Source organism: Streptomyces sp. NK15101, assembly GCF_020400725.1.
Taxonomy (GTDB): domain Bacteria; phylum Actinomycetota; class Actinomycetes; order Streptomycetales; family Streptomycetaceae; genus Streptomyces.
This window is the reverse complement of the sequence record NZ_JAINVG010000008.1, coordinates 114,938-172,608: the sequence shown is the minus strand read 5'-3', so window position 1 is coordinate 172,608 and position 57,671 is coordinate 114,938. Positions and strand designations below refer to the sequence as shown.

At 74.0% G+C, this 57,671-nt stretch carries 44 protein-coding genes (2 of these 44 running past the window's edge); 18 read left to right on the top strand and 26 right to left on the bottom strand.

What is annotated here, in order from left to right:
• From K7G60_RS07025 to K7G60_RS07000, 6 genes are all read left to right on the top strand, one after another.
• Positions 1-1,208, top strand: the 3' portion of a protein-coding gene (locus K7G60_RS07025; protein ID WP_225799915.1) for an LAETG motif-containing sortase-dependent surface protein. Its footprint begins 229 nt before the window's first position; the window shows 1,208 of its 1,437 coding nt (coding positions 230-1,437); its start codon lies off the left edge, out of view; its stop codon occupies positions 1,206-1,208.
• A 220-nt stretch (positions 1,209-1,428) separates the two neighbouring features.
• On the top strand, positions 1,429-2,715 hold the full coding sequence (locus K7G60_RS07020; RefSeq protein WP_225799914.1) for an MFS transporter: 1,287 nt from the start codon (positions 1,429-1,431) through the stop codon (positions 2,713-2,715).
• 260 nt (positions 2,716-2,975) lie between these two features.
• The gene (gene ettA / locus K7G60_RS07015; protein WP_225799913.1) at positions 2,976-4,640 is read left to right on the top strand and encodes an energy-dependent translational throttle protein EttA; all 1,665 of its coding nucleotides are present in this window, start codon (positions 2,976-2,978) and stop codon (positions 4,638-4,640) included.
• 7 nt (positions 4,641-4,647) lie between these two features.
• On the top strand, positions 4,648-5,073 hold the full coding sequence (locus K7G60_RS07010; RefSeq protein WP_225799912.1) for a thioesterase family protein: 426 nt from the start codon (positions 4,648-4,650) through the stop codon (positions 5,071-5,073).
• Entirely contained in the window at positions 5,070-5,729 is a 660-nt protein-coding gene (locus tag K7G60_RS07005; protein WP_225799911.1) for a hypothetical protein, read from the top strand. Before K7G60_RS07010 ends, K7G60_RS07005 begins: the two co-directional genes overlap by 4 nt.
• Positions 5,726-6,121 carry a GNAT family N-acetyltransferase gene (locus K7G60_RS07000; protein ID WP_225799910.1) on the top strand — a complete coding sequence of 132 codons (396 nt, stop codon included), beginning with the start codon at positions 5,726-5,728 and terminating at the stop codon, positions 6,119-6,121. Before K7G60_RS07005 ends, K7G60_RS07000 begins: the two co-directional genes overlap by 4 nt.
• Here the strand turns inward: K7G60_RS07000 and K7G60_RS06995 are convergent.
• From K7G60_RS06995 to K7G60_RS06975, 5 genes are all read right to left on the bottom strand, one after another.
• The gene (locus K7G60_RS06995; protein WP_225799909.1) at positions 6,111-6,698 is read right to left on the bottom strand and encodes a hypothetical protein; all 588 of its coding nucleotides are present in this window, start codon (positions 6,696-6,698) and stop codon (positions 6,111-6,113) included. The genes K7G60_RS07000 and K7G60_RS06995 overlap by 11 nt on opposite strands.
• 63 nt (positions 6,699-6,761) lie before the next feature.
• Complete coding sequence (locus K7G60_RS06990) at positions 6,762-7,721, bottom strand: ABC transporter ATP-binding protein (RefSeq protein ID WP_225799908.1); 960 nt, start codon at positions 7,719-7,721, stop codon at positions 6,762-6,764.
• On the bottom strand, positions 7,718-10,513 hold the full coding sequence (locus K7G60_RS06985) for an FtsX-like permease family protein (RefSeq protein ID WP_225799925.1): 2,796 nt from the start codon (positions 10,511-10,513) through the stop codon (positions 7,718-7,720). Before K7G60_RS06985 ends, K7G60_RS06990 begins: the two co-directional genes overlap by 4 nt.
• A 110-nt stretch (positions 10,514-10,623) precedes the next feature.
• Positions 10,624-13,986, bottom strand: coding sequence for an ABC transporter permease (locus K7G60_RS06980; RefSeq protein WP_225799907.1), 3,363 nt, complete (start codon positions 13,984-13,986; stop codon positions 10,624-10,626).
• Between the two features lie 144 nt (positions 13,987-14,130).
• Positions 14,131-14,535: a globin gene (locus K7G60_RS06975; RefSeq protein WP_225799906.1), complete on the bottom strand. Its 405-nt coding sequence runs from the start codon at positions 14,533-14,535 to the stop codon at positions 14,131-14,133.
• Positions 14,536-14,663: 128 nt separating this feature from the next.
• Between K7G60_RS06975 and K7G60_RS06970 the strand changes: the two genes are divergently transcribed.
• Positions 14,664-15,623: a methyltransferase domain-containing protein gene (locus tag K7G60_RS06970; RefSeq protein WP_225799905.1), complete on the top strand. Its 960-nt coding sequence runs from the start codon at positions 14,664-14,666 to the stop codon at positions 15,621-15,623.
• 54 nt (positions 15,624-15,677) lie between these two features.
• On the opposite strand, the gene K7G60_RS06965 is transcribed toward K7G60_RS06970, so the two are convergent.
• The 14 genes from K7G60_RS06965 to K7G60_RS06900 all read right to left on the bottom strand — a co-directional run bounded on the left by K7G60_RS06965 (position 15,678) and on the right by K7G60_RS06900 (position 34,538).
• A complete protein-coding gene (locus K7G60_RS06965) occupies positions 15,678-17,057 on the bottom strand; it encodes an FHA domain-containing protein (RefSeq protein ID WP_225799904.1) in 1,380 nt (459 codons plus the stop codon).
• A 41-nt stretch (positions 17,058-17,098) separates the two neighbouring features.
• Positions 17,099-18,421, bottom strand: coding sequence for a VWA domain-containing protein (locus K7G60_RS06960; RefSeq protein WP_225799903.1), 1,323 nt, complete (start codon positions 18,419-18,421; stop codon positions 17,099-17,101).
• Positions 18,422-18,485: 64 nt separating this feature from the next.
• Positions 18,486-19,910: a PP2C family serine/threonine-protein phosphatase gene (locus tag K7G60_RS06955; protein ID WP_225799902.1), complete on the bottom strand. Its 1,425-nt coding sequence runs from the start codon at positions 19,908-19,910 to the stop codon at positions 18,486-18,488.
• 2 nt (positions 19,911-19,912) lie between these two features.
• Positions 19,913-22,426: a tetratricopeptide repeat protein gene (locus K7G60_RS06950; protein WP_374115600.1), complete on the bottom strand. Its 2,514-nt coding sequence runs from the start codon at positions 22,424-22,426 to the stop codon at positions 19,913-19,915.
• A complete protein-coding gene (locus K7G60_RS06945) occupies positions 22,423-23,718 on the bottom strand; it encodes a hypothetical protein (RefSeq protein ID WP_225799901.1) in 1,296 nt (431 codons plus the stop codon). The genes K7G60_RS06950 and K7G60_RS06945 overlap by 4 nt, the downstream gene beginning before the upstream one ends.
• 56 nt (positions 23,719-23,774) lie before the next feature.
• Positions 23,775-24,806: a glutamate ABC transporter substrate-binding protein gene (locus K7G60_RS06940; protein ID WP_225799900.1), complete on the bottom strand. Its 1,032-nt coding sequence runs from the start codon at positions 24,804-24,806 to the stop codon at positions 23,775-23,777.
• An 11-nt stretch (positions 24,807-24,817) separates the two neighbouring features.
• Entirely contained in the window at positions 24,818-26,245 is a 1,428-nt protein-coding gene (locus tag K7G60_RS06935; RefSeq protein ID WP_225799899.1) for a hypothetical protein, read from the bottom strand.
• A 292-nt stretch (positions 26,246-26,537) separates the two neighbouring features.
• Entirely contained in the window at positions 26,538-27,512 is a 975-nt protein-coding gene (locus K7G60_RS06930) for a BadF/BadG/BcrA/BcrD ATPase family protein (protein WP_225799898.1), read from the bottom strand.
• A complete protein-coding gene (locus tag K7G60_RS06925; RefSeq protein ID WP_225799897.1) occupies positions 27,503-28,768 on the bottom strand; it encodes a 6-phospho-beta-glucosidase in 1,266 nt (421 codons plus the stop codon). Before K7G60_RS06925 ends, K7G60_RS06930 begins: the two co-directional genes overlap by 10 nt.
• Before the next feature lie 3 nt (positions 28,769-28,771).
• Positions 28,772-29,656, bottom strand: a complete 885-nt coding sequence (locus K7G60_RS06920) for a carbohydrate ABC transporter permease (RefSeq protein ID WP_225799896.1) — start codon at positions 29,654-29,656, stop codon at positions 28,772-28,774.
• 3 nt (positions 29,657-29,659) lie between these two features.
• Positions 29,660-30,643, bottom strand: a complete 984-nt coding sequence (locus tag K7G60_RS06915) for a carbohydrate ABC transporter permease (RefSeq protein WP_225799923.1) — start codon at positions 30,641-30,643, stop codon at positions 29,660-29,662.
• Positions 30,644-30,674: 31 nt separating this feature from the next.
• Entirely contained in the window at positions 30,675-32,021 is a 1,347-nt protein-coding gene (locus K7G60_RS06910; RefSeq protein WP_225799895.1) for an ABC transporter substrate-binding protein, read from the bottom strand.
• A gap of 62 nt (positions 32,022-32,083) precedes the next feature.
• Entirely contained in the window at positions 32,084-33,298 is a 1,215-nt protein-coding gene (locus K7G60_RS06905) for an ROK family transcriptional regulator (RefSeq protein ID WP_225799894.1), read from the bottom strand.
• 181 nt (positions 33,299-33,479) lie between these two features.
• Positions 33,480-34,538, bottom strand: coding sequence for a mechanosensitive ion channel family protein (locus K7G60_RS06900; protein WP_374115599.1), 1,059 nt, complete (start codon positions 34,536-34,538; stop codon positions 33,480-33,482).
• 256 nt (positions 34,539-34,794) lie between these two features.
• Here K7G60_RS06900 and K7G60_RS06895 point away from each other — a divergent pair, with 256 nt between their 5' ends.
• Positions 34,795-35,358, top strand: a complete 564-nt coding sequence (locus K7G60_RS06895) for an HNH endonuclease (protein WP_225799893.1) — start codon at positions 34,795-34,797, stop codon at positions 35,356-35,358.
• A gap of 58 nt (positions 35,359-35,416) precedes the next feature.
• On the opposite strand, the gene K7G60_RS06890 is transcribed toward K7G60_RS06895, so the two are convergent.
• Complete coding sequence (locus K7G60_RS06890) at positions 35,417-38,542, bottom strand: beta-N-acetylglucosaminidase domain-containing protein (RefSeq protein WP_225799892.1); 3,126 nt, start codon at positions 38,540-38,542, stop codon at positions 35,417-35,419.
• Positions 38,543-38,778: 236 nt separating this feature from the next.
• On the opposite strand from K7G60_RS06890, the gene K7G60_RS06885 reads away from it, so the two are divergent.
• From K7G60_RS06885 to K7G60_RS06875, 3 genes are all read left to right on the top strand, one after another.
• Entirely contained in the window at positions 38,779-38,979 is a 201-nt protein-coding gene (locus tag K7G60_RS06885) for a hypothetical protein (protein WP_225799891.1), read from the top strand.
• A gap of 1 nt (position 38,980) precedes the next feature.
• Complete coding sequence (gene malQ, locus K7G60_RS06880; protein WP_225799890.1) at positions 38,981-41,065, top strand: 4-alpha-glucanotransferase; 2,085 nt, start codon at positions 38,981-38,983, stop codon at positions 41,063-41,065.
• 68 nt (positions 41,066-41,133) lie between these two features.
• Positions 41,134-41,361: a hypothetical protein gene (locus K7G60_RS06875; protein ID WP_225799889.1), complete on the top strand. Its 228-nt coding sequence runs from the start codon at positions 41,134-41,136 to the stop codon at positions 41,359-41,361.
• A 161-nt stretch (positions 41,362-41,522) separates the two neighbouring features.
• Here the strand turns inward: K7G60_RS06875 and K7G60_RS06870 are convergent, their stop codons facing one another.
• Positions 41,523-42,035: a MarR family winged helix-turn-helix transcriptional regulator gene (locus K7G60_RS06870; RefSeq protein ID WP_225799888.1), complete on the bottom strand. Its 513-nt coding sequence runs from the start codon at positions 42,033-42,035 to the stop codon at positions 41,523-41,525.
• Positions 42,036-42,154: 119 nt separating this feature from the next.
• Here K7G60_RS06870 and K7G60_RS06865 point away from each other — a divergent pair, with 119 nt between their 5' ends.
• The 4 genes from K7G60_RS06865 (at position 42,155) to alc (ending at position 46,272) form a co-directional block, all read left to right on the top strand.
• The gene (locus tag K7G60_RS06865; RefSeq protein WP_225799887.1) at positions 42,155-43,117 is read left to right on the top strand and encodes an EamA family transporter; all 963 of its coding nucleotides are present in this window, start codon (positions 42,155-42,157) and stop codon (positions 43,115-43,117) included.
• A gap of 5 nt (positions 43,118-43,122) precedes the next feature.
• Positions 43,123-44,088 (top strand): DMT family transporter, encoded by a 966-nt coding sequence (locus tag K7G60_RS06860; protein WP_225799886.1) that lies wholly within the window; start codon positions 43,123-43,125, stop codon positions 44,086-44,088.
• 24 nt (positions 44,089-44,112) lie between these two features.
• Positions 44,113-45,039, top strand: a complete 927-nt coding sequence (locus tag K7G60_RS06855; RefSeq protein WP_225799885.1) for a LysR family transcriptional regulator — start codon at positions 44,113-44,115, stop codon at positions 45,037-45,039.
• 96 nt (positions 45,040-45,135) lie between these two features.
• Positions 45,136-46,272 carry an allantoicase gene (gene alc / locus K7G60_RS06850; RefSeq protein ID WP_225799884.1) on the top strand — a complete coding sequence of 379 codons (1,137 nt, stop codon included), beginning with the start codon at positions 45,136-45,138 and terminating at the stop codon, positions 46,270-46,272.
• Between the two features lie 162 nt (positions 46,273-46,434).
• Here alc and pepN read toward each other — a convergent pair whose 3' ends face one another.
• From pepN to K7G60_RS06825, 5 genes are all read right to left on the bottom strand, one after another.
• Positions 46,435-49,011, bottom strand: coding sequence for an aminopeptidase N (gene pepN, locus K7G60_RS06845; RefSeq protein ID WP_225799883.1), 2,577 nt, complete (start codon positions 49,009-49,011; stop codon positions 46,435-46,437).
• Between the two features lie 52 nt (positions 49,012-49,063).
• Entirely contained in the window at positions 49,064-50,248 is a 1,185-nt protein-coding gene (locus tag K7G60_RS06840; protein ID WP_225799882.1) for a TerD family protein, read from the bottom strand.
• A gap of 81 nt (positions 50,249-50,329) precedes the next feature.
• Complete coding sequence (locus tag K7G60_RS06835; RefSeq protein WP_225799881.1) at positions 50,330-51,346, bottom strand: aspartate-semialdehyde dehydrogenase; 1,017 nt, start codon at positions 51,344-51,346, stop codon at positions 50,330-50,332.
• A gap of 171 nt (positions 51,347-51,517) precedes the next feature.
• Positions 51,518-54,838 (bottom strand): S8 family serine peptidase, encoded by a 3,321-nt coding sequence (locus K7G60_RS06830; RefSeq protein ID WP_225799880.1) that lies wholly within the window; start codon positions 54,836-54,838, stop codon positions 51,518-51,520.
• A gap of 192 nt (positions 54,839-55,030) precedes the next feature.
• A complete protein-coding gene (locus K7G60_RS06825; protein ID WP_225799879.1) occupies positions 55,031-55,573 on the bottom strand; it encodes a CGNR zinc finger domain-containing protein in 543 nt (180 codons plus the stop codon).
• 130 nt (positions 55,574-55,703) lie between these two features.
• On the opposite strand from K7G60_RS06825, the gene K7G60_RS06820 reads away from it, so the two are divergent.
• The 3 genes from K7G60_RS06820 to K7G60_RS06810 all read left to right on the top strand — a co-directional run.
• On the top strand, positions 55,704-56,159 hold the full coding sequence (locus K7G60_RS06820) for a VOC family protein (RefSeq protein ID WP_225799878.1): 456 nt from the start codon (positions 55,704-55,706) through the stop codon (positions 56,157-56,159).
• Positions 56,160-56,306: 147 nt separating this feature from the next.
• Positions 56,307-57,170 (top strand): pyridoxamine 5'-phosphate oxidase family protein, encoded by an 864-nt coding sequence (locus K7G60_RS06815; protein WP_225799877.1) that lies wholly within the window; start codon positions 56,307-56,309, stop codon positions 57,168-57,170.
• 117 nt (positions 57,171-57,287) lie between these two features.
• A protein-coding gene (locus K7G60_RS06810; RefSeq protein ID WP_374115598.1) for an HPP family protein crosses the window boundary here: on the top strand, positions 57,288-57,671 show its 5' portion. 123 nt of this gene lie beyond the right edge of the window; the window shows 384 of its 507 coding nt (coding positions 1-384); its start codon is at positions 57,288-57,290; its stop codon lies off the right edge, out of view.

Genomic DNA, 57,671 nt, shown 5'->3' with positions numbered 1-57,671 from the left:
CGATGGAGGTCGAGGGCGGGGGAAGCCTCTTCACCTACTGCATCGACCTCCGCACCGGAGCGAAGCGCGACTTCAACTACAAGGAAGTCGGCTGGGACGAGTCCTCCCTGCACAACAACGCCAACGCGGGCAAGATCCTCTGGATCCTGGAGCACGCCTACCCGAAGCTGTCCGCCGAGACCCTCGGTGGCAACGTGGGCGTCGACCTCTCCAAGCAGGAGGCCGCGGCCGGCACCCAGGCCGCCATCTGGACCCTCTCCGACGACGTCGTCGCCACGCCGAAGGACGAGGACGCCGAGAAGCTGAAGAAGTACCTGCTCGAGAAGGCGGTCGAGCTCGACGAGCCGACGGCCTCCCTGAGCCTCTCCCCGGCCACCGTGGCGGGCAAGGCCGGCGAGAAGCTCGGTCCGATCACCGTCACCACCAACGCCGAGACCGCCAAGCTCGCGACCGCCGCGGGCGCCCCCGCCGGCGTCCAGGTCGTCGGCAAGGACGGCAAGCCGGTCACCGACGTCAAGAGCGGCGACCAGGTCTACTTCGACGTCCCGGCCGGCACCGCCGACGGCACCGCCGAGCTGACCGCCGAGGCCACCACCAAGGTCTCGCTCGGCCGCGCCTTCGTCTCCATCGACGGCCCGTCGCAGACCCTGATCCTGGCCGGGTCCAGCGACTCCACCGTCACCGCCAAGGCCTCCGCCACGTGGGCCAAGAAGGGTGCCGTCCCGTCCGTGACGGTCGCCAAGGACTGCGCCAAGGGCGGCCTGGAGATCATCGCCGGCAACAAGGGCGACGAGGCCTGGACCTTCGACCTGAAGGGCGCCTCCTACACGGTCGGCGCCGGTGAGACGAAGACCATCACGGTCCCGCTCGCCGAGGACGAGGCGTACAAGTTCACGATCACCGGCCCGAACGGCTTCGAGGAGACCTTCGAGGGCGTCCTGGACTGCAAGACGGCCACCCCCGGCCCGAAGCCGTCGGAGACCCCCTCCACCACCCCCTCGGCCACGCCTTCCACCCCGTCGACCACCGGCGGTACGACCGGTGACACCACCGGCACCACCGGCACCACCACGACCGGTGGCGGCGACCTCGCCGAGACCGGCAGCTCCAGCGCCACCCCGATGATCGCCGGCATCGCCGCCGCGCTCGTCGTGATCGGCGGCGGCGCGGTGTTCTTCCTCCGCAAGAAGAAGACCGCCGGCCAGTGAGCCCGGGCCCCGGTGCCGGGCCCACGCCCGGCACCGGGCCGAAGCCCGGCCCCACGGAGTGATCCGTCGGCCCCGCGGAGCGGGCCGCTGATCCCGCGGAGCGATCCGCGCCGCGCGCACCCCGCCCCGTGACCCCGCACGACCCCGGCCGCACCCGCGGCCGGGGTCGTCGCACGTCCACCGGCCGACGCGGCGAAAGGCCACTGTTAGCCTGACCGGCATGATCAGGCGGGGGGCCGGGCGGGGGGCCGGACGACGGGTGCTCGACGGACCGTCCTCCGGTCCGCAGCGGGCTCTGATCACCGCCAGTTTCGTCAGCAGGGTGGGCAACGGCCTCTTCAACACCGCTGCCGTCCTCTACTTCACGTTCGTGGTGCACCTGCCCGCCGCCCAGGTGGGGGTGGGGCTGACGATCGCCGGCCTCAGCGGTCTGGCGGCCGGCATACCGGCGGGGAATCTGGCCGACCGGTACGGACCGCGCACGGTCTGGCTGACGGCCCTCGCCCTCCAGGCCGTCACGATGGCGGCTTTCGTGCTCATCGACAGCTGGCTCGCGTTCACGCTCGTCGCCACCCTGGACCGGCTGGCCGCCACGGCGGGCGGCGCGGCGGGCGGCGCGCTCATCGCCAGGGTCGGCGGGGAGCGCCCGGCGGCCTTCCGGGCCAGACTCCGCACGTTCGTCAACCTCGGCGTGGTCGTCGGCACCCTCGGCGCGGCCGTCGCCATCCAGATCGACACCCGCCCCGCCTACACCGCGCTGATCCTCGCCAACGCCGCCAGCTTCGCCCTGGCCGGACTGATCGCGTTCCTGGGCGTCCCGGCCTACCGGCCCCTGCCCCGGCCCGAGGAGCACCGCCGGTGGTCCGTCCTGGCGGACAGGCCGTACGTGTCCTTCGTGGCGCTCTACAGCGCCATGGGCCTGCAGTACCAGACCGTCTCCCTCCTGCTGCCGATCTGGCTCGCCGCCCACACCGACGCACCGCGCTGGACCGTGGCAGCGGTCTACGCGGTCAACAGCGGCGTCTGCGTGCTGCTGCAGAGCAGGCTCGGCTCCAGGGTGGAGACCCCACGCCAGGGCGGCCGCGCCTTCCGCCTCGCCGGCCTGCTGTTCCTCGTCAGCTGCCCGCTGATGGCACTGACGGCCGACGTCCCCTCCTGGGCCGCACCGGCGCTGGCCGTCCTCGCCGTGTGCGTGCACAGCGTCGGAGAGGTGTGGGAGTCCTCCGGCGGCTACGCGGTCGGCTTCGGCCTCGCGCCCGACCACGCCCAGGGGCAGTACCAGGGCTTCTTCGGCACCGGCTTCGACGCGGGCCAGGCCCTCGCCCCCGTGATCCTGACCGGAGCGGTCCTCGCGCTCGGACACACGGGCTGGCTGCTCCTGGGCGCCCTCTTCGCGGCCCTGGGCGCGGCAGGCCCCCCGGTCACCGCCTGGGCCGAACGGACCCGCCCCCGAAAACCGGCCCCGGAGGCTCCCGCACCGGGCCGGCGCGAAGCACCGCGAAGGTGACCGGAGGGACACGGACCAGGGGCCCCGCCCACTGGCCCGCACCCATGGGCGGCCCGGCACCGGGGAGCCCGGTCAGGGGCGCCGGCGGCGGGTGCGTGCGCGATCTTCCGGACCGGCGACCGGCAGTGACCGGCCGGCTACGAGAGCGGCTCGGAAACGCGCAGGTCAGCGGGCCCGCCACCTACTGGTTCGCTCCCAGGGGTGGCGGTCAGGCAAGATGGGGTGTATCTGCCCACTCACTCTTTGCCGGACGGTTTCTCTTGGCTGAGTACATCTACACGATGCGCAAGGCGCGCAAGGCGCACGGCGACAAGGTCATCCTGGATGACGTGACGCTGAGCTTCCTGCCGGGTGCGAAGATCGGTGTGGTCGGCCCGAACGGTGCCGGTAAGTCCACCGTTCTGAAGATCATGGCTGGCCTCGAGCAGCCGTCCAACGGTGACGCGTTCCTGTCGCCCGGGTTCTCCGTCGGCATCCTCATGCAGGAGCCGAAGCTCGACGAGACCAAGACCGTCCTGGAGAACGTCGAGGACGGCGTCGCCGAGATCAAGGGCAAGCTCAACCGGTTCAACGCGATCGCCGAAGAGATGGCGACGAACTACACCGACGAGCTCATGGAGGAGATGGGCAAGCTCCAGGACGACCTGGACCACGCCAACGCGTGGGACCTCGACGCCCAGCTGGAGCAGGCCATGGACGCCCTGGGCTGCCCGCCCGGCGACTGGCCGGTCGTCAACCTCTCCGGTGGCGAGAAGCGCCGCGTGGCGCTCTGCAAGCTCCTCCTGGAGGCCCCCGACCTGCTGCTCCTCGACGAGCCCACCAACCACCTCGACGCCGAGTCGGTGAACTGGCTGGAGCAGCACCTCGCGCAGTACAAGGGCACCGTCGTGGCCATCACCCACGACCGGTACTTCCTCGACAACGTCGCCGAGTGGATCCTGGAGCTCGACCGCGGTCGCGCCCACCCCTACGAGGGCAACTACTCGACCTACCTGACGAAGAAGTCCGAGCGGCTCAAGGTCGAGGGCCAGAAGGACGCCAAGCGTGCGAAGCGTCTGAAGGAAGAGCTGGAGTGGGTGCGGTCCAACGCCAAGGGGCGTCAGGCCAAGTCCAAGGCCCGTCTCGCGCGCTACGAGGAGATGGCGGCCGAGGCCGACAAGATGCGGAAGCTGGACTTCGAGGAGATCCAGATCCCGCCGGGCCCGCGTCTGGGCTCCATCGTCGTCGAGGTCGAGAACCTCTCGAAGGCCTTCGGCGACAAGGTCCTCATCGACGACCTGTCCTTCACCCTGCCCCGTAACGGCATCGTCGGCGTCATCGGCCCGAACGGCGCCGGCAAGACCACGCTCTTCAAGATGCTCCAGGGTCTGGAGACCCCGGACTCCGGCTCCGTCAAGGTCGGCGAGACCGTCAAGATCTCGTACGTCGACCAGAGCCGCGCCAACATCGACCCGAAGAAGACGCTGTGGGCGGTCGTCTCCGACGAGCTCGACTACATCAACGTCGGTCACGTCGAGATGCCCTCCCGGGCGTACGTCTCCGCGTTCGGCTTCAAGGGCCCGGACCAGCAGAAGCCGGCCGGCGTGCTCTCCGGCGGTGAGCGCAACCGTCTGAACCTGGCGCTCACCCTCAAGCAGGGCGGCAACCTGCTGCTCCTCGACGAGCCGACCAACGACCTCGACGTCGAGACGCTGTCCTCGCTGGAGAACGCGCTCCTGGAGTTCCCCGGTGCGGCCGTGGTCATCTCCCACGACCGCTGGTTCCTGGACCGAGTGGCCACGCACATCCTGGCGTACGAGGGCGACTCGAAGTGGTTCTGGTTCGAGGGCAACTTCGAGTCGTACGAGAAGAACAAGATCGAGCGGCTCGGCCCGGACGCGGCCCGTCCGCACCGCGCCACGTACAAGAAGCTGACCCGAGGCTGATCACTTCATGGCGAGGCACATCTACAGCTGTCCCCTGCGCTGGTCGGACATGGACGCCTTCGGGCACGTCAACAACGTCGTCTTCCTGCGGTACCTGGAAGAGGCGCGGATCGACTTCATGTTCCGGCTGGCGCCGGGGGACGGTTCCCCCTCGTTCTCCGGCGGGTCCGTCGTGGCCCGGCACGAGATCGACTACGTGCGGCCGCTGGTCCACCGGCACGAGCCGGTGACCATCGAGTCGTGGGTGACGAAGATAGGCGCGGCGTCCCTGACGATCGCGTACGAGATCAAGGACCCGGACGTCACGTACGTACGGGCCTCGACGGTCGTCGTGCCCTTCGACCTGGAGGCGCAGCGACCGCGCCGGATCAGCTCCGAGGAGCGCGAGTTCCTCCAGGAGTACGTGGACGACGGGATGTCGTCCGCCGCATGACCGTGCTCGCCCCGCTGCACTTCGCCGACGCCAGGGAGGCGGCGGCCCTCGCCGCCTTCCTGGGCCGGCTCGTCCACTACGACCGGGCCGCCGCCGTCCGCCTCCAGGCCGGCGGCGGGGCGCTGGCGGTCTTCGGACGGCCGCCGTCGTTCGAGGTGCTCGCGATCCGCACCGCCCGGCTCGTCGACGCCGTGGACCTCGACGTCACCGTCTCCGCCGGTGAACTCCTCGACGGCATCGAGGAGTCGGCCGGCAAGGCGGTCGTCCCGGACTCCGTCACCGGCCCGCCGTGGGCCGGGGTGCTCCCGCCGCGCGGCGGCTGGGAGCCGGTCCCCGGCCTGCCCGACGCCGCCGGGATGCGGGGTGCCGTCGCGGCCGCCGTCAGCGAGTTCCGCGCGCGGGACGAGGAGCTGCCGGAGGAGCGGCGCACCCGGGCCGAGCGCGACGCCATCGGCCGCGAGATCTGGTCCCGGACCCTCGGCACCACCGGGCTGCCGCTGCGTGCCGTGCACGCCGCGCAGTCGCTCGGCTTCCTGCCGCCCGGGGACGCGCCGGTGGCCCTGTTCGCCTCCGGTCCGTGGCTGCGGCTGCGCACCCCGTACGGCTCGATCGCGCTGCGCACCGTACCGATCGCGCTGGGCGTCGCCCCCCGATGACCGGCCTCGACGTCGTGGTCGACGGGCCCCTCGGCGGGGACGAGCTCAACGCCCTCTTCCACGCCGCCTGGCCCGGGCACCGGGACACCGACTTCGGTCCCGTCCTCGCCCGCAGCCTGCTCCGGGTCACCGCCCGCCGCGCCGGGCGGCTCGTCGGATACGTGAACGTCGTCGGCGACGGCGGCGTCCACGCCTTCCTCCTCGACACCACCGTCCACCCCGACGAGCGCCGCCGGGGCCTCGGCGTCACCCTCGTACGGGCCGCCGCCGAGGCCGCCCGCGGGCGCGGCGCGCACTGGCTGCACGTGGACTACGAGCCGCACCTCGCCCCGTTCCACGAGCGGTGCGGTTTCCGGTCCACCGCCGCCGGGCTCCTGGACCTCACGACCTGAGTCCCTCCCCGGCGATCGCCGTCACCGGGAGCGCAGGCAGGGACGCCGGGACCACCGGGGAGCCGTGGGCCTGGTCGTCGCGTTCGAGGACCGGGCCCATGCGGTGGGCGGGGTCGTACGCGATCCGGACCGTACCGCCCGTCCCGGCGATCCGCTCCTCGGCCGAGAACTCGGTGGGACGGCCGCCGACGCGGTCCAGCGTGTGGTGGTACAGGGTCTTGGCGGGCGGTGCGCCCCCGCCGGAGGTCGGGTGGCGGGTCACCCGGACCTCGCCCACCACGACGCGGTCGGCGACCGCGCCGCGGACCGCGGAGTCCCGCGCCTCCACCCGGACCGCCATCAGGCCCGCCGGGATCAGGACGGCCGCGGCGATGCCGCCGCCCTCGCGGAAGGGCGCATCGTGCGCCAGGAGCGCGGCGGCGGTCGGCACGAGGCCGCCGCCCACCGCGAGCACGGTGGGGAGGCCGTGCGGGCCCCAGCCGGCCCACGGCCACAGGAGCGTTCCGGCGGCGGGCACGAGCAGTGCCCCGGCGTACGGCACGGCCTTCCCCATGGGCACCCCCGTGAACGACGTCACCGGCCGGCCGGATCCGTACGCGGGGACGCTCCTTCCGCCCCGCACGGTCGCGCCGCGCCGTCCTCAGCCCTCCGCGTCGTCCGGCCACACCCCGATGTGGTCCTGCTCCAGCTCCAGGGCCACCCGGTGCTCCATGCCGAGGGCCTGGGTGTACTCCGCCGGGAGCTGGAGCCGGCCCGCGCGGTCGAGCATCGCGTACTCCCGTGCCACCAGCGACTCCTGGCCCTGCTCGTCGACCTCCGTGCGGCGCAGCACCTCCGAGGAGGTGCGGCCGTCGCGGATGGCGACCGTGCGGCGCACCTCGGAGGCGACCGCCTGGTCGTGGGTGACGATCACGATCGTCGTGCCCAGCTCCTCGTTGGCGCGGCGGAAGGCCGCGAAGACCTGCTCGCCGGTGGTCGAGTCCAGCTCGCCGGTGGGCTCGTCGGCGAGGAGCACGGCCGGGTTGTTGGCCAGGGCGACCGCGATCGCGACCCGCTGCTGCTGGCCGCCGGAGAGCTGGTGCGGCCGGCGGTCGCGGATCTCCGGGATGCCCAGCATGGCGAGGAGCTCCTCGGCCCGCTCCGCCTTCTGCTTCGAGCGGCCGCGCAACTGCATGGGCAGCGCCACGTTCTGGGCGGCCGTCAGGTACGGCAGGAGGTTCCGGGCGGTCTGCTGCCAGACGAAGCCGACGACCTCGCGGCGGTAGCGCAGCCGGGCCCTGCCGTCCATCCCGAGCAGGTCGCAGCCGGCGACCCGGGCCGCGCCGGCGGTCGGCACGTCCAGGCCCGCCAGGATGTTCATCAGCGTCGACTTGCCGGAACCGGAGGCGCCGACCAGGGCCATCAGCTCACCCTCCTTCACCAGGAGGTCGAGCCCCTGGAGCGCCTGCACCTCCACCCCGTCGGTGGTGAAGATGCGGACCAGGCGGTCGCAGGCGATGAGCGCGTCATGACCGTACGAGGGCCGGTCGCGGTGCGCCGTGGCCCGCCGCTCCAGCTCCTCGAGGGAGGTGTCGGAAAGGGCCGTGCCGGTCTTCGTCATCGTGCGTCTCCTGCCCTGAGTTCCTGGATCGAGCTCCTGCGCCCCGCCCACCACGCCTGCCCGGCCGCCGCGAGCCCCGTCAGGACGACGACGGCCAGCGCGGGCAGGACGAGCGACCACGGGTCCGCCCGCAGCGGGGCGCTGTCCAGCGGAGCGAAGCCCGGTGCCGCCGCGAGCGCCAGCCGGAACAGGTCGATGCCCGGGGCGAGCAGCGGCACCGTCGCCCAGCCGACGAGGGTGCCGCCGAGCGCCGCGAGGACGGCCTGCGGCAGCGCCTCCAGGCCGAGCAGCCGGCGCGCCTGCTTCCGGGTGAGGCCCATCGTCCGCAGCCGCGCGAGGAGCGTGGTCCGCTCCGGCGCGCTCTGCAGGAGCGAGAGCAGCACGGCGACCATCGCGAAGGCGGCGCCCGCGCCGATCGCGCCGAGGTAGATCCGTTCGGCACCGGACTGGAGCGGCGAGTCCACGTACGTGGCCCGCTCCTCGGTCCGCAGCTTCACGGCGAGGGAGTCCGACTCCGCCTCCACGACGGCGCGCAGCGCGGCGCCGTCCACCGGACCGGTGACGAGCAGTTGGGTGTCCGACCGGTGGGTGAGGTCGGCGCCGTTGACGAGGAGGAAGTCGGCGTCGTCGAGGGCCGGGGTGGTGGACCGGACGGCGACCACCTGGACGCGGAAGGAGCCGGCCGCCGCGATGACGTCCATCGGTCCCTCGCCGAGCCGTTCGGCGACCGCGGGCGACGCGATGGCGGGCAGCACCCGCTCGGTGTCGGCGACGGCGTCCTCGCCGCCCCTGCCCGTCGAGGCCAGCAGCCCGGCGGGAAAGGGGCCGAAGCCGGTCCGGTTCGCGAGCCGGGTGTACGAGTCGGGCTCGACGCCCACGATCGGCGCGCTCATCGGAGGGGCGGAGGTCCCCTGGTGGGACGGCAGGGAGACGCCGTACTCGATCTGCACCGGAGCCACGTCCCGTACGCCCTTCAGGCCGCGCACCGATGCGGTGAGCCCGGCGGGCAGCGGGGTCCATTCGACGGAGCCGCCGATGCGGGCGTCCGCGCCGGTGGCCAGGAGCGCCGCGCGGTCGCGGGCGTCGGCGACGCCCGCGAGGACGGAGCCGCCGAAGGCCGCCGTGGTCAGCGCGAGCACGAGGGCGAGCAGCGGGAGGGTGCCGGAGGACGGGGCGCGTCCGGCCCGGGCCAGGGCCAGCGGTCCGACGGCCCCGCGCAGCCTGCGGGCGGGGCGGGCCAGCCACCGCAGCGGCAGCGGATAGACCCGTACGAGGACCATGGCGGCGATCAGGCCGACGAGCACGGGGGCGGCGCTCACCAGGTGGTCGCCGGAGTCGTCGGTGCCGCGCAGCCGCAGGGAGGCGACGGCGCCGACGGCGAGGACGAGCAGGGTGAGTTCGAGGACCGTGCGGCGCCGGGAGGGGCGGGCGGTGAGCAGGTCGTCGCGGCCGCCGTGCAGGCGTGGGCGCCGGTGCAGGACGACCGCCCGCACGGGCAGGACGAGGATCGAGATCAGGGCGACGAGAGCGGTGGCGAGGACGGAGGGGCCGAGGGGGATCCCGCCGGATCCGCCGTCGGGCGGCCGGACGGTCGCCACCGCGAGGCCGAGGGCGAGTGCGGCGGCCGGTACGGCGACGGCCGAGGTCTCGCCGAGCAGCCGCAGTCCGATGCCGGTGAGGGAGGCGCCGCGGGAGCGGAGGAGGGAGAGTTCGCTGTCGCGGCGGGCGACGAAGAGCCCGCCGGTCATCGCGAGGACGACCGCGGCGACCGCGCCGATGCCGAAGACGGCGACGGCCACGACCGGGTCGATGGCGTCGCGCATCGAGCGGTACGAGTCGACGATCGCGTCGAGCTGGGTGGTGAGGGTGGCGTTGCCCTTGACGGCCTTGCGCATCTTCACCAGGTCGGGGCCGCCGGTGGCCGAGTCGAGGGCGGCGTCGAGCCGGTCGGTGTCCCGCCCGGTGAGGTGGCCGGCCTCCGGCACGAACCGGAAGAAGACCTCCACGTCGTTCGTCGTGGAGAGCGCGGCGGGCGCGGAGGCGGGGGAGAGGAGCAGCGCCGCCTGCCAGTAGTACTTCACCTCGGCGCCGACCAGCGGGGCGAGCGCCGGGGTGCGGAGCAGCGGTTCGACCGCCCAGTAGGGGGACTCGGGGGCGCGGGGTTCGACGATGCCGGTGATCGTCACGGCGATCGGTTCCGCGCCGAACTTGTGCGGCACGTGGACGACGGAGCCGGGCTTCAGGCGCAGGGATCCGGCGGTCTTCGCGGTGACGGCGGCTTCCGGGGCGGCTGCCGTGCCCGCGGGCAGCCGGCCCTGTCGCAGCGTCGCGTGGTCGGCGAGGCCGGACGGCGAGGAGAGCACGAACTCGGGGGGAAGCCCGTCGGGCTTCGGCAGCCACGGGTCGGAGCCCGGCACCCGTTTGACCGTGCGGACGCCGTGGACGGTCTGCTCGGGATCGGTCAGGACCGGCGCCGGGAACAGGCCCCGCACCGTGTCGCTCTGCCCCTGGAGGACGTCCGGGGCCAGACCCGGGCCGCGCTCGTCCACGGGGATCGGCGAGGTCAGTTCGAGGACGGAGTCGCGGGGGGCGGCGGTCTCGATGTCGTGCCGGAGGCCCTCCGTCTCGTAGCGGTCGACGGCGCGCGGCAGCGCGGCCGCGAGGTACGCGGTGACCAGGACGAGCAGGGCGAGGGCGGCGGCGGCCCGGGGCGCGGTCCGCAGCCGGGTCCGCACCCAGGGCGCCACCGGGCGGGCGGGCTTGTCGGGCCGGGACGACCGGGGCCGGGGCATGTCGGGTGCCTTCCTGCGTACGGCGGGAGTGTCGGGGCCCCGGTGAGGGGCCTGGTCCTTGCCGGGCGTGCCGGTGCCGTCCGCGTCCTTGCCGGGGGCCGTCGGCGCCATCAGTTCTCCCCCTGGTGGCGCAGGGTCACGACCGGGTCGGTGCGGCGCAGGGCGATCCCGGCGACGATGACCAGCGGCAGTGCGGCGACGCCGGCGAGCAGCAGGGCCACCTGGCCGAGGGGCAGTTCGACGAGGACCGGCGGGACGGGCCGGGCCGCCCGGCCGGTGAGGACGACGAGCGGGACGACGGCCCGGGCCAGGACGGTGCCGAGCCCGATGCCGACGAGCAGGCCGATGCCGATGAGCAGCCCCTGTTCGGCGGCGATCAGCCGGGCGAGCTTGCGCTGCGGCGCACCGAGCGCCCGCAGCACGCCGAACTCGGCGGACCGTTCCCGCATCGCGCCGGCCGAGCCGACGCCGAAGCCGACGGCGGCGAGGGCGGCGGCGGCCGCGGCGACGGCCATCAGGGCGGCGTTGGGGCCCGCGCCGAGCGGGTCGCCGAGGAGTTCGGCGGCGACCTCGTCCCGCACGAGCACCTGGGCGGGGTCCGCGTCGGCTCGGGCGCGCAGGGCCTTGGCGACCTCGTCCACGCGGCCGGGGGCGACGGTCAGCCACCATTCGTCGGGCGGCAGGGTGACGGTCCCGTCGGTGGAGGCCGCGAGGTACCGGTTGACCGCGGTCAGATCGAGGAGGACCGCGCCGCCGTCCTCGGGGGTGGCGACGGCGCTCGCGGCCGAGTCGGTCCGGGCGCCGGTGCCGGTGGTCGGCAGCTCCTTGACCACCCGGTCGACGGTGACGTCGATCCGGCGGCCGTCGAAGTCGGCCTCGATCAGGTCGCCGGGCTCGGCGCCGCTCGCCGCCATGAAGCCCTCGGTGGCCACGGCCGAAAGGCGGTCCGGGGACTTCGGGGCGGGGGCGGTCATCCGCAGGGTGAACTCCGAGGGGCCGAGGTAGGGGTTCGCGGTGGGCGTGCCGGTGACCGTGAACGAGACGGAGTACGGGGCCGGGCGGCCGCCGGGCCCGGGGGTGCCGGGGTGTCCGCTCGCGGTGCCCTCGGTCGTCCCCCGGCTGCCACTGGCCAGCTCGGAGGCGGAGGCCCAGGGGGCGAGGATCCGCGCGGGGGCGTGCGTCTTCGTGCCGCCGTCGGCCCCGGTGGTGGTGAAGCGCTCGACGTGCAGGGTCTGCGTGTGGTCCGCGCCGTCGGGGACCGGCCCGGTGAGCTCCAGGCCGATGAGGGTGAGGCGGCCGCCGGAGCCGCGGGTGCCGTCGGTGCCGGGCCCGGCGGTCAGCGCGCCGAGGTCGAGGCCCAGTTGGTGGGTGCGGCCGTCCGAGGGCAGCGATCCCACGGTCTGCCGGTACGGGATGCCGCTCGGGTCCTCCAGGACGGCCGTGACCCGCGCCTCGGGCGTGCCGGCGGGCGCGGAGGTCCGCAGGTCGACGGTGAGCGTGCGGGTCCCGGCGGGCAGCGGGAGACCCGGCCGGGCGGCGGCCTTCGGGGTCAGCGGGGCCAGCAGGGACGGGACGGGCGTGCCCGAGAGGTCGGGGCGCAGCAGCAGCCCGCCCGCGTTGCGGGTGTCGACGGCCAGGACGGCGGCGTTCTTCCCGGCCACGTCCATGGAGGCGCGGTGCACCGGGGCCACGGCCTCGACGCCCGGGACGGCGGCGAGGCGTTCGGTCTGCGTCGGCTCGCCGGGACCCGCGCTCAGCACCCGGATGTCCGTACCGACGCGGAAGTCGGCCTGGTCGCGCTGCGAGCGCTCCCACGAGCCGCTCTGCCCGATGGCCAGCATGCCCATCGCCACGGCGAGGACGAGGAGGAGGACGGGGCCCGCGCCGCGCAGCGGCCGGCGGCTGAACTGCCAGCCCGCGAGGGCGGCGGAGAGCCCGCGGCCGCCGGCCGCGCGCCGCTCGGCCAGCTTGGCGGCGGGCGGCAGCAGCCGCAGCGTCAGGACGGTGCCGGCGAGCAGGGCGAGGGCGGGTGCGGCGACGAGCACCGGGTCGACGGAGCCGCCGCCGGCCTCGTCCGCGCCGAGGGTGCCGCCCGTGGCGGACGGCCGCTGGAGCTGCCAGTACGCGACGGCGGCGACGGCGAGGAGGCCGAGGTCCGCCCCGGCGCGCACCGGGACGGGCAGCGCCGCCGAGCGTGCCTTGCGCAGCGGGACGACGGAGCCGTCCCCGGCGGCGAGCGCGGGGGCCACGACGGCCGCCGCGCAGCACAGGGCGACCAGGGCGGCGACCAGCCGGACCTGGAGCGAGGGCGAGGTGTCGAGGTGCACGCCGAGCGAGGAGAGCGCCGACCGCTCGGCGAAGAGCCGGGTCAGCGGGCCGGAGACCAGCGGGGCGACGAGGGCCGCGGGCAGGGCGAGCAGCAGGGCCTCGGCGGCGGCGAGCCCGGCGATCCGGCGCCGCGAACCGCCGCGGGCCCGCAGCAGGGCCGTCTCGCCGGAGCGCTCGGTGCTGAGCAGCCGGGCGACGAGCAGCAGCGCGTACGCGGCGAGCAGCACCAGCTGCACGGCGACGATCAGGAGGGTGGAGCGGGAGACGAGCAGGGCCCGCCGGGTCTGGTCCAGGACGGTCGGGAGCGCGGTCGACGCGGAGATCGTCGTGCCGAACCCGTCCGTGTCGGCGGCCAGCGCCTTCGGGCCCTCGGTCGCGGCGGTGCGCAGGGCGTCCATCCGGTCCGTGGTGAAGCCGGTGAAGTCGGCGGAGCCGAGCCAGGAGGTGTCGCCGGAGCTCAGCGTCCCGGATCCGATGACGGCCGGGTCGACGAGCAGCGGGCCGTACGTGGTGAAGGCGACGGTCCGCACGCCGCGCCCGCCCGCGTCGTCGAGTTGCCAGTAGAGGTCGGCGGTGTCGACGGGCCGGTAGACGCCGGTGATCCGGGTCTTCACCTTGCGGTCGGCCAGCCGGTCGGTGAGGTCGAGGACGGTGCCGGGGGAGACCTTGAGCCGCCGGGCCGCCTCCTCGGGGAGCGCCGCCTCGACCGTGCCGCCGGCCCGGGCGGGCGAGGGCCAGGAGCCCTTGACGAGCGAGAGCCGGGAGCGGTCGAGGGCGGCGAAGTGCGTCAGGTCGGGGTCGCCCGTGCGGGCGGCGGGCGGCTGGAGGGAGCGGGGCAGCGCGTACGGCCCCGAGCGTTCGAGCCGCCGGACGGTCACCGGGAGCCCGTCGAAGGTCCTCCGCATCCCGTCCTCGACGGCGGCGTCGGCACCGGCCCGTTTCTCGGCCGGTATCTGCCCCCTCACGAGCAGCGAGGCGGCGGCCGCGGACCGGCCCCGCAGCCCGGCCTGGAGCGCGGCGTCCCCGATCGCGCCGGAGAAGGCGGCGAGGGTGGCGAGCACCGAGGTCGTCAGGAGCACGGCGAGCAGCGCGGCGGAGAGCAGCAGCCGGTGTGCCCTGACACGCAGGAATACGAACCCCGTCACCCATCCCCCTGGACCCGCTGGAGTTTCCTCGGATGCTTTCAGAGGGCACGCGTCACTGGTAACCGCTTCCACGCGGACCTTGATGGGATCGTGACCGTTATTCGGCGTTCCGTGTCCGGAACGTTTCAGTCCGTGCGCCGGCCCTCAGTCGGCGGTGTTCACCATCGAGGCCGCCGCGTACGTCAGGTACCGCCACAGCTCGCTCTCGTGCTCCGGGGCCAGACCGAGCGAGTCGACGGCGTCGCGCATGTGCCGCAGCCAGGCGTCGTGGGCGGCCCGGTCCACGGTGAACGGCGCGTGGCGCATGCGGAGGCGGGGGTGGCCGCGGTGGTCGCTGTAGGTGCGGGGGCCGCCCCAGTACTGCATCAGGAAGAGGGCGAGGCGCTCCTCGGCCGGGCCGAGGTCCTCCTCGGGGTACATCGGGCGCAGCAGCGGGTCGGCCGCGACTCCCTCGTAGAAGCGGCGGACCAGGCGGCGGAAGGTCTCCTCGCCCCCGACCTGCTCGTAGAAGGTCTGCTCCTGCACCGTTTCCCCGGGAATCTCGTTCACCGTTCCATCGTCTCAGATGCCCGGCCGAGGGCCGGAGGCCCAGGACCGTCTCCGGACGCCTCCCGGCCGTTCCAGGACCGCCCGTACGGCCGCTCGCCCCGGCCCCCGGAGGGCGGGAGAGTGGACCCATGGACGAGTTCGCCGAGGCCGGCGCGCGGGAGCGGCGCGCGCTCGTGCGGGAGATCGAGGCGGACGGCCTGCCGGCCGACCCCGCCTGGCGGGCCGCCTTCGCCGAGGTGCCGCGCCACCTCTTCGTCCCGTACTACTACGTCTCCGCGCCCGGCGGCTACGAGCGGCTCTGGGCCGGCGACCCCGACCCGGAGCGGCGGGACCGCTGGCTGCGCGGGGCGTACGCGGACACGGCGATCGCCACCCGGGTGCGGGACGGGGAACTGGTCTCCTCCGCCAGCCAGCCCTCCCTGATGGCCCTGATGCTCGACGCCCTGGACGTGCGCGACGGGGACGACGTCCTGGAGATCGGCGCCGGGAGCGGCTACCACGCGGCCCTGCTCTGCCACCGCCTCGGCGAGGAGCACGTCACCACCGTCGACCTGGACGAGGAGATCGCCGAGTCCGCCCGGACCCATCTCGCCGCCGCCGGGTACCGGCCCGCCGTGCTCGCCGCCGACGGCGCCCGCGGCTGCCCCGAGCACGCCCCGTACGACCGGATCGTGGCGACCTGCGCGGTGCCCTCCGTCCCGTACCCCTGGCTCGCCCAGTGCCGGTCCGGCGCGCTCGTCCTCGCGCCGCTCTCCACCGGCCTGATCCTGCTGCGGGTGCGCGACGCCGCGCACGCGGAGGGACGGTTCCTCGCCACCTCCGCGTACTTCGTGGCGCTCCGGGGCGCCGCCGCCCAGGCGCCGGAGCCGGACAACCCGCGGCCCGGCCCGGCCGGGGACGAGCGCTTCCTCTTCCTGTGGGGCCTGGCCGCCGGGACCCTCGACAGACGCGAAGCGCTCTCGCTCTGGCTGCGCGAGCGGCGGCCGGGGCGGGAGCGCTTCGGGGTGACGGTCAGCGGCGACCGGCAGTGGGCCTGGCTGGACGACCCCGCGGGGCCGTACGCCTGGCCCCTGCCGGGGACCGTCTGACGGTCTTCGCCGGGACGGCCTCAGTGGAGGCGGTCCCGGCCGGGGCGGCCGTCGTCAGGCGAGACGGATCGTGATCGTGGTCCAGGCGCCGACGTGCACCCGGTCGCCGTCCTGGAGCTGGACGGGGACGTAGGGCTGGATCGGCTCCTCGCCGCCGTTGACCGTGGTGCCGTTGGTGGAGTTCTGGTCCACCACCGCCCACGAGCCGTCCGGCTGCTGCACCAGCACGGCGTGCTGGTGCGAGACGCCCGGGTCCTCCGGCGGCACCGACAGGTCGATGTCGGGGGACTCGCCGGTGGAGTGCCGGCGACGGCCGATGGAGACCTGGTTGCCCTGGAGCGGCAGGTGCTTGGCCGGCGAGTACGCGGGCAGGTTCAGGCCCGTGGCCTCCGGGCCGCTGCGCTGCATCATCGCCATGAAGTACTCGCGGTCGGGACCGATGACCGCGGTCCAGCTCAGGGGCTGCTGCTGCCGCGGCGGCTGGAACTGCTGCGGAGGCTGCTGCCCCTGGTGCTGCGGCGGGGGGCCCTGGTGGGGCGGAGGTCCCTGGTGCGGCGGGGGGCCCTGGTGCTGCGGAGGCTGCGGGGGCTGGTGCTGCTGCGGAGGCGCCTGGTGCGGCGGTGCCTGCTGCTGCGGCGGTGCCTGGGGTGCCTGCTGCTGCGGCGGTGCCGGCGGTGCCTGGGGCGGCTGGTGCTGCGACGGCGGCGACAGGACCCAGTCGTCGTCCGCGCGCGGCTGCGGCGGCGCGGGCGGGGCCGGCGCCTGGGCCGGGGCCTGGAGGTACGCGGGCGGGGCGGGCTGCTGCTGCTGCGCCGGCGGACGCTGCGGCGGGGCCTGGTGGTGCGTGGGCTCGGCACCCAGCGGCTCGGCCGGCCGGTTCACCTGCGAGGGCCGCGAGCCCTGGTAGCCGAACGGGTCCGGCTGCTGCTGCTGCGGCGGCGCGGGCGGCGGGGACTGGAAGCCCGGCGGCAGGTTCAGACCGGGCGGCGGCCCGGGCTGCTGCGGCGGAGCGCCGTGGGGCGCGTTGGGCGGGGCCGGCGGCGTGTACGAGGTCGCCGTGTTCGTGAGGAAGTTCCAGCGGCACTCCTCGCAGAACGGCGCCATGTGCTCGCGCGGCGTACGGCACTGCGGGCACAGCTCCGCCTGGGCCGTCGCGTTCGGGTCGCCGCCGGGACCGAAGCCGCCGGGAGCCGCGGGGGCGCCGGGACCGAAGCCGCCCGGACCGCCGGGGGCGCCCGGCGGCGGGCCCATCGGGGGCCGGCCGGGGCCGGGCTCACCGGGGCCGGCCGGGCCGGGGTATCCGTACGCGGGGGGCGGCGGCGGGGGAGGCGGCGGTACGGCACCCGTCGGCGCACCCGCCCCGGCCATGCGATGGCCGCAGACCTCGCACCAGTCGTCGGAGACCGACTGGTGTCCGTTCGGGCAGGTCGGCATGTCGGTGCTTCCCCCTCTCGTCGTCCGGCCCGGTGGCCGGGCTACCTCTTGACGCGAACGGTCTTGGTGGAACGGGTCTCGAGTGTCATCTCGTCCGCTTCCGCGACCTTCGCCTTCAAACGCACAGTACCGGTCGCCGCGTCGACCACGTCGACCACCTTCGAAAGCAGTTTCGCGGTGTCCGCGTTGCCGGAGGCCGCCGCGAGCTGCACGGCACGGCCCAGTTTGGCCGTCGCGCCGTCGCGATCGCCCGATTTGCGGGCATCCAGCCCCTGCTGGATGGCATCCGCGAGCTCGGCCTGACCCGTGTAGTGCGCGACCTGCGGGTTGATCGACGTCGACATCGCGAGGTCGTCCGTCCACACCGCCCGTACCAGTCCTTGAGACAGCGGGCGCGGATCGCCGCCCGCCGGGTCCGGGGCGATCAGGGAGACCCGGGCGGCGAGCATCTCCTGGCCGACCGCCGCCTGCGGGACCCGCACGCTCACGTGGTAGTCGCGGGACTCGTCGCCCCACGAGCCCGTCGGGTAGTCCCCGGCGCGCGGCCCGGCCTCGGTGCGCCGCCCCGTCAGGTCCTCCACCGCCGGCGCCACCTGCTTCACGAACATGATCTCGACCCCCACCGGGGTCCACAGGCGCAGCGCGACGTCCGCCACGCCCTTGCCCATCGCGTGCTCCATCATCGCCGTGAAGTCGGCGGCGAGCCCGGCCGGGTCGGCGACGATGTCGGCCGTCCCGAGGAGCGCCGAGGCGATCCCGGTGACCTCCTTGACCTCCCAGTCCGTGCCGACCCCGCGCGCGTCACAGGTGAACCGGCCCGCGCAGGCGTCGAGCGCGGCCCGCAGCTCCTCCGGCGACTCGTGCTCGTTGCGGCCGTCGGTGAGCAGGATGCCGTGCCGGATGGTGAGCTCGGCGGAGGAGAGCAGCCGGTCCGCGAGGCGCAGCCAGGTGCCGATCGCCGTGCCGCCGCCCGCGGAGAGCCGGCGCAGCGCCTCCTTGGCCTCGGCGCGGGTCCGGGCGTCGGCGACCGCGAGGCCGCCGTTCCCCGGGTAGACCTCCTTCGCCAGGTGCGTCCCGGCGACGACGGCGAAGTGCGTGCCGTCGCGCAGGGTGTCGACGGCGGCGGCGGTGGCCTCGCGCGCTCCGCGCATCTTGGTGGCGGGGTAGTCCATCGAGCCGGAGCAGTCGACCATGATCACGACACCGGCCGCGCCCGCGAAGCCCGGGTGTCCGCCGCTGGTGCCGCCCCCGGTCGAGGTGACGGTGACGATCGCGCTGACGTCCCTGCCGCCCTCCGGCAGGAACTCGTTCTGGTAGACGTCCACCGAGAACTGGGGCACGGTCGGTTTGGAGAAGTTCGCCATCTGTTTTCGGCTCCTACGCGACAGACGCAACAAAGGTGAGGGGAACGGGGATCGGCGACCGCTCTCAGGCGGATGCCGCCCCTGTGCCGACGGCGGTGAACGGGACGAGCGCGACCGTGATGTTGTCGTGGCCCCCGCCGTCCAGGGCGTGGCCGACGAGGACCTGCGCGGCGCCCAGCGGGCGCTCCGCGGCGTCCGCCGGGACGACCCTGGCCATGTCCTCAGCGGCCTCCGCGTAGTTCCACAGTCCGTCCGTGCAGACCACCACCACGCCGGAACGATCCGGCTTGAACGCGGCGGTGTGCGGGTCCAGTTCGTACGAGTCGGCGCCGAGCCAGCCGGTGATCGCGTGGGCGCGCTCGTCCGCGTACGCCTCGGCCTCGTTCATCAGGCCCGCCGCGACCATCTGCGCGGCCCACGAGTCGTCCTCGGTGAGCCGGGCGGGCGGGGTGCTGCGGTCGTCCGGCACCCAGTAGGCCCGGCTGTCGCCGACCCAGCCCACGACGAGCAGGCCGGCGGCGACGACGGAGCCGACGATGGTGCAGGCCGGGGCGTTGCGGTGGCGGTGCGGATCGTGCTCCGCGCCGTCCTGGCCGGGCTCCTCCGCAAGGGAGTTGACGGCCTCGGCGGCGGCCACGATCGCCTCGTGCATCGCCTGCTGCGGGTGCGTGCCCCGGGGCAGCGCGGCGAGCAGCGAGGCGCCGGCCGCCTCGGCGGCGGCGGCGGAGGCCTCGTCGGGGCGGGTCGCCGACGAGACGCCGTCGCAGACGATCGCGAGGGTGGCGGGGGAGCCGTCGGGCAGGGTGGTCGACGAGACGGCGAAGGCGTCCTCGTTGCGGTGGTGGCGCAGCCCGCGGTCGCTGACGGCGGCGACGCCGGCGAGCTCCCGCTCCATGTGGTCGCGCTCGCGCGGCTGGGCGTGCCCGCAGTTCTCGCAGTACCCGTCGGTGTCCACCCGCCCGGCCCGGCAGGCCACGCAGATCGCGGCGGCGGGGGCGGCGGGGGCGGGGGGAGCGGCGGGGGCCGGAGCGGCGGCGGGCGCCGCGGCGGCCGGGGCCGGCTCCGCCCGCACGGCGGCACGGGGGTCGGGCGCGGCCAGCTCGAAGTCTCCGTCGGGCGTGGGGGATCCGACGGAACGGGGCGCGGCCGCCGGGGCCCCGCCGTGCGCCACGGCGCCGCTCTCCGCGGGGGCCGGTCCGTCCGTGCGGACCTCCATCGTGGGGAGGTCGCGGCCGCCGGAGTCGGTGCCCGGCAGGTCGCCCGGGTGCTGGGTCATGGTCGACAGCGAACCGGGGTCGCGCGGCGGGGCGTCCGGCCAGTTCACGGGGGTGCCGATCGCCACGGTCGGGCGGTCGGGCCCGGTCTCGGCGGACGGCACGGCCGACAGGTCGTAGCCGCACGCCCCGCAGAACCGGTCACCCGAATCCAGCGGCTCCGCGCAGCCCGGGCAGGCGGCGAGTCCGTGCGACGGCTTCGGCTTCTGGGACATCCTCACACCCACGTCCTGGGGCGGAAGCGGTTGGCCCGCTCCACCAGTTCGATCCTCTCCTCGCCCCGCTGGGCGAGCCGGGCCAGCACCCGGTACGAGCGTTCGAGGCCGAAGCGCAGTCCGCGCTCGTCCAGTTCACTTCCGAGCAGCAGCGCGCCGCCGCCCGGTGACGCACCGGGACTTCCGGAGAGTACCCAGTCGAGGGCCGTCCCGAGGACCTCCGTCGACAAGCGCTCCCGGCGCACCGCGTCCAGACCGAAGCCCTGGAGCGCGGAGACCTGCGCCGCGGCCGCCGTCAGATCGGCGCCGAGCGGATCGTGTGCCGGGCGCCGCCGCAGCCGCGCCCGCACGGCCGCGACCCGCGCCGCCGTGTAGTGGATCGACGACTCCGGTACGGATTCCAGGGCCTGTACGGCTCCGGTGCGGTCGCCTGCCGCGAGCCGCACCCGGGCGAGTCCGAAGGCCGCGCTGACGAAGCCGGGGTCCGTGACCCACACCAGGCGGTAGTACTCGGCGGCGTTGTCCAGCTGGCCGAGGACCTCGGCGCAGATCCCGAGGGCCAGCTTCGGCGCCGGCTCGCCGGGGAAGGCGTCGTAGACCGCGTCGAAGGCCAGTGCCGCGTGCTCGTGGTCGCCGGTCACCAGGGAGGCGACGCCCCGGTACCAGACGACCCGCCAGTCGTCCGGGTCCCGCTCCTCCAGGCCGGCGAGGGTCCGCGCGGCGGCGGACAGGTCGCCCAGCTCCAGCTGGGCCCGCAGGGTGCGCAGCCGCAGCTCGACGGAGGGGACGGGCGCGCCCTGGAGCGCCCCGAGCAGCTCGCCGGGGGCGGCGGCCGCGAGACCGGCGAGGAAACCGGCGTTGGGGTCGCCCGTGTCGACGCGCGGCACGGGCAGCGCGAGCGCGGTGGCGGGCGCGTCGAGCGGCGCGAGGAGCCGGCCGAGCCCGTGACCGTCAGGGAACGCCGGCACCACCGGCGCCTGCTTCCGGCGGTCGTACCGCGCGCCGAGCAGCGACACGTCCTCGGTCGACTCGGCGAACAACTCGGTGTCCGTGACCCGCACCTCCGTGCCGAACAGCGTCGAGAGCGCCGGCCGCGGCCGGCCCGACTGGAGCGCCACGACCTCGCGCAGCACGCCCGTCAGCTGCTCCGCCATCTCCTGCGCGGAGGCGAACCGGCGGGCCGGGTCCGGGTCGGTGGCGCGGACCAGGAAGCGGTAGTACGACTCGTACGTCCGGAAGACCTCGATGTGCTCCGGGTCGGGCAGCGAGTCCACGAAGACGTTCGTGTAGCCCTGGAAGTCGAAGGTCATCACGGCGAGCGTGCGCGCCACCGTGTACAGGTCGCTCGCCACCGACGGACCGACCTCGGCCACCTCCGGCGCCTGGTAGCCGACCGTGCCGTAGATCGCCGACTCGTCGTCGTCCATCCGCCGGACGGCGCCCATGTCGATGAGCTTCAGCTGGTCCTCGGACTGGATGGCGTTGTCGACCTTGAAGTCGCAGTACAGCAGGTTCCTGCTGTGCAGGTGGCCGAGCGCCTCCAGGGCCTCGATCCCGTACGCGCAGGCCTGCTCCACCGGCAGCGGATCGCGCCGTCCGTCGGGGGTGCGCCGGTCGTTGGCGATCTCCTTGAGCGACTTGCCGCCGACGTACTCCATGACGATGTAGCCGTCCATGGAGCCGGTGCGCTGGTCGAGGTGCTCGACGAAGTTGTAGATGCGGACGATGTTGGAGTGCTCGATCTCGGCGAGGAAGCGCCGCTCGGAGATCGCCGCGGCCATGGCGTCCTGGTCGCCGGTGTCGAGCAGGCCCTTGAGGACCACCCACCGGTCGGAGACGGCCCGGTCGACGGCGAGGTAGATCCAGCCGAGCCCGCCGTGCGCGAGGCAGCCCGCGACCTCGTACTGGCCGTGGACGATGTCGCCGGCGCGCAGCTTCGGCACGAAGGAGTACGGGTGGCCGCACTTGGTGCAGAAGCCCTCCGTGCGGCCCGGCCGGTCGCCCCGCGCGCGGCCCACCGGGGCCCCGCAGTCCGAACGGGAGCAGAAACGCTTCCGCTCGGGGACCTCGGCGTTCTCCATGACCGCCGCCCGCGGGTCGGGGCGCGGCACCTCGGGGATCGTCACCAGGCCCGCGCCCAGCCGGTTCCGGGCGGACTGCCCGGTCGACGAGCCCGAGCTGCGCACCGACACCGAGCGGCCCGTGGAGACGCCGGAGGCCCCGGAGAGCGAGCGCGAGAGCCGGCCGGAGACCGACCGGCGCGAGGTCGAGGACCGGGACGAGGCGCGCGAGGAGGCCCGCGAACCGCTCCGGGAGGAGCCGGAGTCCGGCCCGCCGACGGCCGAGGACCTCCCGGGCACGGCCATCCCGGTCGGCGTCGACCCGATCAGGCCCCCGGGCGCGACGACCGGGGCGAGCCCGCAGGTGTCGCAGTACAGCTCGCCGCCTCCCATGTCCTCGTACGAGCCCTCGCACGAAGGACGCTGGCAGCTCCCCACGCCCGTCTCCCCGCTCACCACTGTCGTCCTCCCGCGTCTCCCGCGTCCCTCGTGTCCCTCGGCCCGGACAGCACGTCCGCCGCCGCCTGCTGGTAGCGCAGCACCGCCTGCTCCGCGACCCGCAGATCGCAGGGCGCGCTCCACAGCATCCGGCGCGCCGCGTCGTACCGCTCGACGAGCAGCGGGTCCTCCGCCGCGCCGAGCCGCGCCACCTTCGCCTTGTACGCGTCGAGCCGGCCGCGCAGCTCGGCCCGGACCGCCAGCGGCGCGGTGACCGCCGTCAACGACTCGCGGGCCCGCAGCAGTTCGTCCTCCGCCTCCCGCTCCAGGGACTCCAGGAGCGGGGAGAGCCGGTGCCACTGGGCGCGTCGGCGGTACTCGGCGGCGGTCGCCAGCCGCTCCTGCAGCACGATCGGCGGCCCGCTCACGGCCGGCACCTCGGAGGCGGCGATCTTCGCGAGGACCTCGCCGCGCGCCGACCGCGCCTCGGCGAGCGTCCGGTCCGCCCGCGAGAGCACGTCCCGCAGCCGGAGCAGCCGCTCCTCGGAGTCCTGCCGGACCGCGAGGACCGCCTCGATCTCGCGCCGGACGTCCTCCAGGGCCAGGGCGGCCCGGTCGTACCGCTCGGTGTCGGGCCGTCCGCCGCCCGGCGCCGAACTCCCCGCCGCCGGCCGCCAGAACGCCAGCGGGTCGGTCACGACCTGCGAGCGCAGCGCGGTCAGCTCGGCCGTGATCGCCTCCAGCTCGTCCCCCGCCGGATGCTCCCCGGGCCGCACGCCGACCGAGTGCGCCAGCGAACGCGTCCGGCCCAGCTCGGCCGCGAGCAGGTCTATCCGGGCGGGCAGCGCCGACCAGACGGCGTCGGCGGTGACGACCAGGTCGAGCGAGGAGGCGTACAGCTCGTTCATCCGCCGGACCAGACCCTCCAGGCTGAACCGCTCGGTGAGCAGGGCTCCCTCGGCGGCCCCGCCCGGGACGACCACGCTGTCGCCGCGCAGCCGGTCGGTCAGCTCCACGAGCTCCTCCCGGCCGGGCCAGCGGCGCCGCGCCCGCACCTCACGGGCGTCCCGCAGGGCGCCGGTGTACACGTCGAAGCAGGTCCAGAGCAGGGTGATGGTCCGCTCGGCGGCCGCCCACCGGTCCCGGGTCGTGCCGGTCAGCTCCGCCCCTTCGAGCAGCCTGCGGCCCGCGTGGTCCTGGAGCGCGAGGAGCGAGTCCTCGATCGCCTTGTGCTCGGCGCCGAGCCGCGCCAGCGCACGGTCCACCTCGTCCCGGTCCATCACCGGCCCGGGGGGTCCCGTGACGCCCATCGGTCACCTCTTCCGCTTCGTGTACAGGGTTGCTCGTCGGGGCGCGGACAGGGCCGCTACTTGTACAACGGAGCGGGCGGCCCCGGTATCCCGGGGAGGTCCTTCTCCAGCCACTCCCGGTACGCCGCCTGCCAGGGCCCCTGCCGGTAGCCCACCAGGACCTGGTTGACCCGGCGCACCAGGTCGTCGTTGCCCAGCTTGGCCGCCACCCCGTAGTACTCCTTCGTGAACGGCCGGCCCTTCAGCTCGACCGCGGGGTCCTGCGCGGCCTGGCCGGCCGCGAGGGCGTTGTCGGTGACGACGGCGTCGACCTCGCCCATCTGGAGCCGGGCCAGGCAGTCCAGCTGGTTGGGGACGGTCAGCAGGTCCTTGTCGTCCTTGGTGCCGTCGGCCTCGTCCTTGAAGACCGCGCCGAAGGAGTTCTCCGCCAGGGCGTCGTAGGCCGTGGAGCCCTCGGCGGTGCAGATCCGCTTGCCGCGCAGCGAGGAGTCGTAGCCGGTGATGCCCTTGTCGAGCTTGGGCGCCAGCACCTGCTGTCCGGCCTGGAAGTAGGCGGTGGAGAAGGCGACCTGCTCGATCCGCTTGCAGTTGATCGTCATGGTGCGCACGACGAGGTCGACCTTGCCGCTGTTCAGCGCGGCGATCCGCTGGTTGGTCGGGATCGTGCGGAAGACGATCGCCTCCGGGTCGCCGAGGAGGTCCTTGGCGATGGCCCGGGCCAGGTCGATGTCGAAGCCCTCCAGGACGCCCTTCTCCGGGTTCCGGTAGCCCCAGCGGTAGCTGGACTGGTCGACGCCGACGATCAGCTTCCCGCGGTCCTTGATCGCCCGGACCGACGGGCCGTCCGCCGACGAGGGCGTGAGGGAGGCCTCGGGGTGCTCGCAGGTGTCGGCCTTGACCTGGACGCCGGTGCCCACCCCGGGGCCGGACGTCCGGGGCGCGGCCGCCGCGTCGCTCCCGCCGTGCGCGAGGGGCAGCAGGGTCAGCGAGGCGGTGAGCCCGCAGGCCACGGCCATGGCGGCCACTCCGCCCCAGCCCCGCAGCCGCCTGGCGGCCCGCCGCACCAGCGGGTCCGTGCCGTTCGGCATCCCGCCCCCTCTCACCGGTACTCCGACAGTCTGCGGTTGATGCCGAGGACGGCGCCCGCCGCCCCCAGGATCCCGAGGGCCGCCGCGCCGAGGGGAAGCGCGGTCAGCGCGTCCCTGGCGTCCCCGGCGGAGCGGGTGAACTGGGTCTGTTCGTGCGCGAGGGCCCGCTCCAGGGCCGCGTCGACCTGGTCGAAGGACCGGCCGGTGGAGCCCTCGGAGCCGACGACCCGGACGAGGGCGCCCTCGTAGTCGCCGGCCTCGTCCTTCGCGCGGGCGTCCTTGTGGCGCTCGCGCCAGTCGGCCGCGCGCGCGGCGGAGTCGTCCACCGGGCCGCGCCCGGCGTCGTCGTCGGCGAGCTCGCGCGCCGCGGCGAGCGCCGTCGTCAGGGCGCTCATGCTCGCCGTGTAGTCCGCCTCGTACTTGTCGTTCCTGCCGTCCTCGGTGAGGACGGCGCCCCGGGCGACCAGGGTCAGGTTCTCGTTGGCGCGGGCGGTGAGGGAGCTGATCCGGGCCGTGTTGAGGACCTGGAGGGACTCCTGTCCGTGCGCCCGCGCGCTGTCCAGCCCGGTCCGCGTCACGGTGTGCGCGGCGAGGAGCCACAGCAGGACGGCCGCGGTGGCGGCGGTGGCGGCGAGCAGCCCGTGGTTGAAGACCCGGTTGGTGCGGGCGTAGTTGCGGCGCTGGGCCCAGAGGAGGACGCCGAGCGCGAGCAGGCCGAGCGCGAGCGACAGGAAGGGCCGGGCGCGGGCCGAGTCGTCGTCCCGGTGCAGCCGCTCCGTCTCCGCCGCGTACAGCCGCTCGGCGGCCGGCAGCAGCGCGCTGGTCATCTGCTGGTTGGCGTACCGCAGATAGGCGCCGCCGAGCGGCAGGCCCTGCCGGTTGGCGGCCCGGGCGCGCTCGATCAGGCCCGTGTAGCGGGGGAGCTGCTCGTTGAGGGTGGCGATCTCGCGGGCCGACGCGGACGAACCGTCCGTGTTCGCCGCGGCCTTGACGAGCAGCCGGGAGGCGGTGGTGATGTCCCGGGTGTAGCGCGCGCGGGACTCCGCGGGCTCCAGGGTGCCGGCCAGGAAGCCGGCGGCGGCGGTGGTGTCGGCGTCGGCGAGGGAGCGGTAGATGGCGGCCGCGTCGGCGCTCAGGGGCTGGCTGCGGCTGACGACGTCGTCGGCGGCGGAGGCCCGGTCGGTGACCTCCAGGGCGGTGACGGCCCCGAACGCCACGACGAGCAGCGCCAGTACGGCCCCGAGGATCTGGAGGCGGCCGGGCTCGGTGGTCGCGGCCTCCCGCAGCCGCTCCCGGCCCACGGCCCAGGCGCCGCGCCCCGCGGGCGGGGCGGCGGCGGGCGCGGGCGACGGCTGCGAGGGCAGGCCGCCCGGGCGCACGGGCGCCTGGGCCGTGCCCCGCGCCGCCGAGGCGGCGGGCGCGTTCGGCGGGTGTGTCACTTGACCTCCCCCTCGGTCGCTGACGTCGGCCCCTCCGGCCGGCCCGGTGACTCCGGTTCCGGTGGTGGACCACCCGGCCAGCAGTATGGCCTCAGGGGGCCGTCCGCACACCGGGATTGACTGGATCTTGTGCCTATCGTGCCCCATGCCTCCCACGCATCAGCGGGCGAACCCCTCACTCTGAATACGTCATCCCGCCGGAATCGGTTCCATATCGGCCATCACTCGAACAGGTGAACATGCGTGCGGGGCGCCCCGTCGCACACGACGAGACGCCCCGCACCCCCCGCGCTCAGCCCTCGTACCGCTCCCGCAGCCGGGCCTTCGCCTCCGGGCCCGCCGCCACCGCGTCCAGGGCGAGCAGCCCCGCGCCGAGCACCGGCGGCGCGGTCACGAAGCCGATCACGGCCTTCGGCGCCCGCGCCGCCAGGAGTTCGCGGATCCGCCCCTCCAGCCGGGGGTGGCGGGCGGCGAGCACGCTGCCGCCCAGCATCACCGGGGCCTCCTCGCGGTCGAGGCCGAGCCGGCGGAGCGCGACCGCGGCCATGGCGACGACCTCGTCGGCGAGCCGGTCCACGAGCGACTCCGCCACCGGATCGCCCTGCGCCGCGACGCGGAAGAGCACCGGCGTCAGTTCGAGCCGCCGTCCCATCGGGATCCGGCCCAGGTGCAGCGCCTCGATCAGCGCGGACATCGAGTCCAGGCCGAAGTGCGCGGGCAGCGTGCGGGCGAGGGCGGTGGGCAGGCCCCGCCCGTCCTCGGCGCGCGCCGCGAACCACAGGGCCTCGTCGGCGAGTCCGCCGCCCCCGCCCCAGTCCCCGGAGATCTTCCCGATCGCCGGGAAGCGCGCGGTCCGCCCGTCCGGAGTCATCCCCACGCAGTTGATCCCCGCCCCGCACACCACGGCCACGCCCCGCGGCTCGTCGACCCCGGCCCGCAGGATGGCGAAGGTGTCGTTGTGGACCCGTACGGACCGGCTCAGGCCCCGGCCGAGCAGCTCGGCCCGGAGCGCGGCCTCCTCCACGGGCAGGTCGGCGTTGGCGAGACAGGCCGCGACGTGCGCGAACTCCGCCGGGACCCCTGCCTCGGCGCAGGCCCGCCCGACGATCTCCACGAGCCCGTCGACCGCCTCCCCCACCCCCACCACGGGGGGCTGGAACCCGCCGCCGCGCGCCGCCCCCAGGACGGTCCCGCCCAGGGAGACCACCGCGACGTCGGTCTTGCTGTTCCCCGCGTCGATCGCGAGGAGCGCTCCGTTCACGCCCACGCGAGGTGCTCCCGGTTGTGCGCGATCAGCCGGTCGGTGAGCCCGTCGGCGTACGCGTACTGCCCCACCAGCGGGTGCGCGAGCAGCGCCTTGAAGACCCGGTTCCGGCCGCCGTGCAGCGCCGCCTCCAGGGCCAGGTCCTCGTAGGCCGTCACGTTCGCGATCAGACCGGCGTACAGCGGGTCCACCGGCGCGACCGGCAGCGGCGTGGCGCCGTGCGGGCCGACCGCCGCCTGCGTCTCGATCACGGCGTCGTCCGGCAGGAACGGCAGCGTGCCGCCGTTGTACGTGTTCACCACCTGGTACGGCGAACCCCCGCCGCCCAGGAGGGAGGCCGCCAGGTCCACGGCCGCCTCCGAGTAGAAGGCGCCGCCCCGCTTGGCGAGCAGCGCCGGCTTCTCGTCGAGCGCCGGGTCCCCGTACATCTCCAGGAGCTCCCGCTCCATCGCCGCGACCTCGGCGGCCCGCGAGGGCTTGGTGCCCAGCTCCCGCACCACCTCGTCGTGCGCGTAGAAGTACCGCAGGTAGTACGAGGGGACGACGCCGAGCCGGTCCAGGACCGGGCGCGGCAGACGGAGGTCCTCGGCGATCGCGTCGCCGTGTCCGGCGAGCAGCCGGGGCAGCACGTCCTCGCCCTCGGGGCCCCCGAGCCGCACCGCCCGCTCCCAGGTCAGGTGGTTGAGCCCGACGTGGTCGAGGTGCACCTCGGACGGGGTCACGCCGAGGAGCTTCGCGAACTTCCGCTGGAAGCCGATGGCCACGTTGCACAGACCGACGGCCTTGTGCCCGGCCCGGAGCAGCGCGCGCGTGACGATGCCGACGGGGTTGGTGAAGTCGATGATCCAGGCGTCCGGGTTGGCGCGCCGGACCCGTTCGGCGATGTCCAGGACGACCGGGACCGTGCGCAGCGCCTTGGCGAGGCCGCCGGCGCCGGTGGTCTCCTGGCCGACGCAGCCGCACTCCAGCGGCCAGGTCTCGTCCTGCTCGCGGGCGGCCTGTCCGCCGACCCGCAGCTGGAGCAGGACGGCGTCGGCGCCCTCGACCCCGGCGTCGAGGTCGCCCGTGGTGACGACCTTGCCGTCGTGGTCCTGCTTGGCGAAGATCCGCCGGGCCAGGCCGCCGACGAGCTCCAGGCGTTCGGCGGCGGGGTCGACGAGGGCGAGTTCGGTGATGGGCAGGGTGTCGCGCAGGCGCGCGAATCCGTCGATCAGTTCGGGGGTGTAGGTGGAACCGCCCCCCACGACAGCGAGCTTCATGTGTCAGCCCTTCACTCCGGTCAGTGTGACTCCCTCGACGAACGCCTTCTGCGCGAAGAAGAACACGAGGATCACGGGGGCCATGACCAGGACGGTCGCGGCCATGGTCAGATTCCAGTCGGTGTGGTGTGCGCCCTTGAAGGACTCCAGGCCGTAACTGAGCGTCCAGGCGGCCGCGTTCTCGGAGGCGTAGATCTGCGGCCCGAAGTAGTCGTTCCAGCAGTAGAAGAACTGGAAGAGGGCCACGGCGGCGATGCCGGGCTTCGCCATCGGGAGCACGACCCTCAGGAGGGTGCGGAATTCGCCGCAGCCGTCGATCTTCGCCGCCTCGACGTACTCGTTCGGGATGGTCAGCAGGAACTGGCGCAGCAGGAAGACGGCGAAGGCGTCGCCGAACGCCATCGGGACGATCAGCGGCCACAGCGTGCCGGAGAGGTCCATCTGCTTCGCCCAGAACAGGTACATGGGGATGATCACGACCTGCGGCGGCAGCATCATCATCGAGATGACGAGCAGCAGCGACAGGTGCCGGCCCCGGAAGCGGAACTTCGCGAGCGCGTACGCCACGGGGATCGACGACACCACGACGAGGGCGGTGCCGAGCCCCGCGTACAGCAGGGAGTTCCTCCACCAGGTGAGGAAGCCCGGCGTCTCGAAGACCTTGACGTAGTTGTCCCAGTGCCAGGAGTTCGGCGTCAGGTCCCGGGTGAGCGCCTGCTCGTCGCTCATCAGGGACGTCAGGAACACGAAGACGAACGGGAGCACGAAGAACAGGGCGGCGGCGATGCCGAGCGAGTGCACGGCGATCCAGTGCAGCAGCGACCTGCGGCGGGCGGTCCGCTCGGCGGCGGTGGGGCCGGCGGCCACGGTGGGGGAGAGCGTCGTCATGGTTCAGTCACCCGAGCCGATCAGGCCGCCGCGCCGGCGCATCAGCAGCGCGGTGAAGGCCATGGAGAAGGCGAAGAGCACGAGCGCCACCACGCAGGCCGCGCCGTAGTTGAACTGGCTGAAGCCGAGGCTGTAGACCAGCTGCGGGAGGGTCAGGGTGGAGTCGTCCGGGTAGCCGGGCTGGAAGGTCACGCCGGAGCCGCCCATCACGCCCGAGGCGACCTTGGAGGCCACGATCGGCTGCGTGTAGTACTGCATCGCGCCGATGACCCCGGTCACGACCGCGAAGAGCACGATCGGGGAGATGTTCGGCAGCGTGATGTACCGGAAGCGCTGCCACGGGGACGCGCCGTCCAGCTCGGCGGCCTCGTACTGCTCCTTCGGCACGTCGAGCAGGGCGGCCATGAAGATGACCATGAGGTCGCCGACGCCCCACACGGCGAGGACCGTCAGGGCCGGCTTGGCCCAGTCCGCGTCGTTGAACCAGGAGGGGGCGGGGATGCCGACCGCCTCCAGGAGCGAGTTGACCGGCCCGGTGCCGGGGTTGAGCAGGAAGACGAAGGCCAGCGTGGCCGCCACCGGCGGGGCCAGGTACGGCAGGTAGAAGAGGGTGCGGAAGACTCCGGCGCCCGTCTTGATCTTGGTGATCAGCAGGCCGATGCCGAGGCCGAAGAGCACCCGGCAGGAGACCATCACGACGGCCAGCCACAGGGTGTTCTGCATCGCCGGCCAGAACTTCGGCATGTCGGAGAGGACGTACGTCCAGTTCTCCAGGCCCCGCCAGGACGGCGGGTTGAGGCCGTCGTACCGCATGAACGAGAAGTACAGGGTGGAGATCAGCGGATAGGCGAAGAAGAAGCCGAATCCGATCAGCCAGGGCGACATGAACAACGCGGTGCGCAGCGCGTTGCGCCGGCGCTTCGACCGCAGGGTGTTCCGCCCCTCCGGGGAGGCGGCGACGGGGGCCGCCGCCTCCTTCGCGGGCATGGTGTCCGTGCTCATGGGTGGGGTCCGGCCGTCACTTCGCCGCGGCGATGTCGCGGTCGATCTGGGCGGCGGTCTCCTCGAGACCCTTCTTCAGGTCGGTGACGGCGCCCTTCTCGTACTTGTTCGCGAAGTTCTGGAGGGTCTCCTGGTAGGCGGAGCCGTTCACGGCGCCGTCCGAGGTGGTGGACCCGGGATGCCGGGCGATGTCCAGGAAGGTCTTGAAGCGCTCGTCGAACTTCAGGTCCGGGGACTTCAGGGCCTCGAAGGTGGAGGGCACGTTCCCGATGGCGTTGGCGAAGCCCACCACGGCGTCGGTGTCCGTGGTCATGTACTTGACCAGCTCCCAGGCCGCGTTCTGCTTCTTGCTCTGCGGTGCGATGCCCATGATCGTGCCGGAGAGGTAGCCCTTGCCGTACTCGGAGATCTCGTCGTCCGCGACGGGCAGCGGCGCGACGCCGACCTCGAAGCCGACCTTGGCGTCCTTGATGAAGTTCAGCCGCCACTCGCCGTCCAGCTGCATGGCGACCTGGCCGGTCTGGAAGGGGTGCTTGGCGCCCCATTCGTCACCGAAGGTGGTGCGGTACCTGTCGAGCTTCTGGAAGCCGCCGAGGGCGTCGACCAGGGACTTCTGGTACGTCATCATCTCGGCGAACGCCGGGTCCTTGGCGACGTTCGACTTGCCGCTCGCGTCGAAGTACCCGCTGTGGCCCCACTGCGACATGTAGTGCGAGACGACGGTCTCGTAGCCGAGGTAGTTCGGCATGAAGCCGAGCCGCTCGTACGAGTCGCCCTTGGCCTTCGTCAGCTTCTTGGCGACCTCGGTGAACTGGGACCAGGTCTTCGGCGGGGCCTCGGGGTCGAGACCGGCCGCCTTGAACGCGTCCTTGTTGTAGTAGAGCCCGTACGCGTCGGAGAGCAGCGGCAGCGTGCAGCGCTTGCCCTCGAACTGGGTGTACTCCTGGAGGACCTTCGGGAAGGTCTTGTCCAGGTCCAGCTTCGACTTCGCTATGAAGGGCCCCAGGTCCGCGAGCGCGCCCGAGGCGCAGAACTTGCCGACGTTGGCGGTGGTGAACGAGGAGACGACGTCCGGCCCGTTCGAGCCACCCGCGCGCAGCGCCTGGCCGAGCTTGTCGTCGTTGATGTTGCCGACGACCTTCACCTTGATGTTCGGGTGGGCCTTCTCGAAGCGGGCGACGTTCTCCTCGATCGCCTTGACCTCGGAGGGTGCCGACCAGCCGTGCCAGAACGTGATCGTGGTCCGCGCGTTCGGGTCGTCGGTGGCCGCGTTGTCCGCGGACCCGGTACAGGCGGAGGCGAAGAGGGCGATCGAGGCGGTGGCGGCGAGCGCGGCGGCGGTTCTGCGCGGACGTACGGGCATGACGGAGTCTCCCTGTGGGGACGGGTTTCGGGCTTCGCGGAGTGCGGGGACGGGCGGGGCGGTCAGCGCGAGGTGTCGAAGACCTCGTCGCGTGTGGTGGCGAGGGCGCTTTCGAGGGCGCCGCGCAGCACGGGGCTCCGGCGCACGGCGGAGAGGACGAGCCGCGGCCGGGAAGGGGCGAGGTCGGCGAGTTCGGACTGCACGCGCGCGCGGAGGGGTTCGCCGCCGGGGACGAGGGCGTCTCCGGCGAGCACGATCAGTTCGGGGTCGAGGACGGTGACGAGGGAGGCGAGTCCGGTGGCGAGGCGTTCGGCGTAGCGGTCGAGCAGCTCCGCGTACCGGGGGTCGTCCTCGTGGGTCGCGGCGGCCCGGGACAGCAGCCCGGTCACCACCGGGACGAAGGGGTGGTCGGGCGTCTCGATCCCGGCGGCGCGGGCGAGCCGGGGCACGGCCTGGATGCCCGCGAGCTCCTGGAAGCCGCCGGAGTTGGCCTTGGTGACCTGCCGGACGAGCGGGGTGCCGGGCACCGGCAGGAAGCCGAGCTCGCCGGCGCCCCCGGTGAAGCCGCGGTGCAGCCGCCCGCCGAGGACGAGGGCCGCGCCGAGCCCGCCCTCGTTCCACAGCAGGGCGAAGTCGGTGTGGCCCCGGGCGGCGCCGAGGCGCTGCTCGGCGACGGCGACGAGGTTGACGTCGTTCTCGTACTCGAAGGGCATGGGGAGGGCGGCGGCCAGCTCCTCCAGGAGGGTGGGGGAGTGCCAGCCGGGCAGGTGGGAGGCGTACCGCAGGCGCCCGGTGGCCGGGTCGAAGGCGCCGGGGGTGCCGATGACCAGGCGCCGCACGTCCTCGCGGGCGATCCCGGCCGCCTCGACGGCCCCGGCGAGGGCGTCGGTGACCTGGCGGACGACGCCGGAGGCGGAGCGGCCGGGGGTGCGGAGCTCGTACTCGCCGACGATCTCGCCCGTGACGTCGGCGACGGCGGCGTGGACGCGGTGCTGGTCGACGTCGAGTCCGGCGGCGTACGCGGCCCGCGCGTTGACCGCGTAGAGCTGGGCGTTCGGTCCGGGCCGGCCCTCGGTGGTGCCGGTGGCGACGACGAGACCGGCCGCTTCGAGGCGGGCGAGCAGCTGGGAGGCGGTCGGCTTGGACAGGCCGGTGAGCTTGCCGATCCGGGTCCGCGAGAGGGGGCCGTGCTCCAGGAGCAGGTCCAGGGCGGCGCGGTCGTTCATGGCCCGCAGGACGCGCGGGGTGCCGGGGGTTCCCGGAGTCGTACCGGCCATGGGACTCGCACCTGCCCTCGTACGGTGGCTGCAGTACCCGCGGGGGCACTGTTAGGAAAGTTTCCTATTCGGTTGGGAGGAAGGTAAGGCGGCCGTCACGAGGGCGTCAATACCGGGAGCGCGAAACGCCCCCGAAGGCGGCCGAAGCGTTACCTGCGGGGGCGTACGGCCCGTGAAGGGGCTACTTGGAGAGGTCCTTCGGCAGCGGGGTCGCCGCCGCCGACTGCGGCGAGGTCGTCGAGGCGAACACCGACGGAGCCGCCATCCCGGCCGTCGGGTCGGCCGCCGTCTCCTCGGGCTGCGCCGGAACCCCGCCGACGATCCGGATCCCGGCCTCGTCCAGACCCCGCTTGATGCGCCAGCGCAGCTCGCGCTCCACGCCGAGCGACTTCCCCGGCATCGTCTTCGCCGAGACCCGGACCGTCATCGAGTCCAGCAGCACCTCGCTCAGACCGAGCACCTCCACAGGACCCCAGAGGCGCTCGTTCCAGGGCTCCTCCTTCGCCATGGCGTCGCCCGCCTCGGCGATCACGGCCCGCACCTTGTCCAGGTCCTCCGTCGGCCGGACGGTGACGTCCACGCCGGCCGTCGCCCAGCCCTGGCTGAGGTTCCCTATCCGCTTGATCTCGCCGTTGCGCACGTACCAGATCTCGCCGTCCGCCCCGCGCAGCTTGGTCACCCGCAGGCCCACCTCGACGACCTCGCCGGAGGCCACGCCCGCGTCGACCGAGTCGCCGACGCCGTACTGGTCCTCGAGGATCATGAAGACACCGGACAGGAAGTCCGTCACCAGGTTCCGCGCGCCGAAACCGATCGCCACGCCGGCCACACCCGCCGAGGCGAGCAGCGGCGCCAGGTCGATCTTGAAGGCGCCGAGGATCATCAGCCCGGCCGTGCCCAGGATCAGGAAGGACGCCACCGAGCGGAGCACCGACCCGATCGCCTCCGAGCGCTGCCGCCGCCGCTCGGTGTTGACCAGGAGGCCGCCGAGCGCCGTCCCCTCCACCGCCTGCGCCGAGCGGTTCATCCGCTCGATCAGCTTCGTCAGGGCCCGCCGCACGGCCATCCGGAGCAGCAGCGCGACCAGCAGGATCAGCAGGATGCGCAGTCCGGTGTTCAGCCAGGTGGACCAGTTCTCCTCCACCCAGCTCGCCGCGTTCGTGGCCTTCTGCGCGGCCTCGTCCAGGGTCACCGGCATCGGTTCGGGTTCGGTGGCAGCCGCCAGGGCGGACCAGGACACGGGACAACCTCCAGGCATCGCGTACGCAGGCCATCCACAGTAACGGGGCGTCGGACGTGGTCCCGTAGCCCTGTTCGAGGGAGAGACCGACCTCACCTGGGCACATACCGGGGAGAGATGCCGATGTGGTCGAGAACACCCCGGGGCCGCCACCCCGATACCGGTACGTGGTGGCGCCGCGACCAGGCATGAGGAGAGACTGAGAGCAGTTCGTCCCGGCGCGAGCCACGCGCCGCCGGCGTCATAGGAGGCATCCGTGCCGCACGTCCTGGTCCTCAACGCGTCGTACGAGCCGCTCGGCGTCGTACCGCTCCGCCGCGCACTCGTCCTCGTACTGGAGAACAAGGCTCTCTGTCTCGAGGAGTCCGGCGCCTTCCTGCACAGCGAGACCCAAGTCCTCCCCGCTCCCAGTGTGGTGCGACTGAAGCGCTTCGTGCGGGTCCCCTACCGGGGGCCCGTTCCCTTGACCCGCAGAGCGCTCTTCGCGCGCGACGGCGGGCGCTGCGCGTACTGCGGGGCCGTCGCCACCAGCGTCGACCACGTCGTCCCGCGCAGCCGAGGGGGCACCCACGCCTGGGAGAACGTGGTGGCGGCCTGCCGCCGCTGCAACCACGTCAAGGCCGACCGGCACCTGCGCGAGCTGGGCTGGCGGCTGCGGCACCAACCCGCCCCGCCGACCGGCCTGGCCTGGCGGATCATCGGGACCGGCCACCGGGACCCCCGCTGGCTGCCGTACCTGGAGCCGTACGGCGCCGTGGACGTGATGGCCCGGATCGACTCCGTCGCGGACGCCCCCGCGAGGGCGCTGACGACGGGTTGAACCGGGCCCTTCGCGTACGCGGGGGCTTTCTCCGGTACGGAACGGAGCGGCGCGCACCTCAGGGTGCGGGCCGCTCCTCCGGCGTGCCCTCGGACGGCGCCGCCGGTGCTTCCGGCGCCGCCGGTGCCTCCGGCTCCTCCGGCGTCTCCGGCTTCTCCTGCGGGGCCACGGCATACGTCTCCACCGACCAGAGCGAGTAGCCGAAGCGGGTCGCCCGGGTCTCCCCCTGGACCCGCAGGAAACGGGTGTCCGCCGCGTCCATCCGGACCGACTCCCGGCCGCCCCTGCCGTCCGCGACGGTCGCCGCCGTCCGCCAGACCCGCCCGTCGGCGGACACCTGGACCCGGTAGCGGGAGGCGTACGCGTCCTGCCAGTGCAGCACCACCTGCCCTATCCGGGCCGGCTCGGGCAGCTCCAGCTGCCACCAGGCGCCGTCCTCCGCCGGGGAGGACCAACGGGTCGCCGGGTCGCCGTCCACCGCCGAGGAGGCCGGGAAGTCCGGGGTCTCGTCGCCCGAGGAGGAGGCCGTCGCCGTCCGCGCCAGGTCCCGGCCCGCCGTCCGGGGGAAGGCCCGCACCGTCAGGATCCGTTCCTCGCCCGCGAAGGACACCGGCACCCGGTACGACCCGGCCGGCACGCCCGCCGCCACCGACACCTCCAGCGGGACGCCGGTCCGCGCGCCGCGCTCCACCACGACCTGCTCCGGCAGCCGCACCACGATCCCCTTCGGTGCCTTCGCCGTCAGCGCCCCGCGCACCTCGCCCGCCCGCCGGCCCGTCAACTCCACGTCCACCCGCTGCGCCGGGCCGCCGATCTCCGCGTCCGTCTCGGTCCGGGCGAGTTCGAGGCCGGCGCGCGGGCCGTCCGCGAACCACGGCACGAGCGAGCGCACCTCGGGCGCCGGACCGTCGCCGCTCCACACGACCCGCAGCGCGTCCGCCGCCAGCCCCTTCAGTTCGGTCTGCGTCCACCCGGACGCCGACAGCGGGCCGAGCGGCCGCCAGCCCTCGCCCGGGACGTGCGCCTCCACGCGCGCGTCCCCCCGGCCGGCGGCCCCGGCCGGCTCGGTCATGACCGTCAGGGCCTCCACGGACCGGGTCCGGTCGAGCCGCACGGTGTACGAGCCGGGGGCGCGGTCGGCCCGGGCCGCCGGGGCCCGGTCGGCGCCGGTCCAGGCCGCGGACTCCGCCACCGCGCGCGTGAGGAACGGATCGAGGACCCCCGGGCCGACCGTCACCCGGCTCGCCTTCAGCTCCTTGCGCTGCCCTTCCAGGTCCAGCTGCGCCCGCCAGGCCGCCGCGCCGTCGCCGCGCGCCTGGGCGAGGAGCATGTCGACCGCCGTCTCGCCCGCCCGGCCGTACCGGGAGAGCTGCTCCAGCCAGGGGCCCGTCTCGTCGTCGAAGGTGCCGTCGGCCGTGGCCGCGAGCCCTTCGGGGGCGTGGCGCATCACGGTGAACGCGGCCCGCAGCTCGCGCGCCGCCTTCTCCCGCGCGGCCGTGCCGGTGCCCGTGCGGGACGCCCAGAAGGCCGCCAGGAGCGGCTTCAGATAGGCCGACTCGCCCGACGGGGCGAGGATCGACGAGGAGCCGTTCCCGGCGAGCGCGCGCAGCGCCTCTCGGGCGGCGGGGTCCGGCCCCGCCAGGTCGTCCACCGCCGCCCGCCAGGACTCCTGGGGCCGGTAGCCCCTCGGGTTCCAGGCGTAGTCGGCGGTGGTGAAGAGCGGGACGCGGGAGGCCGCGGGCTGCTCCATGGCGTGCGCGAGGAAGGCGGCGGAACCGGCGGCCACGGCCGGCTCCCGGCCCGTGGCGGGGCCGAGGAAGAGCCGGTCCTGGGCGTAGTCGTTGACCGGGTAGTTGTCCATGGTGACCAGCGGGTGGCCGCCGAGCGCCTCGCGCGCCCCCGCCAGTTCGCCGCCGGTGATCGTGCGCGGGACGACGCCGACGCCCGTCCACGCCACCCGCACGTCCGCGTCGAGCGCCTCGGCGAGCTTCGTCCGGTACGCGCTCGCGCCGTCCTGGTAGTACTCCGTCGGCATCACGGTGAGCGGCTCGGCGTCCGGGTGCCGCTCGGCGAGGCGCCGGGCGACGGCGTTCGCCACGCGCGCGTGGGCGGTGGCCGCGGCCTCCGGGCCGCGCCCGAAGGCGTCGGCGTCCCGGTCGCAGTGCCACTCGTCGTAGGAGGCGTCCTGGAACTGGAGCTGGAAGGAGCGCACCCCGAGCTCCCACATCGCGTCCAGCTTCCGCGTCAGCGCCGTCACGTCGTCGTCCGAGGCCAGGCACATGGACTGGGCGGGCGCCACGGCCCAGCCGAGCGTCACGTGGTTCGCGCGGGCCCGCGCGGCGAGCGCGCGGAACTCGTCCCGCTGCGCGGCCGGGTAGGGCTCGCGCCACTGCGCCTGGCGGTACGAGTCGTCCCCGGGCGCGTACAGATAGCGGTTCTGCTTGGTCCGGCCCAGGAAGTCCAGCTGGGCGAGCCGCTGCTCCAGGGTCCAGGGGCGGCCGTAGAAGCCTTCGGTGATGCCGCGCTCGGCCGTGCCGGGCCAGTCGCGGACGACGACGCCGGGGATCTCCCGGCCGGTGCCGAGGAGCTGACGCAGCGTCTGCACGGCGTGGAACAGGCCGTCCTCGCCGACGCCGTCCAGGACGACGGTGTCCCGGCCCTGGAAGCGGCCCGTCGCGAGCCGGTAGCCGCCGCGCGGCAGATCGAGCCGCTCGGGGACGCGCAGGGCGGTCAGGGCCTCCTCCGCGCCCTCGCCGGAGGGCCCGGCGGCCCGCAGGACCGGGCCCCGGCCCGGCAGGCCGGTGTGGACGGTCCGCACCCCGGCGGCCCGCAGCAGTTCGCGCAGGGCGGCGAGGGCGTACGGATCGGCGTCGGCGTCCGCGAGCAGCGTCACCTCGTCCCCGAGGCGTACCGAGGGCCCGGCGGCGGTCAGGGACTGCGGCCGGGGCCAGACGGCGGGCGCGGCCGAGCCGGCGGCGCCCGTCGGGGGCGGTGCGGGGGCGGTGCGGGACGGGGACGGCGGGGCGCCGGGAGCCGCCGGGGCGGCGGGGGCCGCCGGTGCCGTCGGGGTCGCGGGGGCCGTCGGGACCGCCTGCGCCGAGCCCGGCACCGCGCCGCCGAGGAGGCCGCCGATGACGGCGGCGGCGACGGCCGTCGCGGTGCGCTTGCTGCGCCCGAGGTGCACGGATGGTCTCCCTTCGGCCGGCCCCGGCGGCTCCGCCGGTTGGTCACGAGTGGGTCACGAGCCCACCACCCGTCGCACAGGGGTGTCAATGCGCGTGGCCGATGTGTCGGCTTTGCCCGGCGAGCCGTCGGCGAGGTGACGTCATTTCGCCGCGTTCCGCCGGTAAAACGAGGTGCGCTGGGTAGGGCTCTGTCATTGCCCAGGTCGAACCTGTCGAGACGAATCGGGAGACCCCCGTGACCACGACCGCCCGCCACCTCGGACGGATACGCGTTCCCCAGCAGTCGGCGCCGGCCGGCGAACCGCTCACCAGCGAGCCGCCCCTGCCCGACGCGTCCCCCCTCACCAGCGAGCCGCCGCTGGCCATGGCGGCACCCCTGACCAGCGAACCCACCGCCCCCGGCAGCGCGGGCGGCCCGGAGTCCCCCGGAGTGTGAAGTGACCCTGGCCCGTCTCGCCGCCCGTCACGGCGTCGCCACTGTTCACAGCCCGTCAGAAGGCGTCACCGTGCCCGTGCCGGACGCCACCGTGGTGGCCGTCCTCGCCGCCCTGGGCGTCGACGCGGCCACCCCCGAGGCGGTCGCCGCCGCCCTGGACGCGGCGGAACGGGCCGGCCGCGAGCGCCTGCTGCCGCCGACCCTGGTCCTGCACCGGGACGAGGACGGGCCCGGGGAGGCCGGACGGCCCCCGCTGGACCTGCCGTCCGGCACCCGCCTGCGCGTCACCACCGAGGACGGCGCCGTCGTCACCGGCCGGGACTGGTCCGGGCTGCCGCTCGGCGTCCACACGGTCGAGGCGCAGGCCCCCGACGGACGCGCCGCCACCGGCACCCTGATCGTGAGCCCCGCGCGCGTGCCCGGCCCCGGGCGGCGCTCCTACGGACTCCTCGTCCAGCTGTACTCGCTGCTCTCCACCCGCTCCTGGGGCATGGGCGACCTCGGCGACCTGCGGGAGCTCGTCACCTGGGCGGGCCGCGCGCACGGCGCCGGGTTCGTCCAGGTCAACCCGCTGCACGCGGGCGTGCCCGGGGCGCCCGGCGACCCCTCCCCGTACCGGCCCTCCTCGCGCCGCTTCCCGGACCCCGTCCACCTGCGGATCGAGGAGATCCCCGAGTACGCCCTCGTGGGGCCCGAGCGCCGCGAGGAGCTCGACCGGATCCTCGCCGAGGCGGCCGAACTGCGCGAACGGGTCCTCGACAAGGGCGCCCTGATCGACCGGGACGCCGTCTGGGAGGTCAAGCGGCGGGCCCTGGAGCTGGTGCTCGGCACCGTGGAGCTCGGTCCCGGCCGCCGCGCCGACTACCACGACTTCCTCGCCGAACGCGGCCGCGCACTGGAGGACCACGCCACCTACCAGGCCCTCGCCGAGCGGCACGGCCCCCACTGGCGGACCTGGCCCGAGGAGCTGCGCGCGCCGCGCACCGCGGAGGCCGCCGTGTGTACCGACCCCGCCCTGGCCGCCCGGGTCGACTTCCACTGCCGGCTGGCCTGGCTGACGGACCGGCAGCTCGCCGACGCCGCCGCGGCCGCCCGCGAGGCCGGCATGGAGGTCGGGATCGTCCACGACCTGGCGGTCGGCGTCCACCCCGAGGGCTCGGACACCTGGGCCCAGCAGGAGGCCTTCGCGGCCGGCATGTCGGTCGGCGCCCCGCCCGACGCCTTCAACTCCCGGGGCCAGGACTGGGGCCTGCCGCCCTGGCGGCCCGACGCCCTCGCCGCCGCCGGCTACGCCCCGTACCGGGGACTCCTCCGCGAACTCCTCCGCCACGCGGGCGCGCTGCGCATCGACCACGTGATGGGCCTCTTCCGGCTGTGGTGGGTGCCGGAGGGCCGCGAGCCCACCGAGGGCACGTACGTCCGGTACGACGCCGAGGCGATGCTCGCGGTCCTCGTCCTGGAGGCGCACCGCGCCGGCGCCCTCGTCATCGGCGAGGACCTCGGCACGGTCGAGCCGGGCGTACGGGAGGAGCTGGCCCGGCGCGGGGTGTTCGGGACCTCCGTGCTCTGGTTCGAGCGGGACTGGGCGGGCACCGGCCGGCCGCTGCCCGCGGGGGAGTGGCGCGCGGAGTGCGTCGCCACCGCCACCACCCACGACCTGCCCTCCACCGCCGCCCGGCTCTCCGGCGAGCACATCGGCCTGCGGCACCGGCTCGGGCTGCTCACCGGCGACCTGGAGCGCGAGCGGGCGGCGGCCGCGGCGGAGACCGCCGAGTGGCTGGACGTGTTCGAGCGGAAGGGGCTGCTGCCGGAGGGGCCGGGGGACGAGGAGGCCGAGATCAGGGCCGTCCACCGGTTCCTGCTCGCCACCCCGGCCCGGATGGTCGGCGTCTGGCTGCCGGACGCGGTGGGGGACCGCAGACCGCAGAACCTGCCGGGCACCTGGGACCAGTACCCCAACTGGCGGCTGCCGCTCGCGGGACCGGACGGCCAGCCGCTCACCCTGGAACGGCTCGCCGCCTCGCCCCGGGCGCACGGTCTGCTGCGCGAGCTCCGGGCCCGGACGGAGGCCTCCGGCCGGGCGTGAACCGCTCCCGGACGCCCGTACGGCACCCCGGGCGCGCGGCCCGTTCAGGGGTTCGCTACGTTTGCACCGTGGACAAGAAGAACGCTCTGCGCGCCGGCTCGCTCGCGGCTGGTACGACGCTGATGATGCTGCTCATGTCGTCCCCCGCGCTCGCGAACACCCGCGACGACGGCGACGACCCGGCCCCCAAGCTGAGTGTCGTCGAGACCCTCGGCCTGTACGTGGCGGCGCCGCTGGTGCTGTTCCTGGTGATCGCCGGTCTGGTGATGGTGCTCGACAAGTCCAAGAAGGCGTAACCGCCTCATCGGTCTTCGCCGAGGGCGCCGCGCGGTACGAGGTACCGCGCGGCGCCCTCGCGTGCGTCAAAGCCCTTCACCCGGCCGCGGGCTTCGCGTGCGTCGAGGGCCTTCACCCGGCCGCGGGGCCCCGCGAGCGCTGAGGCCCCTCCCCGCCGGTCCTAGGCCGTCGTCGCGAGCAGCTTCCGCAGCAGCCCCGTCAGCTGGTCCGCCTCCTCCTGGGTGAGCGCGGCCTCCAGGGCGGCCCGCTGCTCCCCGAGGCCGGCCTCGACGGCCTGGTCCACCAGTTCCCTGCCGCGCTCGGTGAGGGTGACCCGCAGTCCGCGCCGGTCGTTCGGGTCGGGGCTGCGGGTGAGCAGCCCGGCCTTCTCCAGCTTGTCCAGCCGGCCGGTCATCCCGCCGGTGGTGATCATCAGCGTGGCGGTCAGCTCGCGCGGCGAGAGCGTGTACGGCTCTCCGGACCTGCGCAGCGTCGCGAGCACGTCGAACTCCCCGAGCGCCATGCCGTAGGGCGCGTACGCCTTGTCCACCCTGCCCCGCATGGCGTTGGACAGCCGGTAGATGCGCCCGAAGACGGCCATGGGCACGGTGTCGAGGTCGGGGCGGACGACCGCCCACTGGTCGGCGATGGCGTCGACGGCGTCGTGGGCGGGTCCGGGGTTCTTCGTCTCCATGGGGACAGTCTCCTCTTCCGCGTGACTCGATCGCAAGAAAGCCTCTTGCAAGCAAGTAGCTTAGTGCTAAGTTAATTACCGCCAAGCCAGTCCGGCACTCCGCAGCAGGGGGAACCGTCATGTCCCGCAAGGCCGCAGTCGTCGCTCTCACCGCCCTCGCCCCGATCTCCTGGGGCTCCACCTACTTCGTCACCACCGAGTTCCTGCCGCCCGACCGCCCGCTCCTCACCGGCCTCCTGCGCGCCCTGCCCGCCGGCCTCCTGCTCCTCGCCCTCACCCGCAAGCTCCCGCGGGGCGCCTGGTGGTGGAAGTCCGCGGTCCTCGGAGCCCTCAACATCGGCGCCTTCTTCCCGCTCCTCTTCCTCGCCGCCTACCGCCTCCCCGGCGGGGTCGCCGCGGTCGTCGGCTCCGTCGGCCCGCTCTTCGTCGTCGGCCTCGCCTCCCTCTTCCTCGGCGAGAAGCCCACCGTGAAGTCCCTGCTCACCGCCGTCGCCGCCGCCTTCGGCGTCAGCCTCGTCGTCCTCAAGGCCGGAGCGGCGTTCGACCTGATCGGCGTCCTCGCCGGACTGCTCTCCTCCCTCTCGATGTCCGCCGGCATCGTCTTCACCAAGCGCTGGGGCCGCCCCGAGGGCGTCGGCGCCCTCGCCCTCACCGGCTGGCAGCTCACCGCGGGCGGCCTGGTCATCCTGCCCATCGCCTTCCTGATCGAGGGCGCCCCGCCGGCCCTGACCGGCACCAACCTGGCCGGCTACGCCTACCTCGCCTTCGGCAACACCGCGATCTCGTACTTCCTCTGGTTCCGCGGCATCGAGCGGCTCGGCGCCTCCTCGGCCACCCTGCTCGGCCCGCTCTCGCCGATCACCGCGGCCGTCATCGGCTGGGCGGCGCTCGGCCAGGCCCTCGGCGCGGTGCAGGTCCTCGGCATGGCGATCGCCTTCGGCGCCACCCTGGCCGGCCAGCTGAGCCCCCGGGCCCCCAAGACCCCGGAGGAGGCCGCCACCGAGGTCGAATCGTTCAGCAGGGTCGAAAGGAATGGTCAGGAAGTTTCGATGGACCTGGAGGTTTCGGCGGTGCGACGGTAAGGGGCATGAGCCTGGACACCGCCCGCAACCCCACCGAGACCCCCGCAACGACCGTCACCGAGACCACCGCCACCGACACCGCACCCACCGAGAGGCCGGCACCCGCCAGGGGCGCCGGCCTCGGCGTGCTCCTGGCCCTCCTCGCCACCGTCGTCTGGTCCGGCAGCTTCGTCGTCGCCCGAGCCCTCCACGACACCGTCCCCCCGGTCCAGGCCGCCTTCTGGCGCTGGATCGTCGCCCTCGCCGCCGTCGCCCCGCTCGCCGCCCGCGAGACCTGGCGCCAGCGGCACCTGATCCGCCGTCACCTCCGCTTCCTGGCCCTCGCCGCACTGCTCGGCATCACCGTCTACAACACCCTGGTCAACCAGGCCGGGACCGCCACGTCCGCCGGCAACATGGGCATGATCATGGCCGCCTCCCCGGTCCTCATGGCCCTCTTCGCCCGCCTCGGCGGCAACCGCCTCGGCCCGCGCCGCACCACCGGCATGCTCATCGCCTGCGCCGGCGTCCTGCTCCTCGTCAGCAAGGGCTCGCTCGCCCCCGACTTCGCCGCCGGAGACCTCTGGGTCATGGCCGCGGCCCTCTGCTTCGCCTCCTACAGCGCCCTCCTCAAGCGCAGGCCCGCCGAACTCGGCGGCCTCGCCTTCCTCTTCACCACCTTCGCCCTCGGCGCCCTCATGCTCCTCCCCGCGTACGGCATCAGCCTCGCCGTCCAGGGCGGCTTCGAGCCCACCACCGGCACCGTCGGCCCCCTCACCTACGTCGGCGTGCTCTCCTCCGCCGTCGCCTTCTTCGCCTGGAACAAGGCCGTCACCCTGATCGGCGCCGCCCGCGCCGGGATCGTCTACTACCTCCAGCCCGTCTGCGTCGCCCTCCTCTCGTACGCCCTCCTCGGCGAACGGCTCGGGCTCCTCGGCGGCGCGAGCATGGTCCTCATCCTCGGCGGAGTGGCGCTGAGCTCGGCCCGCTAGACGGGGCCCGATAAGTTGCGCCCCATGACCGAGTGGGACATCAAGAAGCTCCAGATCCTCCGCACCCTCCGCGACCGCGGCACCGTCACCGCGACCGCGGAGGCGCTGCTCATGACCCCCTCGGCCGTCTCGCAGCAGCTCACCAACCTCGCCAAGCAGCTCGGCGTCCGGCTCCTGGAGGCCCAGGGGCGCCGGGTCCGCCTCACCGACGCCGCCCATCTGGTGCTGCGCCACGCGGAGGTGGTCTTCGCCCAGCTGGAGCGCGCCGACGCCGAGCTCGACGGTTACCTGCGGGGCGAGGCCGGCCAGGTGCGGGTCGCGGCCTTCCCGACGTCCGTGCCCGCCCTCCTCGTCCCCGCCGTGCGCCAGCTGCGGACCGCCCACCCCGGGCTCGACGTCCGGATCCGGGAGGCCGAGGCGGCGGAGGCGTACGAACTGCTTACGGCAGGCGAGGTCGACCTCGCGCTCTCGCTCGCCGCCCACGCGCCCTCCGCGCGCGACCCCAAGTACAGCCGGGTCCCGCTGCTCGCCGACCCGCTCGACGTCGCGCTGCCCGCCGATCACCCGCTCGCCGAAGCCCCCGGCCTGCGGCTCGCCGACCTCGCCGCCGAGCCCTGGATCTTCGGCGGCTCGGGACCCTGGTCCGAGATCACCACCGCCGCCTGCGAGGCCGCCGGCTTCGTGCCCGAGCAGGCCCACAGCGCCTCCGGCTGGACCGCGATCCTCGCCATGGTCGAGGCCGGGATGGGGATCGCGCTCGTGCCCCGGATGGCCTCCGCGGACCGCCGCAGCGGGACCGGGGTCGTCATGCGGGTGCTCTCCGCCGACCAGCCGCGCCGTCACGTCGTCGCGGCGGTGCGGAGCGGGGCGGAGGAGGGCCCGGCGGTGGCCCGGGTGCTGACCGCGCTCCGACAGGCGGCGGCGGCCCGCGAGACCGTTCAGCAGAACTGACCTCCGCGGCTACAGCACGATCGTTCAGCAGAGCTGAACGGCATCGTCGAAAACATTCGATGGACCGGCCGGGTTCTCGGGGCGCACAGTCGAGGCATGACCTTCGAGACGAGCCAGGACCAGGACCCGCACGCCAACGACGCCGCCCCCTACGCCGGCGGGGACCCGTACGCCGACTACCGCACCGGTGACTTCCCCTTCACCGAGCTCGTCGACCTCGCCGACCGCCGCCTCGGCGCCGGTGTCGTCGCCGCCAACGACGAGTTCTTCGCCGAGCGGGAGAACCTCCTCGTCCGCGAGCGCGCCGTCTTCGACCCGGAGCGCTTCGGCCACAAGGGCAAGATCATGGACGGCTGGGAGACCCGCCGCCGCCGTGGCGCCGACGCCGAGAACGTCTTCCCCGCCCCCGAGGACCACGACTGGGCGATCGTCCGCCTCGGCGCCCCCGGCGTGATCCGCGGGATCGTCGTCGACACCGCCCACTTCCGCGGCAACTACCCGCAGAAGGTCAGCGTCCAGGCCACCGCCGTCGAGGGTTCGCCCAGCCCCGCCGAGCTGCTCGACGCGAAGTGGGAGGAGCTCGTCCCGCCGACCCCCGTCCGCGGCCACGCCGCCAACGGCTTCGCCGTCGACGCCGAGCGCCGCTTCACCCACGTCCGGCTCTGCCAGCACCCCGACGGCGGCGTCGCCCGGCTCCGCGTGCACGGCGAGGTCGTGCCCGACCCCGAGTGGCTGGAGCTCCTCGGCACCCTCGACCTGATCGCCGTGCTCAACGGCGGCTCGTACGAGGACGCCTCGGACAAGTTCTACTCCTCGCCGACCCAGATCATCCTGCCCGGCACCTCCCGCAAGATGGACGACGGCTGGGAGAACCGCCGCCGCCGGGTCCGCGGCACCAACGACTGGGTGCGCTTCCGGCTCGTCGCCCAGGGCGCCGTCCGCGCCGTCGAGATCGACACCGCCTACCTCAAGGGCAACTCGGCCGGCTGGATCGCCCTCCAGGGCCGGAACGGCGGGACCGAGGACAGCGCGGAGTGGTTCGAGATCATCCCGCGCACCCGCCTCCAGCCCGACACCCTGCACCGCTTCAAGCTGCCCGCGCAGGCCGTCGTCACCCACGTCCGGCTCGACGCCTTCCCCGACGGCGGCGTCGCCCGGATGCGGCTCCACGGGACGCTCACGGAGCAGGGCGCGGCCGACCTGCGCGCCCGGTACGCCCGCCTGGGCGGCTGAGGGCCTGTCCGGCGGATCAGGGCCGGACAGACCCTGGGTCCCGTCTCGCACTTCCGCCCGGCGGCGCGGCCGCGCGCCGACGCCCGCCCGCCGGGCGGACTCCGGACACGGCGAAGGGGCGCCCCCGTGGGGGAGGGCGCCCCTTCTCCGTTCGAACGGGTGCTACTTCGCGGCCGCCGCGTCCGCCGCCCGCGCCCTCAGGGCGCGCTCGACGCCCGCACGGGACTCCATCACCATGCGCCGCAGCGCCGGGACCGGCCGGTTCGCGGCGATCCACGCGTCCGTCGCGTCCAGCGTCTCCTGCGAGACCTGGAGCGTCGGGTAGAGGCCGACCACGATCTGCTGGATCATCTCGTGGCTGCGGGTCTCCGAGACGTGCTTGATCGACGCGAAGTACTTCTCCGTGTACGGGGCGAGCAGCTCGCGCTGATCGGCCTGGACGAAGCCGCCGATGACGGCCTCCTGCACGGCGTTCGCCAGCTTGTCGTCCTCGACGACCGAGGCCCAGGCCTCCGCCTTCGCCGCCTCCGTCGGGCGGGCCGCGCGCGCGGTGGCCGCGTGCCGCTCGCCCGCCGCCGTGGGGTCGCGCTCCAGCTCGGTGGCGATCTCCGCCTCGTCGAAGCGGCCGGTGGCCGCGAGGCGCTGCACGAACGCCCAGCGCAGCTCGGTGTCGACGGCCAGGCCCTCGATGACCTCGGAGCCGTCGAGCAGCCCGGCGAGCACGTCGAGCTCCGCGTCCTCGCGGGCGTTCGCCGCGAAGGCCCGCGCCCACGCCAGCTGGTGGTCGCTGCCGCCCTCGGCCGCGCGCAGCTGCTCCTGGGCGAAGGCGCCCCAGCGGGCGAGGCCCGTCGGACGCCACTCCGGCGCCGCGTACAGGTCGAGCGCGGCCTTCACCTGGCCCTGGAGCGACTGGACCACACCGATGTCGGACTCCTTGGCGATGTTCGAGAGCACCAGGTCCAGGTAGTCGCGGGTGGGGAGCTCGCCGTCGCGGGTCATGTCCCAGACCGAGGCCCAGCACAGGGCGCGCGGCAGGGACTCGGCGAAGTCGCCGAGGTGCGCGGTGACGTTCGCCTGGGACTCCGCGTCGAAGCGGACCTTGGCGTACGACAGGTCGTCGTCGTTGAGGAGGACGACCGCCGGGCGCGCCTTGCCGACCAGCTGCTCCACGGCCGTGCGCTCGGCCGCCGCGATGTCCAGCTCCAGGCGGTCGGTGCGGACCAGCTTGCCGGAGGCGTCCAGGTCGTAGAAGCCGATCGCGATGCGGTGCGGGCGGAGCACGGCCTCGCCCTTGGCGCCGGCGGGCAGCGCGGGGGCCTCCTGGCGGACGGCGAAGGCGGTGATGACGCCGTTCCCGTCGGTCTCGATCTCCGGGCGGAGGACGTTGATGCCGGCCGTCTCCAGCCACGCCTTCGACCAGGTCTTCAGGTCACGGCCGGAGGTCTCCTCCAGGGCGCCGAGGAGGTCGGACAGGCGGGTGTTCCCGAAGGCGTGCGCCTGGAAGTAGGCCTGCACGCCCTTGAAGAACTCGTCCTGGCCGACGTACGCCACGAGCTGCTTCAGGACCGAGGCGCCCTTGGCGTACGTGATCCCGTCGAAGTTGACGAGCACGTCCTCCAGGTCGTTGATCTCGGCCATGATCGGGTGCGTCGACGGCAGCTGGTCCTGGCGGTAGGCCCAGGTCTTCTCCGCGTTGGCGAAGGTGGTCCAGGCGTGCGGCCAGCGGGTGCCCGGCACCGCGGCCTGGCAGGCGACCGAGGTGTAGGTGGCGAACGACTCGTTCAGCCACAGGTCGTTCCACCACTCCATGGTGACGAGGTCGCCGAACCACATGTGGGCGAGCTCGTGCAGGATGGTCTCGGCGCGCCGCTCGTACGCCGCGTCCGTCACCTTCGAGCGGAAGACGTACTGGTCGCGGATGGTGACCGCACCCGCGTTCTCCATCGCGCCCGCGTTGAACTCCGGCACGAACAGCTGGTCGTACTTGGCGAAGGGGTAGTCGTACGCGAACTTCTCCTGGAACCAGTCGAAGCCCTGGCGGGTCACGTCGAAGATGTGGTCCGCGTCGAGGAACTCGGCCAGCGAGGGACGGCAGTAGATGCCCAGCGGGACGACCTGCCCGTCCTTCTCGTACGTCGAGTGCACCGAGTGGTACGGGCCGACGATGAGGGCCGTGATGTACGTGGAGATGCGCGGGGTCGGCTCGAAGACCCACACGTCGTTCTCGGGCTTCGGCGTCGGCGAGTTCGAGATCACCGACCAGCCGCTCGGCGCCTTCACGGTGAACTGGAAGGTCGCCTTGAGGTCGGGCTGCTCGAAGGAGGCGAAGACGCGGCGCGCGTCCGGCACCTCGAACTGGGTGTACAGATAGGCCTGGTCGTCGACCGGGTCGACGAAGCGGTGCAGACCCTCACCGGTGTTGGTGTACGCGCAGTCGGCGACGACCTTCAGCTCGTTGCGGCCCGCGACGAGGCGGTCCAGCGCGATCCGAGAGTCGCGGAAGACGGCGGCGACGTCGAGCGCGCGGCCGTTGAGCACGACCTCGTGGACGGCGGGGGCGACGAGGTCGATGAAGGTCTCGGCGCCGTCCTCGGCGGAATCGAAGCGGACGGTGGTGACGGACCGGTAGGTGCCGCCCTCCTGCGCACCGGTGAGGTCCAGTTCGACCTCGTACGCGTCCACGGTCAGCAGCGCCGCCCGCTGCTGAGCCTCTTCACGGGTCAGGTTTGTCCCAGGCACCCGGTCAACTCCTCGGTTTCGTGACGTTTGGGCCATCCTTCCACGGGCCGGCTCAGCGGCGCACGGAACATTTCCACGGTCCGTCACCGCTGATCCGCAGCAGTCCCGGCCCCGGCACCGGTGCGCTCACCCGGACCTCGCCGATCTCGTTGACCAGCAGGTCCTGCTCCTCGTCGTCGTAGAGCGGGTCCAGCGGCGGGGTGTGCTGGTGGACCGTGAAGTTGGACTCGCCGTGGTGCGCGAAGTCGAGCACCCCGGCCGGCCCCTCGTAGATCACCAGATCGTGGGCGAGCCCCTCCACGTGGCTGTCGAAACGGCGTGCGTGGGAGAGCGGCAGCACCCGCAGCGTCCAGGGGGTGTCGGCCTCCACCCGCAGGGTCAGCGGGCGGGCGCGCGGGACGAGGGCGACGGTACGCGCGCGTACGTCGTCCTCGTACGCCGTGAGCAGGTAATCCTCGGCCCGCCCGTACGCGTCGCAGGCCTCGATCGTGGTGGACAGCGAGTGGTACGACTCGATTTCCAGGAGCACCCAGTGCCCCGCCGGAAGACCCGGGTCGCAGTGCACGGTCTCCTTGCCGCGCCCCTGGTACACCGAGGGCCGGAACTCCCCGCCGTACGGATCGGCCACCGGCACGGGCGGGGCGGCGGGCACCGGGGGCGGGGGCGGCGGTACGTAGCCGGGGCCCGGGATCGGCGGCGGCGGGTACTCCACCACGATGCCGAAGTCCGTGGCGAGCCCGGCGAGCCCCGAGGCGTACCCCTGGCCGACCGCGCGGAACCGCCAGCCGCCGTCCCGCCGGTAGAACTCGCCGAAGACGAAGGCCGTCTCCGTCGTCGCGTCCTCGATCGGGCAGTACGCCACGGGGGTGCCGGCCCCGTCCGTGACCAGCACGTCGAGGCCCGGCACCTGCCCGAAGGAGCCCCCGTCGGCGGAGGCGGCGATCACCAGGCGCCCCACGTCGGGCTCCACGCGCGCGAGGTCCAGCCACAGCCAGTCCGCGGCCGGGCTGCCGGGCGCGCCGGGGGCCGACTTCCCCAGGTGCCGGACGGCCCCCGAGGGGTGCTCGGCGTGGTTGTAGAAGACCAGGTCGGCGTCGCCCCGCACCCGCTCCCCGGCGCCGAGGAGCAGCGCGGAGACGTCCACGTCGGGCACCCCGTGCCCGGTGCGCCAGCTGATCGCGACGTGGAGGGCCTGCGGGGGCACGGGCACGTTGGCCCCCTTGGATATCCGGGTCATGGGGGAACTCTGGCACGGGCGGGCACGCCGGAGGGGCGGCTCCCCGCAAAGGGAAGCCGCCCCTCCGGAGGGTGGCCGGGATCAGCCCTTGAGCTCGGCGGCGACGAGCTCCGCGATCTGCACGGCGTTCAGCGCCGCGCCCTTGCGCAGGTTGTCGTTGGAGAGGAAGAGCGCGAGGCCGTTCTCGACGGTCTCGTCCACGCGGATGCGGCCCACGTAGGAGGCGTCCTTGCCGGCCGCCTGGAGCGGGGTCGGGATCTCGGAGAGCTCGACGCCCTCGGCGTCCTTGAGGAGCTCGTAGGCGCGCTCGACGCTGATCGGACGGTCGAAGCGGGCGTTGACCTGGAGCGAGTGGCCGGAGAAGACCGGGACGCGCACACAGGTGCCGGAGACCTTCAGCTCGGGGATCTCCAGGATCTTGCGGGACTCGTTGCGGAGCTTCTGCTCCTCGTCGGTCTCGAAGGTGCCGTCGTCGACGATCGAGCCGGCCAGGGGGACCACGTTGAAGGCGATCGGGCGCTTGTAGACCGCGGGCTCGGGGAACTCGACGGCCTCGCCGTCGAAGGCCAGCTGGTCGGCGGTCTCGGCCACGGCGCACGCCTGGGTGCGCAGCTCCGCGACGCCGGCCACGCCCGAGCCGGAGACGGCCTGGTAGGTGGTGGCGACCAGCGCGGTGAGGCCGGCCTCCTGGTGGAGCGGCTTGAGGACCGGCATGGCGGCCATCGTGGTGCAGTTCGGGTTGGCGATGATGCCCTTGGGGCGGTCCTTGATCGCGTGCGGGTTGACCTCGGAGACCACCAGCGGGACCTCGGGGTCGCGGCGCCAGGCGGAGGAGTTGTCGATCACGACGGCGCCCTGCGAGGCGACCTTCTCGGCGAGGGCCTTGGAGGTGGCGCCGCCGGCGGAGAAGAGCACGATGTCCAGGCCGGTGTAGTCGGCGGTGGAGGCGTCCTCGACCGTGACGCCGTCGACGACGGTGCCGGCGGAGCGGGCGGAGGCGAAGAGCCGCAGCTCGTCGACCGGGAAGTTCCGCTCGGCCAGGATCTTCCGCATGACTGTGCCGACCTGACCGGTGGCTCCTACGATTCCGACCTTCACGGGGACTCCTCCGTACGCGTGTGCAGGGTGCTGCCGGTCCATGATGCGTATGTCCCCGGCCGCCTTGTCCAATCCATTGTCCAAGGGGCGGGACAAGTCGTGGACGACGATCTTCCGGACGCGAGGGGGGCGGGCACCGGTTCCGGTGCCCGCCCCTTCGCTCGTGCGGTGTTACGGGGTGACCGCGCCGATCAGGACGCTGCCGGTGCCCGCGACGGTGCCGCGCGCGTTGAGCAGCTGGACCTGGCCGAAGAACTGGCGTCCCTCGGGGGCCGGGCCGCCGACGACGACGTCGGCCGTGACCTTGGTGCTGGCGCCGTTGGCCAGCGGGTAGGTCTTGGCGCCGTCGACCTGGACGGTGCCGAGCGCCGGGGAGTAGTACACGTCCTTGTAGTCGTAGGTCGTGCCGCCCGCGGCCTGGACCGAGTAGCCGTCGACCACGACGGTGTAGGTGCCCGCGGCGGGCTTGACCAGGGAGACGCTCTCCTCGGAGTCGCCGTCGGCCGACTGGCCGACCTGCTTGCCGTTGAGGAGGACGGTCAGGTCGAGGTCGGCCGCCTTGTCGGAGGTGTTGCCGATCGCGATGTCGAGCCGCTCGACGCCCTCACCGATGGTGACGGTCTTCGTGTGCTTCTCGTGGTGCTGGATCGTCGGGGTCTCGACCTTGGCCGAGCCCAGCGAGCCGCCCTTCAGCTTGCCGTCGAGGGCGGCGAACTTGTTGGTGACGGTCCACTCGACGGCGGACGGGACGCCGGCCTTCGCCTCGGAGACCGTCTGGACGGCCGGGTCGAAGGAGGCGCCGAGCGCGGCGACGTTCAGCGTGTACGGGTTGTCCAGGTCGGGCGAGGTGCGGCGCGCCTCGACCTCGATCTCCCAGACGCCGGCCTGCGGGTTCGGGTAGGAGCGCAGGTCCGGACGGCAGGTGTTCGCCGGGTTGTAGTGCGGGTAGCAGCCGGTCGTCGCGGTCGGGTCCACCGGCACGCCGTACGGGTGGATCGCGATGAAGCGGGTCTGGCTCTTCTCCTTCAGGCCGCCGATGGCGACCTCCAGGGAGGTGGCGCCCGCGGGCACCTTCACGAAGTACGACTTGGTGCTGTTGCGCTGCACCGAACCCGAGGCGGTGAAGCCGTAGCCGGGGGCGACCAGGTCGCTCGCGACCACCGAGGTGGCGAGGATCTGCTTGTCGACGCCCTCGGTGCGCTCGTCGTCGGCCTCCAGGAGCACGCTGTGCACGCCGGCCGTACGGGGGCGGGCCTCCAGCTTGACGGTGACCGGCTTGTTCAGCGGCAGGTCGATCTCGTCGTCGCCGAGGATCCGGAAGGTGCCGTCGTTGTACTTGAGGTCCAGCTCGTGCTCGATGGCACGGTCCGGGCCGCTGGTACGGGTGACGGTGACGTCGTAGACCTTCGTCTGGCCGACCTTGAGGCCGCCCTCGCGGTCGTACACACCGGTGCCGGTGTGCGGGGCCGGGAAGATCACGGTGTCGACCGGGGCCTCGACCTTGTAGGAGTGGGCGGTGGCCCCGTCCTTGATCGACTCCCAGGCCTCGTCGACGTCGACGAGGCCGGCGCCCTGCTCGTGGGCCGCGACACCCGGGATCCGCTTGGCGGTCGAGGTGAGGGCGGTACGGAGGGTCAGCGGGGACAGCTCGATGCCGCGCTGCTTGGCTGCGGACAGCAGCAGCGCGCCGACGCCCGCGACCTGCGGGGAGGACATCGAGGTGCCGTTGAGCATGCCGTAGCCGGCCGGGAGCGTGTAGCCGGCCTCGGCGACGCCGGAACCGGCCTGCCAGGTCGGGATGGTGTTCACGGCCGAACCCGGGCCGGTGACCAGCGGGGCCGCGCCGCCGTCCTCACGCGGACCGCGCGAGGAGAACGGGAACATGGCGTACTTCTTCTCGACGGCCGAGCCGTAGTTGGCGGCCCAGGTCGACTGGGAGACCGCCGCGCCGACCGAGAGGACCTTGTCGGCCAGGCCGGGGTCGCCGATCGTGTTGGTGCCCGGGCCGGAGTTGCCGGCCGAGATCACCAGCTGCACGCCGTACTCGTCGATGAGACGGGTGTAGAGGCGGGAGCGGACGTTGTCGCCGTCGTTCAGCGCGGGCAGACCGCCGATCGACATGTTCACGATGTCGACGCCGCGGTTGACGACGAGGTCGACCATGCCCTCGGTGAGGGCGGTGTTGGTGCAGCCGCCGGTCCAGGTGCACGCGCGCGAGGAGACGATCTTCGCGCCGGGCGCGGCGCCGTTCATCTTCCCGCCGAAGAGCCCCTTGGCGGCGGTGATGCCGGCGACGTGGGTGCCGTGCGAGGACTCGACGAGGCCGATGTTGACGAAGTCGCGCTTCTGGCCGACCCAGGAGCCGCCCAACGGGTCCATCGGGACGTCCTTGCGGATCTCCACGACGAACGGGGTGCGCTCGGCGACCTCGGTGGCCGGGTTGTCGGTGCCGAAGTAGCCGACCTGGTACCCGTCCTTGTACGGCTTCATCGGCTCGTTGTCCGTGAAGTCGTTGTCCTGGTCGGTGTCCACGCGGACGGTGCCGGCGGCCGGGTCGTACAGCATGCCGAAGACGTCGGTGGTGTCGCCGTCGCGGTTGATGTCGCCCGCCGGGTCGCCGCCCGCGGTGACCGCCTCGGTGAAGCGGCTGAACTGGTACGAGCCCGCCGGGGCCGTCCAGCTCTGAGTGGCGGCGGTGAAGACCGGACCGGTGACCGGGGTGACCTGGGCGCGCCAGGTGCCGTCGCTCTCGGTCAGCGGGTCGGTGGCGGTGACCCAGTCGACGATCTTGCGCTCGCCGGTGGTGGTCTTCTGGAGGGCCGGGTGACCGAGGTCCACGCCGGAGTCCAGGATGCCGATGGTCACGCCGCGGCCGTCGGCCTTCGGATGGTCCTCGACGAACTCGACCGCGCCCGTCTCGTGGGAGGGGTTGTACGGGTTCTTCGCCGGGGTCTTCGCGCTCGGGGCCGGGTAGGTCGTGGTGACCGTGGTGCCGTCGACGGCACCCTTCACGGCGTCCGCGCCCGGGGTCGGGTCGTCCAGCTGGATCTCGGCCTGGAGGTCGATCGACTGGACGGAGGAGAGCTTCGTGGCGGCCTTGATGGCCGCCTCGGCCTTCGCGGTCGGCAGCGTCGCGCGGACGTAGCCGAGCGCGTCCTGCCGCTTGCCGACCGAGGCGCCGGCGACGGCGTCGAGCTGGGCGGCGACCTGTTCGGTGGCGCCGGGGGCGGTGGCGACGAGGACGGTGACGTTCTTCTCGCCGCTCGTCTGGGCCTCGGTGAGCCGCTGGGCGTCGACGGCGCCGAGCTTGTCGGCGGGGTCCGAGGCCTTGACCGGGGGAGTGGTCGCCGGGTCGTCGGCGGCGATCACGGGCGCGGCGCCGGTCGCGACGAGCGCGGCGACGAGTCCGGCCGCGGCCGCGATGCGGGCCGCGCGTCTGGGCCCGTGCGTCGAGCTTCCGGGTATGGAGCTCTGAGTTTCGGGGGTGGTCATTTACATCCCTGTTTGTGAAAGGAGGGCGTCCGGATTCCGATACCGGATGACCGCTCAGCCTTTCGCAAGTAACAGGGGTTTGTGGAGAGTTGCCCGGGGCCGGATTGCCGCCGCGGCACAAACCCGCCAGCGCCGCGGACGCGCCACGCGGGACGAACTGGCCCGTATGGGGGCGAGTTGCCCCGGGGCGGGTCAGCTCTCCTTGGTCCGGGCGTAGTGGCGGGAGGCCTTGGCGCGGTTGCCGCAGACCGCCATCGAGCACCAGCGGCGGGTGCCGTTCCGCGAGGTGTCGAAGAAGTGCAGGATGCAGGCCTCGTGGGCGCAGGCCCGGATCCGGTCGGGCGCCGTGCGCAGCAGGTCGAGGTAGTCGCGGGCGGCGGTCCAGCCGGGCCCCCAGGCGGGGTCGGCGAACTCCGCCTCCTCGCCGGGGCCCTCGGCGGTGAGCGTGGCCCGGATGCGGCCGTGGCCGAGGACGGCGTCGACGCGCGCGGTGGCGGAGGGGTCGCCGGGGTGGTCGACGAGCGCGGCGAGCGCGTCCCGGGCGGCGAGGGTGTGCCGCAGGGTGGTCGCGTCGGCGGTGAACCGCTCCGCCAGGCCGTTGGCGGCGAGCCAGACGGCGAGGCCCTCGACCTCCGTCAGCAGGTCCCGGCGACCGCCTTCCTCGTTCCAGCGGGTGTTGAGCAGGTCAAGGGAGACGGGCTCGCCGGTGAGCGGCCGGGGGTCGATGGCGGTCATGGCGGACACCCTCCTCGATGGACTAACCCCTCAAGGGTACGTGAGCGGTTGACTCCCTCCGTAGCTAACCTCTAAAGTCGAAGTGAGAGGTTAGCCCGAGGGGGCCGGCCGCACCGGAGAGGGGATCCTCATGTCCACGATCGGCACACTCGCCACCCACCACGTCGGCCTCAACGTCACCGACCTCGGGCGCTCGCTCGCCTTCTACGGCGACGTCCTCGGCTTCGACGTCCTCGGCGAGGGCGAGGAGAAGGACAGCCGCTACGCCTTCCTCGGCCAGGACGGTCGCCTGGTCCTCACCCTCTGGCAGCAGGCCGAGGGCGCCTACGACTCCGGCCGGCCCGGCCTCCACCACCTCGCCTTCGAGGCCGAGTCCATCGAGCACGTCCGCGCCGCCGAGGCCGCGCTCACCGCGCGCGGAGCCTCCTTCGCGTACGAGGGCGTCGTCGCCCACCGCGAAGGCGCGGCCTCCGGCGGCATCTTCTTCCACGACCCCGACGGCACCCGCCTGGAAATCTCGGTCCCGAAGGGCGCGGAGGGAGCCGAAGCCCCGTCGGAGACGGCCCCGACCTGCGGCTTCTTCTAGTCCTGCTCAGGGTGTGCGCGGTCGTTCCGCAAGGGCGACGGGGGCCCCTGTCCGAGCGAAGCCGAGAGCTCGGGGGAGGCGGGCCCACCCCGAACGCGCCACCCGCGCCCACGACCCGCACCCACCGACCCGCACCCGGGAGACCCCGTGAACACCGCGTACCACTCCGGCTCCCTGGCCCTACAGGAACGGTTCGGCGTCCAAGAGCTCGCCGCCCACGTAGGCCGCTCCATCACCGACGGAATCCGCCCCGTCGCCGCCGCCTTCCTGGAGGACCAGCCGATGCTGATGATCGGCGCGGCGGACCACGAGGGCCGCGTCTGGTCGAGCCTGCTCACCGGCGCGCCCGGCTTCGCCCGGGCCACCGGCCCGCACACGGTCTCCGTGGCCGCCGACCTCCCCGAGGGCACGCCCGACGGCGCCCCCGTGGGCACCCTCGCCCTCGATCCCCGCACCCGCCGCCGCATGCGCCTCAACGGCACCGCCCGACGCAGCGGACGCGGCTTCACCATCGAGGCCGAGCAGGTCTTCTCCAACTGCCCCAAGTACCTGCAGAAGCGGGAGTGGTACGGCTCCGAACCCGCCGGCCCCGAGGCGGGCGCCGCACGGCACGGCGAGGCGCTCACCCCCGACCAGATGCGCCGGATCCGCGCCGCCGACACCTTCTTCGTCTCCACCGCCGCCCCCGACGGCGTCGACACCAGCCACCGCGGCGGCAACCCCGGCTTCGTCCGGGTCGACGCGCCGCGGGAGCTCAGCTGGCGCGACTACCCGGGCAACGCGATGTTCCTGACCCTGGGCAACCTGGAGTCGGACGGCCGCGCGGGGCTGCTCCTCCTCGACTGGGAGACGGGACTGACCCTCCAGCTCAGCGGCCGCGCGCACACCGAGTACGGCCCCGAGGGCCGCGTCACCCGCTTCCGCGTCGACCGCACGGTCGAAACCCCCTCCGGCAGCCCCCTGCGCTGGTCACCCCCGGAATACTCCCCGTCGAACCCGCCCACGCCCTGACCGACCTCGTCGTGCCCACCCGTTCCGCAGGGGCGGAACGGGTGGGCACAACCCCGAACGCGCCTCCCCGCGCCCAGGGCCCGCCCCCGTCCCGAGACCCCGCACCCCGGAGGCCCAGTGCCCGCCACCGCGCCCACCGCGCCGCCCCGCCCCACGGCGCCCCCGCGCCCCCGTCCCCGCGTCGTGCTGGCCTCCACGGCCGCCGTCGGCACCGCGCTCCTCCTCCTCGTCGCCGTCGGCACCCTCCTCCACCAGCCCCTGCTCATCCCGCCCCTCGCCGCCAGCATGGCGCTCGTGGCCGGGGCCCCCGACCTGCCGCTCTCCCAGCCGCGCTCGGTCGTCGGCGGCCAACTGCTCTCCGCGCTCACGGGCTTCGCGGTCCTCGCCCTCGCCGGACCGGGCCTGTGGGGCGCCGCCGTCGCGGGCGGTCTCGCCCTCGGCGTGATGATGCTCGCCCGCACCCCGCACTCGCCCGCCGCGGCGACGGCCGTCATCGTCGCC

Bases quoted from the DNA above. Each gene is read 5' to 3' on its own strand.
- K7G60_RS06970 (WP_225799905.1), top strand. From the start codon at position 14,664: ATGGACGAGTTCGCCGAGGCCGGCGCGCGGGAGCGGCGCGCGCTCGTG.
- K7G60_RS06965 (WP_225799904.1), bottom strand. From the start codon at position 17,057: ATGCCGACCTGCCCGAACGGACACCAGTCGGTCTCCGACGACTGGTGC.
- K7G60_RS06960 (WP_225799903.1), bottom strand. From the start codon at position 18,421: ATGGCGAACTTCTCCAAACCGACCGTGCCCCAGTTCTCGGTGGACGTC.
- K7G60_RS06825 (WP_225799879.1), bottom strand. From the start codon at position 55,573: ATGACCGCCATCGACCCCCGGCCGCTCACCGGCGAGCCCGTCTCCCTT.
- K7G60_RS06945 (WP_225799901.1), bottom strand. From the start codon at position 23,718: ATGGGCGTCACGGGACCCCCCGGGCCGGTGATGGACCGGGACGAGGTG.
- K7G60_RS06870 (WP_225799888.1), bottom strand. From the start codon at position 42,035: ATGGAGACGAAGAACCCCGGACCCGCCCACGACGCCGTCGACGCCATC.
- K7G60_RS06910 (WP_225799895.1), bottom strand. From the start codon at position 32,021: ATGCCCGTACGTCCGCGCAGAACCGCCGCCGCGCTCGCCGCCACCGCC.
- K7G60_RS06985 (WP_225799925.1), bottom strand. From the start codon at position 10,513: ATGCCCCGGCCCCGGTCGTCCCGGCCCGACAAGCCCGCCCGCCCGGTG.
- K7G60_RS06820 (WP_225799878.1), top strand. From the start codon at position 55,704: ATGTCCACGATCGGCACACTCGCCACCCACCACGTCGGCCTCAACGTC.
- K7G60_RS06905 (WP_225799894.1), bottom strand. From the start codon at position 33,298: ATGGCCGGTACGACTCCGGGAACCCCCGGCACCCCGCGCGTCCTGCGG.
- K7G60_RS06865 (WP_225799887.1), top strand. From the start codon at position 42,155: ATGTCCCGCAAGGCCGCAGTCGTCGCTCTCACCGCCCTCGCCCCGATC.
- K7G60_RS06990 (WP_225799908.1), bottom strand. From the start codon at position 7,721: ATGACGAAGACCGGCACGGCCCTTTCCGACACCTCCCTCGAGGAGCTG.
- K7G60_RS06860 (WP_225799886.1), top strand. From the start codon at position 43,123: ATGAGCCTGGACACCGCCCGCAACCCCACCGAGACCCCCGCAACGACC.
- K7G60_RS06955 (WP_225799902.1), bottom strand. From the start codon at position 19,910: ATGTCCCAGAAGCCGAAGCCGTCGCACGGACTCGCCGCCTGCCCGGGC.
- K7G60_RS07020 (WP_225799914.1), top strand. From the start codon at position 1,429: ATGATCAGGCGGGGGGCCGGGCGGGGGGCCGGACGACGGGTGCTCGAC.
- K7G60_RS07010 (WP_225799912.1), top strand. From the start codon at position 4,648: ATGGCGAGGCACATCTACAGCTGTCCCCTGCGCTGGTCGGACATGGAC.
- K7G60_RS07005 (WP_225799911.1), top strand. From the start codon at position 5,070: ATGACCGTGCTCGCCCCGCTGCACTTCGCCGACGCCAGGGAGGCGGCG.
- K7G60_RS06920 (WP_225799896.1), bottom strand. From the start codon at position 29,656: ATGACGACGCTCTCCCCCACCGTGGCCGCCGGCCCCACCGCCGCCGAG.
- K7G60_RS06940 (WP_225799900.1), bottom strand. From the start codon at position 24,806: ATGCCGAACGGCACGGACCCGCTGGTGCGGCGGGCCGCCAGGCGGCTG.
- K7G60_RS06925 (WP_225799897.1), bottom strand. From the start codon at position 28,768: ATGAAGCTCGCTGTCGTGGGGGGCGGTTCCACCTACACCCCCGAACTG.
- K7G60_RS06915 (WP_225799923.1), bottom strand. From the start codon at position 30,643: ATGCCCGCGAAGGAGGCGGCGGCCCCCGTCGCCGCCTCCCCGGAGGGG.
- K7G60_RS06840 (WP_225799882.1), bottom strand. From the start codon at position 50,248: ATGACCCGGATATCCAAGGGGGCCAACGTGCCCGTGCCCCCGCAGGCC.
- K7G60_RS06830 (WP_225799880.1), bottom strand. From the start codon at position 54,838: ATGACCACCCCCGAAACTCAGAGCTCCATACCCGGAAGCTCGACGCAC.
- K7G60_RS06855 (WP_225799885.1), top strand. From the start codon at position 44,113: ATGACCGAGTGGGACATCAAGAAGCTCCAGATCCTCCGCACCCTCCGC.
- K7G60_RS07000 (WP_225799910.1), top strand. From the start codon at position 5,726: ATGACCGGCCTCGACGTCGTGGTCGACGGGCCCCTCGGCGGGGACGAG.
- alc (WP_225799884.1), top strand. From the start codon at position 45,136: ATGACCTTCGAGACGAGCCAGGACCAGGACCCGCACGCCAACGACGCC.